This window comes from Bradyrhizobium sp. Leo114 (assembly GCF_055229415.2).
Map to the genome: position 1 here is coordinate 1 of NZ_JBUYEN020000051.1, position 47,494 is coordinate 47,494.

Genomic DNA, 47,494 nt, shown 5'->3' on the forward strand with positions numbered 1-47,494 from the left:
CGGCTTGGAGGATGGACCGCCTACTATGGAAAGCCTGGTCCAAAGGTGATGCGCCTGGGCCTCGAAGCCTTCCGTCGCATCAAATACGGCACCACTTTGAGGCTCAAAAATGTGTGAATCGGATAGCGGTCACCGGGGAGAGCACGAAGTAAGCCGTAAACCATCGCGCAGGGAAAGCCGGAATGCTTCGGTTGAACCTGTGGTCCTACCCCCGTGCTTTTTGTTGCACGGGACCCATGGGTGCGACCGGCACCCGGCTTTCCCTGCGCCCTCTGATATCGAGGAGGGTGGAAAGTGAAGCAAAACTCGGACGCAACGCGCCGCGAGAACGCGAACTCGCATCCCTCACGCTGTTTGACATTCAAATCCGACCCTGACGGCGGAGGAGAGCGCGCGACACAACGTGAGACCTATAGGGTGGGCAAAGCGAAGCGTGCCCACCATCCCGAGCGCGGCGCTGGATGGTGGGCACGGCGCAGGGGCGCCTTTGCCCACCCTACGGCCTCTCACAACTCCCGCGCATTCGAAAAGGCGAACGAACTCACCCGCCGCGTGTTCTCGTCCAGGATCAGCGTGCGCGTGATCGGCGGCTCGGCGCGCTGGGCGCAGTTCTCGCGCTCGCAGAGGCGGCAGTTGACGCCGATCGGCGTGCCCTCGGCCTTTTCGAGGTCCATACCGGCGGCGTAGACGAGGCGCGAGGCGTGGCGGATCTCGCAGCCAAGGCTGATGGCAAAGCGCGGCTGCGGCAGCGGATGCGGGGCGATCGGCCGGCGCACCATCTGCGCGATCGAGAAATAGCGCGTGCCGTCGGGGAGCTCGATCACCTGCTTGAGCAGGCGGTCCGGGGTGTCGAAAGTCGAATGCACGTTCCACAGCGGGCAGGTGCCGCCGAATTTCGAGAACGGAAACGTGCCGGAGGAGAAGCGCTTGGACACGTTGCCGGCATTGTCGACGCGCAGCATGAAGAACGGGACGCCGCGCGCGTTCGGCCGCTGCAGCGTGGTGAGGCGATGGCAGATCTGCTCGAAGCCGGCGTTGAAGCGCTGCGCCAGCACATGCACGTCATAGCTCAGCGCCTCCGCGGCGCTAAGGAAGGGCTGGTAGGGCATCATCACGGCGGCGGCGAAATAGTTCGCGAGCGTGATGCGGTAGAGCCGCCGCGCCGCATCGTCGAGCGGCCCGCCGCGACCGGCGATGGAATCGATGCTTGCTCCGCATTCGGCGAGCCCGATCTGCAGCGCGAGCTGGAAGGTGCGGCTCGGCGTGTCGACCAGCTCGGAGATCAGAAGCTGCCGGCGATGGCGGTCGAAGCGCCGCAGCGTTTCGCGCATCACGTCAACGGGCATGATCCGGGTCACGATCGAATGTTTTTCGCGCAACCGTGCCGAGAGCGCGGCGAACAGCCCGTCGGCCGCCACGTTCATTTCGTCGCGCAAATTCTCTGCCGCGGTCTCGAGTTCGGGGAAATAGTTGCGGTTGGCCTCGATCAGGTCGCGCACGCGCTCGATCGGATTGGCCTCGAAGCGGGCGCCTTCGTTGCGGTCGGCCATCTGGGCGGCGACCAAGGTCTCGCCGCGGCGCGCCTCGGTATAGGCGGCATAGAGCCGCTGCAGCGCGTGGGTCACGCCGGGGCAGAGTTCGGCGAGGTCACGCAGTTCCTGCTTGGGAACGTCGATCTGGCGGAACAACGGATCGGAGAAGATCTCGTTGAGCTCGGCGAAGAAGCGATCCTCGTCGGCGGTCGCAAGATCGCGCAGGTCGAGGTCGTAGGTCTCCGCCAGGCGGAGCAGGATCTGGGCCGTCACCGGGCGCTGGTTGCGCTCGATCAGGTTGACGTAGCTCGGGGAAATGCCGAGTCCCTCGGCGATCTGGGTCTGCGACAGCCCCAATTGCTGCCGGATCCGGCGGAAGCGTGGGCCGACAAACAGCTTTTTTCCGGGCTCGGCAGGCATGGCAGCGTTCCTGAACTATTTATTACAAAATTTACAAAATGACATTTCACACAAGAACAGATGTTACACGATATCACCATTCGAATGCAAGGTATCTGTACTAATTCAACCGCTTCGCGTTTAGCTCCTGACACGCATTTCGCAACGCACTGTCACGAATGTCGATCGAAGTACGAACGGCAAAGACAAGGATCACGGACATGAACTACCAGCCACGTGGGATCAGCGACCGGGCTATCCAGGGACCGGCTTCCTATCTGAGCGAGATTGAAGCCGCCGAAGCACTCCTCAAGACCAAGGACACGTGGAACGGTGTGACCGCCGAGGCCGTGGCGCGCATGCGGCTGCAGAACCGCTTCAAGACCGGCCTCGATATCGCCCGCTACACCGCGGCGCTGATGCGCGCCGACATGGCCGCCTATGACGGCGACCCCACCAAGTACACTCAGTCGCTGGGTTGCTGGCACGGCTTCATCGCCCAGCAGAAGCTGATTTCGGTGAAGAAGCATTTCGGCACGACCGATCGCCGTTATCTGTACCTGTCCGGCTGGATGATCGCCGCGCTCCGCTCCGAGTTCGGACCGCTGCCCGACCAGTCGATGCACGAGAAGACCTCGGTGCCGGCCCTGATCGAGGAGCTCTACACCTTCCTGCGTCAAGCGGACTCCCGCGAGCTGAACGATATCTTCCGCGCGCTCGACGCCGCCCGCAAGGAAGGCGACAAGGCCAAGGAAAAGGCGCTGATCGAGAAGATCGACAACTTCCAGACCCACGTCGTGCCCGTCATCGCCGACATCGATGCCGGCTTCGGCAACGCGGAAGCGACCTACCTGCTCGCCAAGAAGATGATCGAAGCGGGCGCCTGCGCCCTGCAGATCGAAAACCAGGTCTCGGACGAGAAGCAGTGCGGCCACCAGGACGGCAAGGTCACCGTGCCGCATGAGGTCTTCCTGGCGAAGATCCGCGCCTGCCGTCACGCCTTCCTTGAGCTCGGCGTCGAAGACGGCATCGTCGTGACCCGCACCGACTCGCTCGGCGCCGGCCTCACGCAACAGATCGCCGTGAGCCACAAGCCCGGCGATATCGGCGACCAGTACAACAGCTTCCTGGATTGCGAGGAAGTGACGGCCGCCAACGCTCGGAACGGCGATGTCATCATCAACCAGAACGGCAAGATGATGCGTCCGAAGCGGCTGCCCAGCAATCTCTATCAGTTCCGCCCCGGCACCGGCGAAGACCGCTGCGTGCTGGACTGCATCACCTCGTTGCAGAACGGCGCCGATCTGCTGTGGATCGAGACCGAGAAGCCGCATATCGAGCAGATCGCCAAGATGGTCGATCGGATCCGCAAGGTGGTCCCGAACGCGAAGCTGGCCTACAACAACTCGCCGTCGTTCAACTGGACGCTCAACTTCCGTTGGCAGGTCTACGATGCGATGAAGGAAGCCGGCAAGGACGTCAGCAAGTACAACCGTGCCGAGCTGATGAAGGCGGAATACGACGACACGCCGCTGGCAATCGAAGCCGACGAGCGCATCCGCACCTTCCAGGCCGATTCAGCCAAGCGTGCCGGCATCTTCCATCATCTGATCACGTTGCCGACCTATCACACGGCAGCTCTGTCGACGGATAATCTCGCAAGGGAGTATTTCGGCGAGCAGGGCATGCTTGGGTACGTGAAGAACGTTCAGCGCCAGGAGATCCGTCAGGGTATCGCCTGCGTCAAGCATCAGAACATGGCCGGCTCGGATATCGGCGACGATCACAAGGAATATTTCGCGGGCGAGGCCGCTCTGAAGGCGGGCGGCGTCCACAACACGATGAACCAGTTCGGCTAACGGTTGAATCGATCAGGAGACTATCATGACCACAGGCAGCAATTTCTGGGTGATCGGCGGTGAGTTCGGCTCGATGAACTTCCATAAGCTCGTCGAAGGCTCGGCCCAGGTCAAAGGTCCGTTCAAAACCCGCAAGGAAGCGGAGGACTGCTGGCGCGAAGTGTCGGAAGAGAACCGCCACAAGGCCGGCGTACGCTTCTCCATCGTGGAGGAGCCCTCCCGTGTCCCCGCCTGAGGCTGCCGACGGTCAAGCGTAGAAGAAGACGTCCAAGGACGGACGGCCCCATCCGGATTTCCGGGTGGGGCTGTCTGATTTCGGGACGCCCCTTTGGGGCCCCTTGGGGATAAGTCGCGCGATAACCCCTTGGGAACCAACGGCCTTTGCGGACGTAACGGTTACTGATAGGTTAATAGGCGTAGAACCCGTCAGGACGAGGCCGCAAGGGATGTCGGACGCCCAGAATACCGGCAATGCCGCCAGCGAGATGCGGCCGACGCTGCGCGAAGCCTTGCGCAAGGCGCGGATCGAGGCTGCGGACCGCACTGGCGTCGTCGTCGAACTGCGCGATGCCGAGGTCGCGCGGCTGGAAATCTTGAACGAGGCGCTTGATCCCTTGTTTGCGCAGGTGCCGGAAAAGGTCGATCTGTTCGACCGCGGCATCAGCCAGGGTGAGACGCCACGGCTGTGGATCGATGTCGTTGCCCATGTCGTGATGGGACGCGACAAGCGGGTCTACCGCTTCGTGCAGGACACTCGCTTCGGCCGCATCGTGCTCGCCGAATCGCATGATGTGCCTGTCATCGTCGATGCCGTCACCGACTATGTTGCCCGCCGCATAATCGAGCGCGAGCATGCGATGGTGGCGACGGCGAAGGTGGCGGAGCCCGTGCCCGCCGAGAAGCCGCGGCGCCGCCGCGGGTTCGGGATGTTCCTGCTCGGCTTCATCCTCGGCGCGCTCGCGCTGTTCGGCCTCGCGCTGTTCGCGAGCCTGGGCAATCTCTAGCAGCGTCACACCAGCCGCGTGTCGCTCAGACGCCCGACGCGCAAATCGTCGCCGATCCCGCGCACCACTTGCTCGCAGCGCCAGGCATTGCCGTCGCGCTCGATCGAAAACAGATTATACGCCGCCGCCGGATAGTGATGGCGCGGCAGCGCCGAAGCCGAGGGCACGCCGATCGCCGGGATCTTGCCGCTGGGGCCGTCGAACCACATCGTGGAATGGATGTGGTCGTGGCCGTGCAGGATCAATTCCACGCCGTATCGCTTGATGAGATCGAGCAGCTTGTGCGAGTCGGTGAGCCGCTTGACGCGCGCATCCGAATGCAGGGGATGATGAACCAGCAGCACGCGGAAGGCACCTTCGGTCGACAACTCCGCCAGCATCCGCTCGAGCGCCGCGAGCTGCGCGTGGCCGAGCCATCCGGTCGCCATCAAGGGCGGCGTCGGCACCGCGGAGGATGTCCCGATCAGGGCCACCGGACCGCGCCGGCGCAGGAACGGAAACAATGCGGCGCCATCTGCGCCATCGCCGCGCAGATAGTCGGCGAAGGTCGTGGCGAAGCGATGCCGCGTCGCCCGCACATAGGCGTCGTGATTGCCGGGAACGACGGTCACGCGATCCGGCGGGCCGACGCTCTCGAGCCAGGCGCGCGCCGGCTTGAACTCCGTCTCCAGCGCCAGATTGACGAGATCGCCGGTAATCGCAATGTGATCCGGATGTTGCCCCTGCAAGTCCGCCACCAGCGCATCCAGCACCTCGCGCCGATGGTATTTGTGCCGGTTGCGGGTCCAGTTCAGATAGCCGAAGGCGCGCTTGCCTGCGAGGTCGCGCAGCCGCGCCACCGGCAGCGGCGGCAGATGCGGATCGGACAGATGCGCCAACCGAAACGCCGCCATCATTCCGTCCCTGTTGGCCTGTCCGTGATATACAGCCGCGGCATGGTTATTCCCTGATGGTCCGCATTCTATTGGCAAGCGGGCGGCTTCCGCGCAAGGATCAAACGTCGTTGTCGTTCCAGTCGAGGTTTTCGTGACGTTCCTGATGGATTTGCGCAAGCGCTACGAGCCGCAGCTCAGGCGGGTGTTCCATCTCTATTTTCGGCTGGCACGCGGCATGACGCTCGGCGTGCGTGCGGTCGTGCTTAACCACGAGAACAAGGTGTTCCTGGTCAAGCACAGCTATGTCAGCGGCTGGTATCTGCCGGGCGGAGGCGTCGAGGTCGGCGAGACGCTGATGGAAGCGCTGCGGCGTGAGCTCGAGGAGGAGGGGCGCATCGAGCTTGTGGGCGCCCCGGTGCTGCACGGTGTCTTCCTCAACAGCCACGTCTCCCGCCGCGACCATGTCGCGGTCTACGTCATCAGGCAGTACCGCCAGGACCGCCTGCCGGAGCCGAACCATGAGATCGTGGACACCGGTTTCTTCGATCCGGCGGCATTGCCCGCCGACACCACGCCCGGTACCCGCCTGCGGATCGCCGAAGTGCTCGATGGCGGGGCGCCGATCGCCACATGGCGCTAGCGACGGCTTGTGCTAGAAGACCCAACCTTGAAGATGGAACGCCGCGACAGGGGCCGGATGAAACAATTGAAAACCGCCTTCGGCGTCGTGTTGCTGCTGATCCTGATCAGCAACATCTGGACAATCTCGAAATGGAACGAAAGCCGCGGCGTCTACGATGACATCTGCTACCTCCGCCAGGCGCATCTGTTCCAGCGGTTCGGCGCCAGCGGCCTGGACACGAACGTCGTCAGGGATGACGACGGCTACACGCTGCGCAAACTCCAGGAGATCCACTTCCCGGATCCGGGCGATCCCGCGCGCTGGCCGTGCCACACCTTGACGGCGGCGTTGAACAAGGTCGTGCTGCAATATCCGCCGGGCACCGGCTTTGTGCTCGCGCTGTTTCCGTCGGGCTTCCAGGTGACTCCGCTCTATGCCGCCGCGTCGATCGCGATTTTCGCCGTCGCGCTGCTTGCCCTGGCCCGCGCTGCCACGCGTTCCGCTGTCGTGCTCGCCGGCCTGTTCGGTATCGTGGCGCTCTATTTGATGATCAACCCGAGCAAGGCAAGCTATTCCGTGGCGCCGACCATGATCGTCTGCGCGCTGACCGGATTCCTGACCGCGCGGCTGTTTGCGAGTAGCGGCGCACGTCGCATCCTGCTTGCCGCGTCGGTCGGCTTGTTGATCGGCCTTTCCGTCAATTTCCGTCTGCCGAACCTGTTTCTGTCGGCAGGCTATGCGGTGTTCTTCCTTATCGCCTTCCTGCGCGCACGGAACATGAACACCTTTTGGCAAGGTCTTTCGTTCGGCATCGCGTTCCTGATCGGCATGGCACCGACACTGATCGCGAATGCGATCAATGCGGGAAGCCCGTTCTCGACCACCTATGGCGGTGTCGACGCGGTGCCGCCGGCATTGGATGCGTCCGTCCTGCTGCAATATGTGCGAGATGCGCAATTCCCGCTGCTGCTGATTGCGATCGCCTGGGTGGTGGCGCTGTGGCGGTCAGGGGGGCGCGTGGCGACACGACAGATTGTCGCCGTGGTCGCGCTTAACCTCGTCATCAATCTGATCTTCTTCATGAGCCATCCCGTCTTCACGCCCTATTACGTGATCCCGATTGTCATGCTGTCATTGTGGACGTTGTTATTCGCTACCCTGGATCATTGGGCGCCGAAGCTCGCGGATGATTTTGGCGTGCCGCAAAAAGCGAGTGCCTGATGGTGAGCGAGGACGTCATGGCTCGGTCAGCGACGGTGGCGATGGCGGCGTCCGCATTGCGCGTCGCGGTGCTTGTGCCGTGTTTCAACGAGGAAGCGGCGATCGGCACTGTGGTTGCCGATTTCCGCAAGGCGCTGCCGGAGGCGCAGATCTTCGTCTATGACAACAACTCGCGCGACCGCACCGCCGAGATCGCGCGTGCCTCGGGTGCAGAGGTCCGCAGCGAGCGGCGCCAAGGCAAAGGACATGTGGTGCGGCGGATGTTCGCAGACGTCGATGCGGACATCTATGTTCTGGTCGATGGCGATGCGACCTATGACGCGCCGAGCGCCTCGCGCATGATCGAGACGCTGGTGAACGATCATCTCGACATGGTGGTCGGCGTCCGGATCGATCAATCCGCCGCCGCCTACAGAAGAGGCCACCGCACCGGCAACCGGATGTTGACCGGCTTCCTGTCCGCCGTGTTTGGCCACGCATTCCGCGACATCCTGTCCGGCTATCGGGTGTTCTCGCGCCGCTTCGTCAAGTCCTTTCCGGTGCTGTCGGACGGTTTCGAGATCGAGACCGAGCTCAGCGTCCATGCGCTGGAATTGGCATTGCCGGTCGGCGAGATCGAGACGCCCTATTATGCCCGGCCGGAGGGATCGGTCAGCAAGCTGAACACCTGGCGCGACGGGTTTCGGATTCTCGGAACCATCCTGAGGCTTTACCGTTCAGAGAAGCCGCTGCGGTTTTTCACCGGCATCGGCGTGGTCCTCGCGCTGATCTCGATCGTGCTGGCGATCCCGATCGTCATCACGTTCATCGAAGAGGGCATCGTGCCGCGGCTGCCGACGGCGGTGCTGTCGACCGGCCTCATGATCGTGGCGATGCTGTCGGTCTCATCAGGGCTGGTGCTTGACACGGTGACGCGCGGCCGCCGCGAGATGAAACTGCTCGCCTACCTGTCCCAGCCGGCTATTAACAAGAAATGACGCGGGCGATGGACCGCGCCCGATCCAGGTGCTATCCCGCGCATCACCATGAGTGATTTGTCGCTGACCATCCTGCCGGAAACGCCGAACGACGCCCAGGCGATCGAACGCCTGCATGAACGCACGTTCGGGCCGGGCCGTTTCGTGCTTAGCGCCTATCGGCTGCGCGAACATGTCGACCATCTGCTCGATCTGTCCTTCACCGCGCGCATCGGCACGCTCCTGGTCGGTTCGGTCAGGCAACTGCCCGTCATGATCGGCGACACGCCGGCGTTGATGCTGGGCCCATTGACCGTGGAGCCGCCTTTTCGTGACCGCGGCGTCGGCCGCGCGCTGCTCGACCGCGCGCTCTCCGATGCCAAGGCCAAAGGGCACCGCCTCGTGATCCTGGTCGGCGACGAGCCTTACTACAGCCGCGTCGGCTTCAAGGTGGTCCCGAAGGGCAGGGCGACCATGCCCGGCCCGGTCGATTACAACCGCCTGCTGGTGGCCGAACTGGTGGAGGGCGCCTTCGCCGACGTTTCCGGTCCGATCGGCCCCGATTGGAGCAAGGCACGGTAGAGGAAGTCACCGTGCTCTCCCTCTTCCGCAGCAAGCGAAAGAGGGAGAAGGAACCGGCTCAGAACTTCAGGTTCGCAAAGGCCCTGACGCCAATGCCGGGCAGCAGCACCTGGTCCTTGGTATAGGAGACGGAGTTGCGGATGTTCTCGTTGAGCAGGTTGTTGCCGACGAGGCCGACCGTCATCTCGCGTGCGCCGATCCAGGACTGGTCGAGCTTGGTGTTGTAGCTGACCTCCGCCTTTAGCAGGTTGTAGCCCGCCGTCGGCGTCTCCGCGATCGGAGCGACGTCGTTCTGTGCAAACGCGTGCAGCAGGTTGACCCGCATGAACCAGTTGGCGTCGCGCCAATAGACGCCGCCGCCGAGGCGCATCGGCGGGATGCGTGGCACGTTGGTGCCGTCGCTGAATGTGGCGCGGACGATGTCGAACTGGTTCTCGATGCCCCAGATGCCGCTATAGAGCGGCCCGATATCGAGCTGGCTCTGGAACTCGCCGCCGCGGAAGGTGGCGTTGCGCTGGGAATAGACCGCCTGGTTCAATTCACCGTCGGGCGCGCCGCAGGAATTGAAGTCCCCGTCACACATCACGCCGGTGAGCCGGCGAAAGATGAAATTGTCGAAATGGGTGTAGTAGGCGGTCGCCTCGAAACGGAACGGCCCGGTCGCCTTGCGCAGGCCAATCTCGACCGATTTCGCGGTCTCGATCGTCAGGTTTGGATTGCCGATATCGAAGGTGGCGGTGGCGTCATGCGGCCCGCGCGAAAACAGTTCGGCGGGTTTGGGCGCGCGCTCGACATATTGCGCGGTGATGCTGCCGACGAGATCGTAGGGCAGGTTCTGGATCAACCCGATGCTGCCGCTTTTCGGCGTAAAGGACGGATTGCGGGCGATGTTGAACTGCGGATTGCCGTCGGGCAGGAAGTCGGGTGGGAAATTCGGCGTCGAGCCGTGCAACTCGACATGCTCGATACGGCCGGCGATCTGCGCTTTGGTCGTCTCGGAGAATTTGAACTCGTTGAAGACGTAGCCGGCGATACGGTTGTTGTTGTTCGGATTCCACAGGCCGTTGAATAGCGAACCGGGATCGTCCGGGCTCGGAGCGGTCAATTCCTGGTGGCCGCCCTGCAGGCCGAACGCGGTGGTCACCTCGGCAAAGCGCGCGTTGAACGGCATCAACTGAACCTCGACGCGGGCCTCCTGCTCCTTGTTGGTGAAGGTCTGGCGTACGCCGTCGCTGAAGGGATTGGCTGGATCCGCCAGCCCAAGCTCGTTGTGTCTGTAGTCGGTCGCGCCGGCCCAGAGACGGATTGCGTCGATGGCCGCGGCATCCGGCCGGTATTCGCCTTTCATGGTGATCTTGGTCTGATGTGCGTCGATCCGGGTCTGATGGTCGGCGCCGTCGATACCAGGGATGTGATAAAGTGTATCGTTTTGGGTGATTGCGGCGCCGATGAAGCCGCCATTGAAGATATACGAGCCGCCGATCGAGGCACCATCCGCCTGCATGGCCGAGTTCGGCTGGCGGTAGTTCACCGGTCTTGAGTGGTCGAACAAGTAGGGATAGCTCGGGATGTCGTAATCGCCGGCCTTGCGACCAAAGGCGTCGGCGTGAAAAGCGAAATTGCCTGCGCCGGTATCGAGCAGGATGCCGCCGTCGACGCCACGGTCGGCGGAGTTCACCGCTGTTCGCGTCTCGACGTTCACGCAAGGTGACGAAGGCGCGCCGGCCAGCGGCGCTTTCGCCGGCAGGCCGTAGGTTTGGAACGGCGGGGCCGCGCATGAGGGAAGGGCGTCCGGAATGCGGTTGTTGGTCGCGCTGACGATGCCTCCGATCGAAGTCGAGCCGTAACGCATCGCCGCCGGACCACGAATGACCTCGACCTGGTTGGTGGCGAGCGGATCAACCGGCACGTAATGATCCTCACCGAGATCCGAGGCGCCGCCGGCGTTATTGCCGTTCTCGATGATCCCAACGCGATTGACGTCGAGACCTCGGATAATCGGCCGGCTCGAAGCGCCCGGCGCAAAGGTTGAGCCGGTGATGCCCGGTTTGGAAAACAGGAGGTCACCGAGCTGTGCGGTGCCCTCGCGGCGAATTTCCTCGTTCGGCACCACGGTGACCGTTGCGAACTGATCGGTCACGACCTGCAGCACCCCTTGCTGTGGCGCTGGCGGCGCGGCCGGCGCGGGCTGCGGTTGTTGGGCTACGCGCTCGCGATTGCGGCCGGGCGTGCTGCGCGCGGCGCGAACGGGGGCGCGCGCCGGAGCAACGGCCCGGTGGCGCCGCACGATCGGACTTGGTGCCGTCACGTTGATGTCAGGCAGTTGCGTTGCCGGCGCCGCTGCGGGTGCATCCTGAGCGATCGCGCCGCTGCCGAGCGCACATAGTACCAGCCAGCTCGCTCCACCGATGTGGAAGGCTCGTTTTTTCTTGAATCCCATTTTCCTGATCCTGATGTCGTCGGCCGAGCCGACGGACCCGATTGCGATGTGCTTCGCATCTCGCTTGAGCAGCGGGCGTGCGAAGGCGGTTCGGTCAATCGATCAGGAGAGGGGTGGCGCGCGCGACTGGAACGCTCGATGGGCGGTGCCGAGATAGGCGAAGCCGGCTTCGGTGGTGAGCTGGAGAAGTTCGATCGCCTGCGGCAGCAACAGCACCGGAGACGTTGCGAACAGCATACCGTGCGCCATCGTGATGACGGCGCAGATGGCGCAGCCGTCGGCGGGCTGCTGATGGTTATCCTGGTGCGGAGATTGTTGCTGGGGCGCGGACAGGCTCGCCGCGTCCGTGACCACGAGGTCCGCAGCACGAAGGAAGTCGGTCTGCGATGTCGCGGTCTGGAGAGCGGGAGCGGCCTGCGCCGGATGGAAGTGGCCGAACGACAGCACAAACTGGACGGCGAGCGCGAACAGCGCCAGCCGCGCGCCAAGTTTGACGTGTTTTCGAATCCACTTCACGAATCTATGCCCACCCCCGGGGGACGGCCTACCCTGACCGGCCCGATGTTACATTATAACATCGGAAGGAGATGGCGGTGTCAACCGCGGCTCGGGCGAGCGTCGCGCGATCAGTTGAGGCTGTGTGATTGTTGCAACGGCGCGGACGATAGACCCTCATGGCGAGGAGGCGCATAGCGCCGTCTCGAACATGAGGCCCTGATCTCACTCGGAGCCCATCCCTCGAGACGCCGCTTCGCGGCTCCTCGGGATGAGGGGAGACCGTGGCCGATTTCGCCTACCGCCCCTCGCGGAGCCACGTCGCGGCGAAGGCGCCGAGCAGCAGCAACAGGCCAATCAGCCCTGCGAACATCGGCAGCACGCCGACGCCCTTGACGACGCTGGCGTCGCGCATCCTGACGCCCATCCAGCCCTCGCCGCGGAACACGCTCGACGCACGGACCGGCACGATGCGGGGCATGTCGAGGCTGCTGCCGTCGACCACGCGGCGGGCGTCGCCGCCTGTTGCCTGCGCCAGCGGCTTCAGCATCTCGGTCGTGGAGGTCACTTCCGAGAATTCCTTCGGGTTGGTCGGACCGACATTGACCAGCGCCTTCAGCGTGCCGTCGGTCGCCTGCCACAGGCCGAGCTCGTTGGCGGGCAGCGTCGCCTTCCATTCGCCCGGCTCGCCCTGGGTCAGCGTCATCTCGCGCGTGGCGCCGCTTGGCGAGGTCACGGTGACCGGCGGGACGCTGTCGCCCATGGTCTGGCGCACCACGGAGAGATCGCGGCCCTGGAGCTGCAGCCGCAACGCTTCCTCGTCCAGATCGGGCTGCTTCATCAGCCAGTGCGACATCCGCCTGAGCAGGTCGAGATGCGGACCGCCGCCCTCATAGCCGCGCGCCCACAGCCAGATGTGGTCGGAGAGCAGTAGCGCGACGCGGCCCTCGCCGAAGCGCGACAGCAGCAGCAGAGGCTTGCCGTCGGCGCCGGTCATCACGGGCTGACCGATGGCGTTGCGCGTGTCGACGGTACGGAAGAAGCGGCTCCAATGCGGCGGCTCGCTGTTCGAGCCTTCCAGCCCGCGCGTCACCGGGTGGCGCTTTCCGGCGTCGGAGAGATGTGCATAGAACGGCTTCTCGGTGACGCCGACGGGTTCGGCCGGGAGTACCGAGTCGAGCGGCGTACGCCAGATGCTGGTGGTGGATGCATAGTCCGGACCGGCGGAGACCAGCACCGCGCCCCCCGCGCGGACGTAGCGCGCGATATTGTCGAAATAGGCGATCGGCAGCACGCCCTGGCGGGCATAGCGGTCGAAGATGATGAGCTGGAACTCGTTGATCTTCTGCTGGAACAGCTCGCGGGTCGGAAACGCGATCAGCGACAATTCATTGATCGGCGTGCCGTCCTGCTTTTCCGGCGGACGCAAAATGGTGAAATGCACGAGGTCGACGCTGGCGTCGGACTTCAGCAGGTTACGCCAGGTGCGCTCGCCGGAATGCGGCTCACCCGAGACGAGCAGCACACGCAGCTTGTCGCGCACGCCGTCAATCGCAACCACCGCGCGGTTGTTGACCAGCGTCAGTTCATTGTCGAGCGGAGATGCCTCGATCTCGACGATATTGGGTCCGGCATGCTTGATATCGATGTCGACATTGGCGGTCTGGCCGCTCTGCAGCGTACGCTCGTTGATCACCTCGCCGTCGCGGCGCACGGTGATCCTGGCGCTCTGGCCGGTCACGCCCTGGTCGTCGAGCCGGTAGGTGATGGTCTGGGTCTGGCCGACGATGCCGAAGCGCGGCGCGGCCGAAATTGCAATCCGTCGATCACGCTCGTCCTTGCGTCCGGTGATCAACGCGTGCACCGGCGCCTGGAAGCCGAGGCCGGCGGCATTGGCCGGGATGTCGTGCACACGGCCGTCGGTGATCAGGAAGGCACCGGCGACACGGTCGACCGGAACGTCCGACAATGCGGAGGACAATGCGCCGAACAGCTTGGTGCCGTCGGTCTCGCCGTCGGCCTGGCCGGCGTCGACGACGCGCACTTCCAGGCCCTTGATCTTCTTCAGGCTGTCGACCAAGGCCTCCTGCGCCTTCGCGGTCTCCTGGTTGCGCGTGCCGAAATTCTGGCTCGGGCTCTTGTCGATCACGACGGCGGCGACCGAGGATAAGGGTTCACGGTCCTCGCGGGTGAAGGAGGGGTTGGCAAGCGCGAGCAAAATGAGCGCCAGCGCCGCGACGCGTATCCATGCGCCGCGCGTGCGCGACAGCAGGAGCAGTGCCGCCATGACGACGATCGCCGCAAGCCCGATCCACAGCACGAGCGAGGGCACCAGCGGCGTGAAGGCAATGCCGTAATTCATAATGCGAACCTATCCGCATCGTCATGCCCGGGCTTGTCCCGGGCATCCACGTTCTTCGTGCCGAGTGGCGAGGCGTGGATGGCCGGGACAAGCCCGGCCATGACGGCGTGTGCGTGGTGAATGTCCCAGCGTATCATGCGCATCATTGTCCCAGCCGCTCGATCAGGGCCGGCGCGTGCACCTGGTCGGCCTTGTAGTTGCCGGTCAGCGTATACATCACGATGTTGACGCCGGCGCGGAAGGCGAATTCGCGCTGGCGCGGCTCGCCGGGGGTGAGCGGCAACATCGCCTGGCCGTCGGGCCGGATCGCCCAGGCGCCGGCGAGATCGTTGGAGGTGATGATGATCGGCGAGACGCCGTCGCCGCCGCGGGCGGGACGCTGTGCGGCCTCGTCATCGTCTTCGCGCGGCAATGTCTCGACCCAGGTCTGGCCCGAAGTGAAGCGGCCGGGGAAGTCGCGCAACAGGTAGAACGTCTTGGTCAGCACGTGCTCACGCGGCACCGGCTCGAGCTCGGGCACGTCGAGCGAGGACAGGATCTCGCGCAGCGCCTGCATGCCCGGCGTCTGCGAGCCGCCATTGTCGCCGGGCGGCACCTCGACGGCGTCGCGGGTGTCGAACAGCACGGTGCCGCCCTGCTTCATATAGGCGTCGATCTTGTTGATCGCGTCCTGCGGAGGCTTTGGCGCGCCGGGCGCGATCGGCCAGTAGATCAGCGGGAAGAAGGCGAGTTCGTCGCGCGCGGGGTCGACGCCGACGGGATCGCCGGCTTCCAGCGCGGTGCGTTGCGCCAGGAACAGTGTCAGCCCGGACATGCCGGCTTTCACGATGGAGTCGACGTCGGCATTGCCGGTGACGACATAAGCGAGCCGCGTCTGCGAAACCGCCTTCATGGCGAAGTCGTCGCTGTTCTCGGCGCGCGTGGCGGACGGCGCCATCGATGCCAGCAGGAAGGCGAGCGCCAGCGCCGCAGGTGCCGCGCGCCGCCGCCACAGCGCGGCAAGGCCGGCGCCGAGCATGGCCACCACGATGGCATCGAGCAGGAACAGGCCGAGCGCCGATGACAGCAGGATGCCGCGGAGGTCGCGTGGCTCGGCATTGGTGTAGCTCGCCCGCCGTGCACGCAGGGCAGACGTGTCGAGCGGGGCGATGCGGTCGGCGGTCGCCAGCGTGTTGACGGCGATCGGGGCGTCAGCCGGGCCGTAGAGGCCGGGCGGGTGATCCGGTGTCGCGCGGTCGCGATAGTCGGCCAGCATTGGTTTGGCGGTCGACGGCGGCGGACCGAACGCGCCAAAGCCATCCAGCGTGCGGAGCGGCGCCACGGTCTCGGCCTTGGCTTCGCCGGCCACTCCAGCACCAGGCGTCGAGGTGTAGCCGGACATGTCGACCAGCCGCCGCAGCATCTCGACGAAAGTGCCGGACATCGGCAGGTCCGACCAGCGCGAGTCCGCGCCGACGTGGAACAGGCTGACCACGCCCTTGCCGCGATGCTCGCCGGTGACGAGCGGCGTGCCGTCTTCCAGCGACGCCCAGCTCTTGGTGGCGAGCACGGCATCCGGCTCGGCCAGCACCTGCCGGCTCACGGTAACGTCCTTCGGCACTGGAAGACCGGCGAACGGGCCCTCGGCCGTGAACGACGCTAGATGCTGTGGCTTCTCCCAGGTCAGGCTGCCGCCGAGGACGCGGCCACCGCGGCGCAGCTTCACCGGCACTAGATCGTCATCGGCTTGCGCCAGCCGTGGGCCGGCGAAACGCACCAGCACGCCGCCCTGGTCGATCCAGGCATTCAGCCGCTCGCGGATATCCGGCGACAGCGTGCCGACATCGGCCATCACGATCATCGGCAGCCGCTGGTCGAGGAATTGGGCGATCGCCTGCTGAGGCGCGCCGCGGTCGCCAAGACGCACATCGGCGAATGGCGACAATGCGCGGGAAAGGTAGAAGGTCGAGGCGAGCAGCGGCTGCGCGGTGTCGTTGGTCGCGCCGGAGACGACGCCGACCGCACGGCGCCGCCACCTCTTGTCGAGGAGCTGCACCGCGCCGGCGGAGCGCTCGCCTGATATCTCCAGCCGGGCGATGTCGTTGCGCAGTTCGACCGGGAGATCGAACGATGCCTCGGTCTCGCGATCCTGCGGCGCGAAGGCGTAGCGCGCCTCGCCGATCGGCGAGCCCTTGGCATCCAGCGCGCGAACCGTCCCGGAAGTGATGCCGGTCTCGGTGCGCAGGACCTTCACGGTCATCTTGGCCGCGGCGTTCTCGGCGGCAACGAGCGCCTGCGCGGACGGCGCACCGCCCTCGTAGATCGTCAGCGTGCGGTTTTCGACCAGCTTGCCGAGCCCTTCGGTGAATTCTGTGCCGCGCCCGGTGTCGACGCCGTCGGACAGCCAGGCGATCTCGGCATCGCCGGTGGCTTTCAGGAACCGATCGATCACCGGCAGCGTGTCGACGCGGTCGATCGAATAGGGCTTCGGCGCGAGCTGCCGTAGCGCGACGCGCGCGGTGCCGGCCGGCATCAGCGTGATGTCGCGCGCGGGCTCCGACAGCGGCACCAGCGCTATGCCGCGGCGGTCATTGTCCGCACTGGCGATCAGTTCGTCGGCGGCCCTGATCCGGGCGTCCCAGCTCGAGGCCGAGCTCCAGCCGTCGTCGAGCAGGATCACGAGCGGCGCCTTGGAGGATGCAAGCCCGGTCTGCGGATTCCAGATCGGCCCGGCCGCGGCGAAGATGACGAGCGCGGCGGCGAGGAGGCGCAGCAGCGTCAGCCACCATGGCGTGCGCGAGGGCGTTTCTTCCCTGGGCTGGATGTCGAACAGCAATCTGGTCGGCGGAAATTCGATACGCCGCGGCCGTGGCGGCATCACGCGGAGCAGCCACCAAAGGGCCGGCAGGCTCAGAAGGCCGAGCAGCAGCATCGGTTCGGCAAAGGACAGCGGCAGGCCTGCGATCATGCGCCGAGCCCCACTTTGACGGTGGACCGTACGCTGGCCTTGCTCACCGTCATGCCGTTATGCAGGAACAATAGCAGCTCCGCCGCGGAACGGCTGGTGGTATGGGTCGAGAACAACCAGTCGAGCCGGTTGGTCTCGGCGCGGATCTCGTCACGATGCAGCGCGACGCGCGCGACATAGTCGCTGGCCCAGCTCTCGGCGCGGCCCGCGGTAATCGCAGTGCCCGCTTCGGGTTCGACGAATTCAACGCGGCCGGAATAGGGGAAGGTTTCCTCGGCGGGATCGACGACCTGGATCACCGTGCCGTGCGCGCCCGAGGCCGACAGCCCGGCGAGCGTGGTTCGGATTTCCGAAATGGGTGACCAGAAGTCCGACAGCACCACGATCTCGGAAAGCGCCGACGGCACAAAGGACGGCGGCAGGCTGGCCCGGGTCGCATCGTCATGCAGCATCGCCTGCGCCATCTTGTCGATGACCGTGCGGCTCGCGGTCGGGTTCATCAGGCCGGGAATGCCGACGCGTTCGCCGCCGGCGACCAATAACTCGGCCAGCGCAAAGGCGACGATCAGGCCGCGCTCGAGCTTGGAATCGCGCGCCTGCTTGGACGCGAACGCCATCGACGGCGAGCGGTCGGGCCAGATCCAGACAGTGTGCGCCGCCTCCCACTCCTGCTCGCGGACGTAAAGATGATCGTCGCGCGCCGAGCGCCGCCAGTCGACATTCTGCGACGGCTCGCCGGAGACGAAGCGGCGATATTGCCAGAAGCTCTCGCCGGCGCCTGCGCGGCGGCGGCCGTGCAAGCCATGGATGACGTTGTTGGCAATGCGGCGGGCCTCGAGCACCAGGCGCGGCAGCGACGCGGCGAGCGATCGGCTTTCGCCATCGGCACGTCGGACTGCGAGGATCTCCTCGTCCAGGCGCTTGTTCTCCGCGGCCATCAAGCGATCCGCGTCTTCAATTGCTTGATCACGTCAGGAATGGTGCGGCCTTCGGCGCGCGCAGTGAACGTCAGCGCCATGCGGTGCTTGAGCACGGGTTCGGCGAGATCGAGCACGTCGTCGATCGAGGGCGCGAGCCGCCCGTCGAGCAGGGCGCGGGCGCGGACGGCGAGCATCAAGGCCTGGCTGGCGCGCGGGCCCGGTCCCCAGGCGATCAGCTTCTCGCCTTCCGGGTTGGGCCGCGCGGCGCGCACCAGCGACAGGATGGCGTCGACGACGGAATCGCCGACCGGCAGCCTTCGCACCAGTCGTTGCGCGCTGAGCAGCAGTTCCGCGTTCATCGCAGCCTTCGCCAGCGTTTCTTCCGCGCCGGTGGTTTCGAACAGGATGCGACGTTCGGCCTCACGGTCGGGGTAGTCGACATCGATCTCCATCAGGAAACGGTCGAGTTGCGCTTCGGGCAGCGGATAGGTGCCTTCCTGTTCCAGCGGGTTCTGCGTCGCCAGCACATGGAATGGCTTGGGAAGGTCATGGCGGGCGCCTGCAACCGTGATGTGCTGCTCCTGCATGGCTTGCAGCAGCGCCGATTGGGTGCGCGGGCTGGCGCGGTTGATCTCATCCGCCATCAGAAGCTGCGCGAATACCGGACCTGCGATAAAGCGGAACGAGCGCTTGCCCGTGTTGCTCTCGTCCAGCACCTCCGCGCCGAGGATATCCGACGGCATCAGGTCCGGGGTGAACTGGATGCGCTTCGTGTCGAGGCCGAGCGTGATGCCGAGCGTCTCCACGAGCTTGGTCTTGGCAAGGCCGGGAACCCCGATCAGCAGCGCATGCCCGCCGGAAAGGATCGTCACCAAGGTATTCTCGATCACCCGGTCCTGGCCGAAAATAACCGTGGAAATCGCCTCTTTCGCCGTACGGATCTGGCCGGCAACCTGCTCGGCCGAGCGGACGATCACGTCTTCCAGTTTTTCGACACTGTCTGCACCAGCCATTCCGTGCTCCTATCGACGGCGCAACCTTCACATCGTCACGCCATGGGCCCCAAGCTAAGCATAAGCGAAGGCCATGTATTCGTTGAATTAAACTATCCCCACCTTAGCGGCTTTTCAGGGTATGAACGCCATCACGATGTGGCGAGAACGGCATACCTACGCACATCTGAAAGATGTACGTAAGAAACCTGCACCAATCGTGCCAGATTGAAGCTCTCAACCTTAAGGCAAACCATGGCGAACGAAGGGCAAACAAGCCGTCAGGGCCTCGAAGGATTGACCGCCGCGGCCACTAATGCCGCGAAAACAAATCCGGCCGGCGGCAAGGGCCTTCCACCCGTGGATTTATGGAATCCGCCGTTCTGCGGCGATATCGATATACGAATCGGCGGCGACGGCACATGGTACTATATGGGAACACCGATTGGCCGGCCGGCGCTGGTGCGGCTGTTCTCCACCATCCTGAAACGCGAAGACGGCAAGCATTTCCTGGTGACGCCGGTGGAGAAGGTCGGCATCCGCGTCGACGATGCGCCCTTCCTTGCGGTCGAGATGCAAAAGGATGGGGACGCGCGCGGGCGGCTGCTCAGGTTCCGCACCAATGTCGACGACTGGGTCGATTGCGACGCCGCGCACGGCCTTCGTTTCGAGCCGGGCAATGACGGCGGGCTCATGCCCTATCTGCATGTCCGCGCCGATCTCTGGGCCAAGGTCACCCGTCCGCTCTACTACGATCTGGTTGACATGGGGGAAGAGCGGATGGTCGATGGTCATCCGATGTTCGGAATCGAGTCCGGCGGCGCATTCTTCGCGATGGCGGATGCGAAAGAGGTGAGGGACGCGCTTTGAACGAGCCGATGCTGAAGACGGAGCCGGCGACGATCAGCTCGGCGGAGTTTTTCGCGCGCAGCCATGCGCGGCTGAATTTCGACGTCCCGCCCGGCCTGATCGATCCGAACATCATTCCGAGGACCGGCGACTCCGGCAATGACCGCATGCTCGAGATCGTCGCGCACGAACAGCCGGTGCGGCCCGCCGCGGTGCTGATCCCGGTGGTCGATCGCGATGAGCCGACGGTGCTGCTGACGCAGCGCTCGGAGCATTTGAGCAGCCATGCCGGCCAGATCTCATTCCCCGGCGGCAAGATCGACGCGACGGATGCCTCTCCGCTCGATGCCGCGCTGCGCGAGGCCAATGAGGAAGTCGGGCTCACGCGCGACTTCATCGAGCCGCTCGGCTATCTCGATCTCTACGGCACGGCATTTGGTTTTCGTATCCTGCCGACGGTGGCGCGGGTGAAGCCCGGCTTCAGGCTCAAGATCAACGAGGGTGAAGTCGTCGACGCGTTCGAGGTCCCGCTTTCGTTCCTGATGAACCCGGCGAACCATCAGCGCCACAGCAAGGAATTCCGCGGCATCGAGCGCTCCTATTATGCGATGCCCTTTGCCGAACGTTACATCTGGGGCGCGACCGCCGGGATCCTGCGCGTATTGTACGAACGGATCTACCTGCCATGATCCGTCCGGTATTGACCGAGATCGGAATCTTCCTCATCCCTTTCGCAGTCTATGCCGTGTTCCTCATTGCAACGCGCTCCGGCGTCTTGGCGAAATCTTCCTGGCCTTTGCCTTTGATTGCGAAGCTGGTGCTGGGTGCGCTGCTGCTGGTCGTGGTCAGTTTCGTGCTGCTCGCCCATTTCTCCGGCGCGCCGCCGAATTCGACCTATGTCCCCGCTCATATCGAGAATGGCAAGCTCGTGCCCGGAGTTGAGAAATGACGCATGCACGCGCGCTGGAGCAGGCGCCTTGGCTGAGATCGGGACCCACGGCACGCGTGCTCGCGTTGCTTAACGCAGACGGTGAGGAAGCGCGTGTGGTCGGCGGCGCGGTGCGCAACGCGCTGCTGCACAGGCCGATCGGCGACATCGATCTCGCGACCACGGCAGTCCCTGAGGAGGTGATGCGCCGCGCCAAGGCCGTAGGAATCAAGAGCGTGCCGACCGGCATCGAGCATGGCACGGTGACGCTGGTCGTCGACAAGCATCCGTTCGAGGTCACGACCCTGCGCGAGGATACCGAAACCTATGGCCGCAAGGCCAAGGTCGCATTCGGCCGCGACTGGGCGCGCGATGCCGAGCGGCGCGACTTCACCATCAACGGCCTTTCGGTCGATGCAGCCGGCGTGGTGCACGACCATGTCGGCGGGCTCGACGATATCGCCGCTCGCCGCGTGCGCTTCATCGGCGATCCCGCTCAGCGCATCGCCGAGGACTACTTGCGCATCCTGCGCTTCTTTCGCATGCATGCGGCCTACGGCGCCGGCGATCCCGATCGCGCCGGCTATCTTGCCTGCATCGCCGGCCGTGCCGGCCTGGCGCAGCTTTCGGCGGAGCGCGTGCGCATGGAAGTGCTCAAGCTCGTGGTCGCCGACGGCGCGGTGACCGCGGTCACCGCGATGGCCGATGGCGGCCTGCTGCAGATGATCCTGGGCAGCGTCGGCTATACCGGGCCGTTCGCAGTCATGATCGCGGCCGAGCGCGAGCTCGGGCTCGAGGCGAGCGCGGTGCGCCGGCTCGGTGCGCTGGCGCTTGCCATCACCGAGGACGCAAGGCGCGTTGCCTCCAAGCTGCGGCTCACCAATGCCGAGGCGAAGGCGCTGGAAGCGATGGCGGATCGTTGGTGGCAGCTCGCCGGCATCGACGAGGCGGCGGCACGCCGCTGGCTCTACCGTCTCGGTGAGGCGGCCTATCTCGACCGGATGATGCTGGCCTGGGCGCGGATGAGCGATGGCCACGACATTGCTCGTTGGCGCGAACTGGCGCGCCTGCCGCAGCGCTGGCAGGCGCCGAAATTTCCGCTGAAGGCGGCCGATTTCATCGCGCGCGGGATTGCCGAGGGACCGGCGCTCGGCCATGTGCTGGCTGAGGCCGAGCAGGCGTGGCTGGCCGCGGAATTTCCGCTCGACCACGCGGCGCTCGCGGCGATCGCCGACGAGACGGTCGCCCGTTTCACCCACGACCACCGATTGTGATGCCGCCGCGATCACGGGCGGTATCGTGATGATCTCATTGGTGCTGAAGTAATGCCGTAGCCCGGGTGGAGCGCAGCGTAACCCGGGGACGGTCTTCAGCATCGATGGAGCTGTCCCGGGTTGCGCTACACTCCACCCGGGCTACGAAGCTCCTTACTGCGACTGAGCGCCAAGCTCCGACGGCAGTAGCTTAAGCGACCTTGCCCTTGCGGTGATCGTCTTCGTCCTCATCGTCGTCTTCTTCCTCGTCGTCGTCTTCTTCGTCTTCCTCGTCGTCGTCCTCTTCCTCGTCATCGGGATTGGCAGCTTCGAGGACGGCAACGGGAAGCGTTTCCCGAAACAGATCGCCGTCGATACCCATCCAAACACACTCGACAGAGTCCTCGTTCACTTCCGCCACCGTAATCGGGTGCCCGCCCGATTTCAGCATCACCACATCGCCTGGTTTCAGTTCCATGGTCCACCCATCCTTCGCGTTGATCGACGCGCCGGCACGTTACAGAGCTGTCATGACAGTCCGATCACGAAGGAACGTCCCCACAGGATTTTGACGGGGATTGATCTGCGCGGCGAAGCGCGGGCGCCGTTACCGGTCTGCGCCGGGAAGCAGTTCCGTCAGGGAGCGGATGATGCGATTCGGCCTGACGGTCGATCCCGTGGGAAGACCATCCCCGTGCACGTCGATCCAGATCGCGTAAATGCCGAGCCGTTGCGGTGCGACGACCTCCCATTCCAGATTGTCGCCGATCATCCAGGTGTCCGCTGCGCTGACGCCGAGCGCATCCATGGCGTGCAGATAAGCGCGCTCTTCCGGCTTGCCGAAGCCGTGCTCGCCTTCGATCTGGATGTGATCGAAGCGGTGCGTCAGTGCGAAGCGCTCGATCTTGGCGCGTTGCATCAGCGCGGCGCCGTTGGTGACAAGCGCGAGCTTGATGCCGAGCGACCGCAGCCCGTCTATGGCGTCGTGCGCGCCGGGAAAGACAAAGATGCTTTCCTCGCGAAACGTCGTGAAGCGGTCGGCGATCCGGACGGCGAGGTCGTCTGAAAGGGGCGGGTGGCCGCTTGCGCGAAGCGTGGCGAAGCCGCCCCTGACCGTTTCGCGGCGCGCTTCCTCAAGTTTCAGGCGCCAGATCGGCTCCGCCGTGGACCAGAATTTCCGGGCGAAAGCGAGGATCGCGGCGGCAACGATCGGCGGATCCAGTGGCGCCAACTCATCGGCGAATTCGGCCGCGATCGTGTTCCAGGCGATCTCGGGCCGGGCATAGGCCGACAGGATGGTGTCGTCCATGTCGATCAGCATGGCGCGGGGGAGTTTGGTCACGATGGCGATCTCACGGCCATTTCGCATGCGGCGGCATCGACGACAGGATCGAGTCGACATTGCCGCCGGTCTTCAGGCCGAAAATCGTGCCGCGGTCGTAGAGCAGATTGAACTCGACATAGCGGCCGCGCCGGACCAGTTGCTCCTCGCGATCGTCGGCGGTCCATGCCGTCGCAAAATTGCTCCTGACCAGTTCGGGATAGATCTTCAGGAACGCGCGACCGACATCCTGGGTGAAGGCGAGGTCGGCGTCCCAGTCGCCGCTATCGTGCCAATCGTAGAAGATGCCGCCGATGCCGCGCGCCTCCTTGCGGTGCGGCAGGTAGAAATAGTCGTCGCACCATTTCTTGTATTTTTCATACGGCGCGATCCGCGCATGCGCATCGCAGGCCGACTGCATCGCGGCATGGAAGGCGAGCGCATCCGGATCGTCCTGCGTGCGCCGCCGGTCCAGCACCGGCGTGAGGTCGGCGCCGCCGCCGAACCACGCCTTGGTGGTGACGACGAAGCGGGTGTTCATATGCACCGCCGGCACGTTCGGATTGTGCAGATGCGCGATCAGCGAGATGCCCGAGGCCCAGAAGCGCGGATCATCCGCCGCGCCCGGGATCTGGGCGCGGAATTCGGGAGCGAACTCGCCATGCACGGTCGAACAGTGCACGCCGACCTTCTCGAACAAGCGCCCACGCATCATCGCCATCACACCGCCGCCGCCGGGCTTGCCGGTGTGGTCGGTGCGTTCCCACGGCGTGCGCACGAAGCGCCCGGCTTCGCCTGGATAGAGCCAAGCAGGCGCGTCATCCTCCAGCCGCTCAAAGGCCGCGCAGATATCGTCGCGCAGTATTTCAAACCAGGTTTTCGCGCGCGCCTTGCGCTGTTCGATGGCGGATTTGTCCATGCTCAAGCTTCCGGTCCGAAATAGGTGCAGCTCTCGTTGCAACTGTCGCGATGCACGCTGACGCGGGTGACCTTGCCCGCATGCTGCACCCGTTCGAAGATGAATCGCGACAGGTTTTCAAGGGTAGGCAGTCCAAGCGCCTCTATCTTGTTGAGGAACTTGTGGTCGAGCGTCGTCTGCACCTCGGCGATGCGGCGTTCGAGGAGGCCGAGGTCAAGCACCATGCCGGTCGCTGGGTCCGGTGTCCCGCGCACGGTCACTTCCGCACGAAACGAATGGCCATGAATCTCCTGGCTGCTCGCGCCAAGGGTCGTTCCGGTGAGCGCGTGCGCCGCCTCGAAGCGGAACGATTTCGTCAATTCCCACATCCTGAAAGTCCAACTCCTATCTGATGCCCAGCGTCTTGTGCGTCTGCACGCTCAGCCGCCATTGCGGGTGTTGCAAGCAATACTCGACCGCGCGCGCGGTGTTTTGAAGCGCATCAGGCCCATCCATCGGCTGTAGCGAGAAGCGTTCGAAATCGAGATCGACAAAGCGCTCCGGCGCGGCATCCTGCTGCGGATAGACCAGCTTCAACTCATTCCCCTTCCGCACCGCGAGTTCCGCGCCCGCCTTCGGGCTGACGCAGACCCAGTCCAGCCCGTCCGGCGGTGTGATTGTGCCATTGGTCTCGACGCCGATGGCAAAGCCGTGCGCATGCAGCGCGTCGATCAGCTCGGCGTCGACCTGCAGCAGCGGCTCGCCACCGGTCAGCACGACATAGCGGCCGACATTATCGCCCGTCCATTGCGCGGCGATGATGTCGGCAAGTGCTGCGGCACTCGCATAGCGGCCGCCGAGCGTGCCGTCGGTGCCGACAAAATCGGTGTCGCAGAATTGGCAGGTTGCGCTGGCGCGGTCCTGCTCGCGGCCGCTCCAGAGGTTGCAGCCGGCAAAGCGGCAGAACACCGACGCACGGCCGGCATGCGCGCCTTCGCCCTGCAGGGTCAGAAAAATCTCCTTGACCGCGTAGCTCACGGAATCTCCTTCAACGGCAGGCTGCGGGTCTGCCGCAAGGCCTCGCCGATCGCCATCGCCGCTGACATCGCGACATTGAGCGAGCGCATGGGCGGCTTGATCGGGATCACCAGCCGCGCATCGGCCGCCGCCACCACCGCGTCGGTGACCCCAGCGGATTCGCGCCCGAAGAGCAGTATATCGGAAGCGGCATAGCGAAAATCGAGGTAGGAACCGGCGACCTTGGTCGTGAACAGGATCAGCCGATAGCCGGCCTCGCGGCGCCATTCCTCGAATTTCGTCCAGGAATCATGGCGCATCAAACGGACGTGGTCGAGATAGTCCATTCCCGCCCGGCGGAAATGCCGATCTGAGATCGGGAAGCCTGCCGGCTCGATGATATGGGCCGCCACATCCAGGCAGGCGCACAGCCGCAGGATGGTGCCGGTGTTCTGTGGGATATCGGGCTGGAAGAGCGCGATCTGCATGGCCGTGGCGCTGGGTTAGGTACCGACGAAATGTCTCAAGAAAACAACGTTCGTCGCTCATTTAGTGCATTGCACGCCTGCGAGCCGATAGCGGGCTTGCGCTCGTCCGGCAAGGGTGCCAATAGAACGATTCTGGACTGCTATTCCGCCAGTAGGGAGGAGGGATAGTGGTTTTCTGCCGCCGCGGGGGGCCGCGGGCGCCGGCAGACCTCCCGGTTGCAATGGGCGCCACCGGGGCGGTTCCACCGGCTGCAGACAAGGAAAGGGCTTGGAATCGTGACGACAGCGTCTTCGGCGGACCATCCGACACGCCGTGATTTCCTTTATGTTGCAACGGGTGCTGCTGCGGCGGTGGGTGTAGCGGCGACGGTTTGGCCGCTCATCGACCAGATGAATCCGGACGCGGCGACCATCGCCGCCGGTGCGCCGATCGAGGTCGATCTGACGCCGATCGCCGAGGGGCAGGACATCAAGGTGTTCTGGCGCGGCAAGCCGATCTATATCAGCCACCGCACCAAGAAGCAGATCGACGAGGCGCGCAGCGTTCCGCTCTCGAGCCTGCCCGACCCGCAGACCGATGAGGCCCGCGTCAAGTCCGGCCATGACCAATGGCTGGTCGTGATCGGCATCTGCACCCATCTCGGCTGTATCCCGATCGCCCATGAGGGCAATTACGACGGATTTTTCTGCCCCTGCCATGGCTCGCAATACGACACCTCCGGTCGTATCCGCCAGGGGCCTGCGCCCGCCAATCTGGCGGTGCCGCCGTATCAGTTCGTTTCCGACACCAAAATCCAGATCGGCTAAGTCTCGGCCCAGCCCGAGGCTTCGACCGATCGCGTCGTCTTTACTTCTCAGGATCGCATCAATGAGCGGACCATCCGATTTTCAGCCGACCAATCCCGCCTTGAGGTGGATCGAGCGGCGACTGCCGATCTTCGGCCTCATGCACTCCTCCTTCGTGGCCTATCCTACGCCGCGCAACCTCAACTATTGGTGGACCTTCGGCGCCATTCTCTCGATGATGCTGGCGGTGCAGATCCTGACCGGCGTGATCCTGGCGATGCACTATACGCCGCATGCCGATCTTGCCTTCCGCTCGGTCGAGCTGATCGTGCGTGACGTCAACTACGGCTGGCTGCTCCGCAACATGCACGCCTGCGGCGCGTCGATGTTCTTCTTCGCCGTCTACATCCACATGTTCCGCGGCCTTTACTACGGGTCGTACAAGGAGCCGCGCGAGGTGCTGTGGATCCTCGGCGTCATTATCTATCTCTTGATGATGGCGACCGGCTTCATGGGTTACGTGCTGCCGTGGGGCCAGATGAGCTTCTGGGGCGCCACCGTCATCACCAACCTGTTCTCCGCCGTGCCCTATTTCGGCGAGAGCATCGTGACGCTGTTGTGGGGCGGCTACGCCGTCGGCAACCCGACGCTGAACCGCTTCTTCTCGCTGCACTATCTGTTGCCCTTCGTGATCGCCGGCGTCGTCGTGCTGCACGTCTGGGCGCTGCATGTGGCGGGTCAGAACAACCCGGCCGGCGTTGAGGCCAAGACCGAGAAGGACACGGTCGCCTTCACGCCCTACGCGACGATCAAGGACCTGTTCGGCGTCTCCTGCTTCCTGATCTTCTATTCCTGGTTCATCTTCTACATGCCGAACTATCTCGGCGATGCCGAGAACTACGTTCCGGCCAATCCCGGCGTAACGCCGGCGCATATCGTGCCGGAATGGTATTACCTGCCGTTCTACGCCATCCTGCGTTCGATCCCGAACAAGCTTGCGGGCGTGATCGCGATGTTCTCGGCGATCATCATCCTCTGCTTCCTGCCCTGGCTCGACAGCGCCAAGACCAGGTCGTCGAAGTACCGTCCGCTGGCCAAGCAGTTCTTCTGGATGTTCGTCGTCGTCTGCGTCCTGCTCGGCTATCTCGGCGCGCAGCCGCCGGAAGGCATCTATGTGATCGCCGGCCGCATCCTGACGGTCTGCTACTTCGCCTACTTCCTGATCGTGCTGCCGCTGCTCTCGCGGATCGAGACGCCGAGGCCGGTACCGAACTCGATCGCCGACGACGTGTTGGCGAAGACGGGCAGCAAGGCCGCGCCGATGGTCTCGACCGTGATCGCAATCATGATTGCGGGCGGGCTCTTGGTCGGCGGCGCGCAAAGCGCCAAGGCCGAGGGGGGCGAGGTCGCACCGGTGGCGCAGAAATGGTCGTTCTCAGGCCCTTTTGGCAAGTTTGACCGCGGCGCGGTGCAGCGCGGGTTGCAGGTGTACAAGGAGGTCTGCGCGACCTGCCACAGCCTGTCCTTCGTCGCGTTCCGCAACCTCGCCGATCCCGGCGGCCCCGGCTATTCGACGGCCCAGGCCGCCGCGTTCGCCTCCGACTACAAGATCAAGGACGGCCCGAACGACCAGGGCGAGATGTTCGAGCGTCCGGGCCGGCCGGCCGACTACTTCCCGTCGCCGTTCCCGAACGAGCAGGCGGCGCGTGCGGCCAACGGCGGCGCGGCTCCGCCCGATCTGTCGCTGATCACCAAGGCGCGTTCCTACAAGCGCGGCTTCCCCCTGTTCCTGATCGACTTCTTCACCCAGTATCAGGAGCAGGGCCCGGATTACGTTGATGCGATCCTGCAGGGTTTTGAAGAGAATCCGCCGGCCGGCGTGACCATCCCCGAGGGCTCCTACTACAACAAGTACTTCCCGGGCCACGCCATCAAGATGCCGAAGCCGCTGAGCGACGGTCAGGTCGCCTACACCGACGGTTCGCCGACCACGGTCGCGCAATATGCCCACGACGTCACGACCTTCCTGATGTGGACCGCGGAGCCACATATGGAAGCGCGCAAGCGGCTCGGGCTTCAGGTGTTCGTGTTCCTGATCCTGTTCTCGATCCTGATGTACTTCACCAAGAAGAAGGTCTGGGCCAACGCCCACTGATCGCGCTTTCGGCAACGTGATTTGAAAAAGCCCCCGCGGGGGCTTTTTTGCTGCCGCGATTGCGTCACGCGCGGTGAGTCGCCACAATGGCCGCCAATCTCCCCCTAAACATTCCGGAGGAATTCATGGGCACCACCATCACCTTCAAACGTCCGGACGGCAAGGACGCCAACGGTTACCTCGCCAACGCGGCGCGCGGCGATGCACCGGGCGTGGTCGTGATCCAGGAATGGTGGGGCCTGCAGGACCAGATCAAGGGCATGTGCGACCGCTTTGCGCGGGCCGGCTTCGACGCGCTGGCGCCTGATCTCTATAAGGGTACGGTGGTGCCGTATCACGACACCGATGCCGCGGGTCGCGAGATGAACTCGCTCGACTTCATGGACGCCACCACGCAGACCGTGCGCGGCGCCGCGCAATACCTGGCGCGGAACGGCGCCAAGGTCGGCCTCACCGGCTTCTGCCTCGGCGGCGCGGTGACCATCATCGGCGCCACCAAGATTCCGGAACTGACTGCCGGTGTCGTGTTCTACGGCATCCCGCCGGAGCAGGCGGCAAAGCCGGCCGACGTGAAGATCCCGCTGCAGGCGCATTTCGCCAACAAGGACGATTGGTGCACGCCGCAGGTGGTGGACGCCTTCGAGAAGGCCATGAAGGCCGCCGGCAAGTCGCTCGAGCTGTTCCGTTATGACGCCGAGCACGCCTTCGTCAACGAGCAGCGCATGTCGGTGCATGACCGCCAGGCCGCCGAACTCGCTTGGGGAAGGGCAACGGAGTTCTTCAAGAAGCATCTGGGCTGATCTTGCCCGTCCGCTTGTCGGAAAAGAGGGCGGAGCGATGAGGCGGCGAGGCCCTCACCGACCGCGAACTCCTCGCTGGAGAGGCCGGGATGAAAGTCTTTTGCACGGGCGCATCGGGCTATATCGGCGGATCGGTTGCGGCCCATCTTGTCGCCGCCGGACATCATGTGACCGGACTGGTTCGCTCCCTGGAAAAAGCCGATGCGGTTCGCATCCACGGCATCCAGCCGCTGTTCGGAACGCTGGATCACAAGGAATGTCTGGTGCAAGCGGCGCAAGCCGCTGACATCGTTATCAATGCGGCCAGTGCCGATCACAAGGGTGCCGTCGTTGCCCTGACCGGCGCTCTGGCTGGAACGGGCAAGCTGTTTATACATACCTCCGGATCGAGCATTGTCGGCACGCGTGCCAAGGGCCACCGATCCGACGAGATCTTCGACGAAGATACGCCGATCACCCCGTCGCCAGCCCGCGCAGCACGGGTTGCGCTCAACGAATACATTCTCTCTCACCGCGAGAAGGGTAGCCATCCGGTCATCATCTGTCCGAGCCTGATCTACGGTCTCGGTCATGGCGCCGAACCGCACAGCATGCAGGTCCCCCTGCTCATCTCCCTTGCCAGAAAGCGTGGTTGTGCGGCCCATGCCGGGCCCGGCGAGAACGTCTGGTCAAACGTCCACATCGACGACCTGGTGACGCTCTACGCGCTCGCCATCGAGAAGGCCCCGGCCGGGGCTTTCTATTTCGCCGAGAACGGCGAGAACTCGATGCGCGAAATCTGCGAGGCCATCAATACCATGCTGGGGTTTGATCGGCCGCCGTCGGCGATGTCGATGGAAGAGGCTGCCTCCGAATGGGGGGAGGGCGTCGCCGAGGACACGATGGGCTCGAACAGCCGGGTGCGAGGCGTGCGTGCGCGGCGGCAGCTCGACTGGGAGCCGAAGGCCCGCAATCTGCTCGAAGAGATCGAACAGGGGTGTTATCGGTAACCGGAATCCGAGAGACGATTGTCAGACCGTTCCTTTGCGATCCCGTCCCACCACGGACAGGTGCCTGACATGAGCTTGAAATTGCCCTGCATCACCTGCACCGGCGCGCGGCGGCCTTGGGCGGCGGCGTGCATCCGCATCTCGCGGGCGAGCTCGCGGTCCCTAGCCGGCAGCCAGACGCGCTCATGACCCCACAGGCTCGGACCGTCCTGCATCTCGTAAGGCTGCCACGTCGCCGGATCGATCTCGCGGCCGCCCCAGCCGCATTCGATCATGAAGGATGACGGCGTCCTCGCGTAGAACGAGGTCATGAAGTCGTTGGTGTGGCGGCCGAGCGAGGTGCCGATGCGATCGGGCTGGCTCAGCGCCACGTCGTAAGCTTGCCCAACATCGTCGAGCGAGAACATCTCGACCATCAGATGATGCATGCCACTCTTCCCGGTCTCGATCAGCGCCAGACTATGATGGCGCGGGTTGACGTGGAAGAAATAGGCGCGAAACGGCTTCAGGATGTAGTCGGAAAGCCCGAAGCCGAGCACGTCGACATAGAACGCCAGCATCGGATCGATGCGCTCGACCGTCAGCACGGCGTGCCCGAGCCCGAGCGGTCCGGTGCGGAAGCCCGATATCGCGCGGCCCGGCTTGAACGGCGCGGCATCGACCTCGGCGCCATAAAACGCTTCCAGCCGGTTGCCTTCGGGATCGTGGAAGGAGATCAGGCCGCGCACATGCCTGGCATCGGCGAGCGCTTGCGGCTCGGCGGTCACCGCGACGCCGGCTTGCTCGAGCCGGGCGGCGAGCTCATCCAGTGCCGCCGCATCCGCCACCTCCCAGCCGAAGAAGCGCGATCCTTCCGGAGCGGTGCGATCGATCACGATGCGTTGTTTGCGATCGTCCATCCGGAAGGCGAGCAGGGAGTTGCCGCGCTCGACCGCCTGCAGGCCGACGAGCGTGGTGCCGAATTCCCGCCAGTCGTCGAGCTCGGCCGCGCCGAACCCGGCATATCCGAGACCCAATAGCCCCATATGCGCCTCCCTTGTTGTCCATCGGGGCGGTTGGCCTGCCCTTCTTGGGCATCAAACTTACGCGAATTCGCAGGCCTTCAAACCCCAAAGATGGGTTTTTGAGCAGGCCGCCGGCAGTGCCCATCCCTTGACATCGCTCCCGCCGGGTGGTGTTTAGCGGGTTATGAGCACCGTTGCCCACCCATCCTGTCTTTGGTGGCCCACCTCCTCATAGGTGGCCGGTGCGATTTCATTTAAAATATCGTCGAAGGTCGCCATCGCAGTGCGACGGTCCCTTCGGTTGTCCTGTGTGGCGCTCCCTCGTTAAGTCTCGTAAGAGGAACACATGAACAGGACAGTCTTCTCCCTGCCGGCGAAAAGCGAGTACCGCACCAGTGGCGGGCTTGCGGTCACCCGTGTGGTCGAACAGTTCACCGGCAATGCCGGCCGCCTCGATGACCTCATTGATCTGCTCGACCGCCGCCGCGGCGTCGTGCTGTCCTCGGGCACAACCGTGCCGGGGCGCTACGAGAGTTTCGATCTCGGCTTCTCCGATCCGCCGCTAGCGTTGGAGACGTCAGGCACGAACTTCTCGCTAGCAGCGCTGAACAAGCGTGGCGAGGTGCTGATCGCCTTCCTCGGCGACGTCCTGCGCGAGCCCTGCATCGTCATCACCGAAAAGAGCGCGGCGCGCCTCGCGGGCCATATCATCCGCGGCGAAGCCCCAATCGAAGAAGACCAGCGCACCCGGCGCGCCAGCGTGATGTCGCTGGTGCGCGACCTCGTGGCGGCCTTCTCGTCCAATGCGGATCCGCTGCTCGGTCTGTTCGGCGCCTTCGCCTACGACCTCGTGTTCCAGATCGAGGACCTCGTGCAGAAACGGCCGCGCGAGGCCGACCAGCGCGACATCGTGCTGTACGTGCCCGATCGGCTGCTCGCCTATGACCGCGCCACCGGCCGTGGCGTGGTGCTGACTTACGATTTTGCCTGGAACGGCAAGTCGACCGAGGGCCTGCCGCGCGAGACCGCCGAGAGCCGTTACGTCAAGACGGATCGGCAAGGTTTTGCGGATCACGCGCCCGGCGAGTATCAGGCGACGGTGGAGGTCGCGCGCGCGGCGTTCGCCCGCGGCGATCTGTTCGAGGCGGTGCCCGGCCAGCTCTTCGCCGAGCCCTGCGAGCGTTCCCCGGCGGAAGTGTTTCAGCGGCTGTGCCGCATCAACCCGTCGCCCTATGGCGCGCTGATGAATCTGGGCGAGGGCGAATTCCTGGTGTCGGCTTCGCCGGAAATGTTCGTTCGCTCCGACGGCCGGCGCGTGGAGACCTGTCCGATCTCGGGCACCATCGCCCGCGGCAGCGACGCGATCGGCGATGCCGAGCAGATCCGCCAGCTCCTGAACTCGGAGAAGGACGAGTTCGAGCTCAACATGTGTACCGATGTCGACCGCAACGACAAGGCGCGCATATGCGTGCCCGGCACCATCAAGGTGCTGGCGCGCCGCCAGATCGAGACCTACTCAAAACTGTTCCATACGGTCGATCACGTCGAGGGCATGCTGCGTCCGGGCTTCGATGCGCTCGATGCCTTCCTCACCCATGCCTGGGCGGTGACCGTGACCGGCGCGCCGAAATTGTGGGCGATGCAGTTCGTGGAAGACCACGAGCGCTCGCCGCGGCGCTGGTATGCCGGCGCGATCGGCTGCGTGAATTTCGACGGCAGCATCAATACCGGGCTCACCATCCGCACCATCCGCATGAAGGATGGGCTGGCGGAGGTTCGCGTCGGCGCCACCTGTCTGTTCGATTCGGACCCGGCGGCCGAAGACCGCGAATGCCAGGTGAAGGCCGCAGCCCTGTTCCAGGCGTTGCGTGGCGATCCGCCGAAGCGGCTCTCCAGCATTGCCCCCGATGCCACCGGCTCCGGCAAGAAGGTGCTTCTGATCGACCACGACGACAGCTTCGTGCATATGCTGGCGGATTATTTCCGCCAGGTCGGCGCCGCCGTCACCGTGGTCCGGCACATCCATGCCCAGGAGATGCTGAAGCAGAAGAGCTGGGACCTGCTGGTGCTCTCGCCCGGTCCGGGGCGGCCGGAGGATTTCGGGATCGGAAAGACCATCGGCACCGCGATCGAGAAGAAGCTGCCGATCTTCGGCGTGTGCCTGGGCGTGCAGGCGATCGGCGAATATTTCGGCGGCCAGCTTGGCCAGCTCGGCCAGCCCGCCCATGGCCGCCCCTCGCGCATCCAGGTGCGGGGCGGCCGGTTAATGCAAAATTTGCCGAACGAGATCGTGATTGGCCGCTACCATTCGCTTTATGTCGAGCGCCAGAGCGTGCCTGATGTATTGTCGGTGACGGCGACCACGGAGGACGGCATCGCGATGGCGATCGAGCACAAGACCTTGCCGGTCGGCGGCGTGCAGTTCCATCCGGAATCGCTGATGTCGCTCGGCGGCGAGGTGGGCCTGCGCATCGTGGAAAACGCGTTCCGGCTGGATGCGGAGGCGAATTGAGGGGACCGGTCATTGCGAGCGAAGCGAAGCAATCCATATCTCCACCTGCGGAGACATGGATTGCTTCGTCGCTATCGCTCCTCGCAATGACGGTGGAGACACGAAAGCGAGACAGCAATGACATTTGACCTCGACCTGAAGGCCGCCGTTCGTACCATTCCGGACTATCCGAAGCCCGGCATCCTGTTCCGCGATATCACCACGCTGCTTGCGGACGCCCGCGCGTTCCGACGGGCGGTGGATGAATTGGTGCATCCATGGGCCGGCTCGAAGATCGACAAGGTCGCCGGCATCGAAGCCCGCGGCTTCATCCTCGGCGGCGCGGTGGCGCACCAGGTCTCGGCCGGTTTCGTGCCGATCCGCAAGAAGGGCAAGCTGCCGCACACCACAGTGCGGATCGCCTATTCGCTGGAGTACGGCCTCGACGAAATGGAGATGCATGCCGACGCCGTGCATCCCGGCGAGCGCGTGATCCTGGTCGATGATCTCATCGCCACCGGCGGCACCGCGGAGGGCGCGGTCAAGCTCCTGCGCCAGATCGGTGCCAACGTCGTCGCCGCCTGCTTCATCGTCGACCTGCCCGAACTCGGCGGCGCCGCCAAGCTGCGCGCGATGGATGTCCCGGTGCGGACGCTGATGGCTTTCGAAGGGCATTGACGCTGCCCTCGCGTAGAGGCCGTAGGGTGGGCAAAGCGAAGCGTGCCCACCATCGCGAGCGCGGTGCTGGATGGTGGGCACGGCGCCAGTGCGCCTTCGCCCACCCTACGGCACTGTAGCCCTACGGCTACGAAGCTACGACCGCTGCAGCATCACGCTTAGTTCGAGATCGCGGAAGATCGTGTAATTGCGCCGGATCCACTGATGCAACTCGGTGGACGAGTCCTTCTCGTGCCGGAGATAGCCGGTGAAGGAGAAGTTCAGCCGGTCGATATAGGTCTTCAGGAACACCGGCAGCGCGCTGAAGCGGAGCACCCGGCCTTGGCCCATGGCCGCGGGCAGTTCGCCGCGCACCACGAATTCGTTGTCAATGGTCATCAGCGCCCGCGGCGGGATCTGCTGGCGCAGCATCTCGTAGCTGCGTGCGGAGGCACGGTCGGTATCGGCGACGAACAGGATGACCGGCGCGACGTGGCGGCGCAGCGCTTCCTTCATGAAGCCGATTTCGTCGATCATCTTGAAGAATTCGTCGAAGGCGTGGTAGCCGAGGTCGATCACCTTCGCCAGCCCGTCATTGACGATCAGCCGGTCCATCAGCTGCATCTTGCCGTAGGTGTCGATGACATCTGCCGTCTCGGTGGTCCTGGGCAGGTAATCGAGCAGCGACGGCTCCTTCAGGTTGATGTCGAAGGACATCACATCGCCGTTCTTCAGCAGCAGAAATTCGCTCAAGAGCCGCGCGACCAGGGTCTTGCCGACCTGGGGGCGGGGCGAGCAAATGATGTAGACGGGCGTAGCTGACATCGCCTGCTATATCAGGCGATTTTCCTGCCTAATCCAGCCCCGCATCCCCCGGAGGCGCGACTATTTTTCGCCGCCGCGCGTCACCGACTTGGCACCGACCAGATCGGTCAGCTTGATGCGGTCGAACTCGCTCCAGACATTGGCGAGCCAGTGCCGGACATAGCCGCGGAGCACGAACGAATAGTTCGCGGCTTCGTCGTGCGGGCCCTTGTTGGCGACGAATTTGAGGAACGGGACGGAAGCGACCTCGACCTGCTCATAGGCCATCTCGTTCAGCTTCGGGATGGTCAGGTCGGTGGCATCCTTGATGCGGTGGAAATAGGAATTGTAGGTCGACTGGTCCCACTGGAAGAACTGGGTGTCGTTGATGAAGTTCTTCACCAGGAAGTATTTCGCGCCGTTCATGAAATTGGCGGTCTCGGCGATCTCGTCCAGCGAGGCGATCGAGGGGCCGAGGATATGGAACACCGCGAAGGTGATCTGGCCGGACCGGGCCGCATCCAGGAAGCCGATGTCGCGGAGCGAGGCCAGCGCCGGCGATAGCAGGCCGGCGCGGACGTCGATCACGGTGACCATGGAGCCGGCGTTAAGCGTGTCGAAGATCTTCATCTGGTCCGCGGTCGTCGTCATATCGACGATCTCGGTGATCTCAGGATGGAAGCGCTTCAGCGTTCCCCGCGGGGATTCGGTGTCGAAGGCCCGAGTCCCGACGTTGTTCGCGTTGAAATAATCCAGAAGCGTCCGAGATACGGTCGTCTTGCCGACCCCACCCTTGTCCGCGCCCACCACAATCACGACTGGCTTTGCCATGGAAATCCCTTAAGACACGCCCCCGACCGCGAGGGCGCGATCGGCAAGTCCCCATTCCTGCTTTGGGCGCGAACATGGCAGAAACAAGGGAGAATTCAATTCCTTGAATGCCAAGTGACGCGTTTGGTAGGAATTTTCTTAATGAGTTGAAGGGCGTTAGGCCACAATCAAAAATGTCGGCCCCAAGGCCCCTGAAGCGGACCCTGACCAGGCTGTTGCTGCGAGTGGCCGGCCGGCTCGGCTGCGTCGTCCCAGGGGCCGCGCGAAGGGCCGCGCGGAGCGGGAGGCGGAAGTTCGCCTTGTGCCGACGGTTCCTGTGCACCTTCTTCGGGACTAGCTGCGGGATCGTCCGGCAGGGCGGTCGGCCCGGGATCATGGCCGCCGGCGAACTTCACCAATGCGTCCACCCGCGATTGTACCGACGGATGGGTCGCAAACAGGTCGGCGAAGCCCTCCCGCGGATTGTCCACGCATAGTTCCATCACCGCCGAAGTCGCACCCGGCAACTCGCCGCGATTTTCGATCTTGCGCAGGGCCGAGATCATCGCATCGGGGTTCTTGGTCAGTTCCACCGACCCGGCATCCGCCAGATACTCGCGCGATCGCGACAGCGCCAGCTTGACGACCTGCGACAACAGCCACGCCGCCACGATCAGGACAATGGCGATGATGATCACGATGATGGCGCCGCCACCGGAGCCCTTGCGGTCGGATGAAGACGACGAGGAGGAGGATGACGAAGACGAAGAAGACGACCAGCCGCCGCCGGTTGAATTCCAGGACAGGTTGGTGAACATCCGGAAGAACAGTTCGCCGAAGAAGCCGACCGCGCCGGCGATGATGACCGCGATCACCATCAACTGCACGTCGCCGTTGCGGATGTGGGTGAGTTCGTGGCCGAGCACGGCCTCGATCTCCTGGTCGTTCAACGCCTGCAACAGCCCCGTGGTGACCGTGACGGAATATTGGCGCCGGTTCAGCCCGCTCGCGAAGGCGTTCAGCGCGGGGCTGTTCATGATCTTCAGCTTCGGCATCGGGATGCCGCGCGAGATGCAGAGATTTTCCAGGAGATTATAGAGCCGCGGCTCTTGCTGCCGCGTCACGCTCTGGCCGCCGGTGACGGCGTCGATCATGTTCTGGTGGAAGAAATACGCGATCGCGATCCACAGCGCCGCGCCGATCGTGGCATAAGGGGAAGCCGAGATCAGGTCGTGCAGCGCCCGCGTCAGGTAATCGTCGACTGAGCGGCCGCCGTCGATCATGACCTCCGCGACCAGCGCGCCGGCATAGACCAGCACGTAGATCAGGACGAACAGCCCGGCGAGCAGAAGCATCGAACGAAACTTGTTCGACGCGATATGGGTGTAGAGACCGTAGGCGGCCATGCTGGACGTCCGCTAACCACCGTCATTCCGGGGCGCGCGAAGCGCGAGCCCGGAATCCATCGTGCCGCAGGCGATGCGGTGAAATGGATTCCGGGCCTGCGCCTTGCGGCGCATCCCGGAATGACGGAGAAGATGTAGTGTCATCTCGCCTAGAACTTCACGCTCGGCGCGGTCTCGACTTCGGCGCGGCTGGCGCCTAGGTCGAAGAAATCCTTGCGGGTGAAGCCGAACATGCCGGCGAACAAAGCGGCCGGCATCTGCTGGATGCCGGTGTTGTACTCCTGGACCGCGTTGTTGAAGAAGCGGCGGCTGGCCGCGATCTTGTTCTCGAGGTCGGAGAGCTCGCTTGCGAGCTGCTGGAAATTGGCGTTGGCCTTCAGGTCCGGATAGGCTTCCGACAGCGCGATCAGGCGGCCGAGGGCGCCGCTTAGCTGGTTCTCGGCGGCGGAGACCTGCGCCGGTCCCTGCGCTGAGATCGCGGAGTTGCGCGCCTTGATCACATCATCCAGCGTGCCGCGCTCGTGCGACGCATAGCCCTTTACGGTCTCGACCAGATTCGGCACCAGGTCGTGGCGCTGCTTGAGCTGGACGTCGATGTCGGCGAAGGCTTGGTTGACGCGCTGGCTCAGCGCCACCAAACGGTTGTAGGCGGCAAACGCAAACAGCACGAGGACGACGATGACGCCGAGAACGATCCAGCCGGTCGACATGGAAAAACTCCTGATGGGATTGCGCGCAGAGCCTAGACGAAAATCGTGGCACGCGTCAGCCTGCCCAGCGACAGGCATGCTTTGGTCGGATCGGGCAGGGAATTAGTTCAAGCGTTCGGCACGGCATCGCCCCATCGCCAGCGCCGGGCGTGGGCATAGTCGGCCTTGGCGCGGCGGGGGATCTTTGCAAACGAGAGGCCGGCCGGTGTGCAGAGCTTTGCAGTCACTTCCGCTTTGCCGACTACGGGTTGCGCCAGTACGCGGGACGGGCGGTTCGCGCTGGGTGTCCGCGTCAGCGCGACATAGGCAAACCGCTCGTCCTCGAACGGCACCTCGGCGCCCTTTACCTGCATGTGCGCGCGCGAGCGGGAGAGCCGCTGGCTGAAATGGCACCAGTCTGGCGCCTGAAGCGGGCATTGTTCGTCGTGCGGGCAGGGCGCTGCGACATGTGCGCCGGCCGCGATCAGTTCCGCCCGCAGCGCGATGATCCGCGCATAGCCCGCGGGCGTGCCAGGTTCGACGATCACAAGCGCCTCGCCCGCCTTTTCCCACATCAGGCGTGCGAGCGCGGCTCGCTCGGTCTCATCGATCTCGCCGACCATGTAGCTCGCGACGACAATATCCGCCGGTTCGGCGTCGGCGAGCAGCTTCCGCGCCGGCCCCAACTCATAGCGCGCGTCGCGCAGCCGCGTGCCGGCGAGCCCAAGCGCCAGTGCGCGCAAGCTGGCGTTGGCATCGAGCAGGGCGAAGCGTTGCAGCGACGAGAAGGCTTGCGCCGCCGCCCAGCTCGCCGTAGCCGGCCCGGCGCCGATATCGAGCAGCGACGTCGGCGCGAAATCCGGCCTGATTTCGACGAGCGCATTCAGGCTGGCGGCGACGGCCGCGTAGGTCGCGGGCATCCGCGCCAGCGCATAGGCGAGCGCATCGGTCTCTGATTTGATCGTGCCCGAGCCGCCGCCGTCGCGGTAGGTCCGCGAGATCGCGGCGGCGCGACTTGCTGCCTCATTGCGCGAAACCCCCTGCAGCCTCGCGTCGAGTGCCGCTTTCAGTTCGGCGGGAAGGTCGGGCGAGATCATTTGTAGCGCACCATCCCTCCGTCATTGCGAGCGAAGCGAAGCAATCCATGGCGCCGCTTGCGGAGAGATGGATTGCTTCGTCGCTGTCGCTCCTCGCAATGACGAAGCTGACGCTCCGCTCACGCCACGTGCTGATCCAGGATGCCGACTGCGCCTTCGAGGTCGACCGAGACCAGTTGCGACACGCCGCGCTCGGCCATGGTGACGCCGAACAGCCGGTTCATGCGCGCCATGGTGATCGGGTTGTGCGTGATGACGATGAAGCGCGTCTCGGTCGAGGCCGTCATCTCGTGCAACAGGTTGCAGCAGCGCTCCACGTTGTGGTCGTCGAGCGGCGCGTCGACCTCGTCCAGCACGCAGATCGGCGAAGGGTTGGTCAGGAACACCGCGAAGATCAGCGCCAGCGCGGTCAGCGCCTGCTCGCCGCCCGAGAGCAGCGACAGCGACTGCGGCTTCTTGCCAGGGGGCTTTGCGATGATCTCGAGACCGGCCTCGAGCGGATCGTCGCTCTCGATCAGGTGCAGCGCGGCCTCGCCGCCGCCGAACAGCTCGACGAACAAGCGCTTGAAGTGGCTGTTGACGGTCTCGAACGAGGTGAGAAGCCGCTCGCGTGCTTCGCGGTTGAGGCTCTGGATGCCCTGGCGCAGGCGCTTGATCGCTTCGACCAAGTCGTCGCGCTCGGTGGTGAGCCCGGTGTGCTGGGTCTCCACCTCGCGCAGCTCTTCCTCGGCGCGCAGATTGACGGCGCCGAGGCGTTCGCGATCGCGGCGCATCTTTTCGAGCTCTTCCTCGATCTGGCCGACCGGCGGCAGTTCGGCGCCCGGCTCGATCTCGGCGAGGCTGGCCAACGCCTGCGGCTCAACCTCGAGCATGTCATGGACCTCGCGCTCGATATCGGCGAGCCGACGCCGAGTTCCTTCCATCCGCTCCTCGGCGCGGGCGGTCGCCTCGCGGGCGCTCGACAGCGCTTCCAGCGAGGCCTTGGCGGTGCGGTCGGTGTCCGCCATCGCGGTCTCAGCAGCGGCGAGCGCGTCGGCGGCGCCGCGGCGATCGTTCTCGGCGTACTCGATCTCGCTGATCAGCGCGCTGCGCTTCTCCGCAAACACCTCCGGCGCATTGACGAGCTCCTCGCGCTCTGCGGTCAGCTCGGTGATGCGGGCCTCAATCGTTCCGATCTGCGAGGCGCCGCTTGCTTTGCGGTTCTGCCACTCATTGCGCTCGGCGAGGATCGCCTGCACGCGGCGGTCGGCGAGCTCGGCTTCACGAGCCAGCGCCTGCGCTTCGGCGCGCACCTGGGCGGCCACGCGGCGCCGGTTCTCGATCTCGCTGCGGACCGCGTTGAGTTGGCTTTCAGCCTCGATGCTCGGCGGCAATTCGGCGAGCGCCGCATCGGCGTTCTCGTGCGCGGCCTCGGCTTCGGCACGGTCGGCGGCGAGGCGGTTGTGCGCTTCCGTCAGCGCGGATTTGCGCGCGGCGTGGCGGTTGATCTCGCGCTCGGCTGCGGCATGGCGCTCGCGCGCGGCATCGCCCTCGCGACGCGCGGCACGCACCGCCTCGCGCGCGGCGGTCTCGGCGGCGGAGGCGGCGCGCAATTCGGCTTCCGCATTCTCCAGCGCCTGCCGCTTGGTGATCACCTCGTTGCGCGCCTGCTCGAGTTCATGCTCGATGTCGACGAGGCGGGCACGCTCGGCGAGGCGCCGCGCCGCGCCGGTCGGCGCGTGAGCGGCGGTGACAAAACCGTCCCAGCGCCAGACGTCGCCCTCGAGCGACACCAGCCGCTGGCCGGTCTTCAATTGCGACACCAGCTCCGCGCCGCGCTCCTTTGCCACGACGCCGATCTGGGCGAGGCGGCGCGCCAGTTCCGGCGGCGCCTGCACGTGGTTGGCAAGGCAATCGACGCCTTCGGGCAGCGCCGGGTCCTCGCTAGCGGGGACATTGGTCCAGCGCATCGGTGCCGAGGGATCGACGGGCGCATCGAGATCGTCGCCGAGCGCGGCGCCGATCGCCTTCTCATAACCCTTGGCGACCGTGATGCCGTCGATGATCGGCGGCCACAGATTCTTGGTCTCGCCATTGAGGATCTTGGAGATGGTGCGCGCCTCGGTCTCGAGCCGCTGCACGCGCTTCTCTGCTTCGGTCAGCGGGCTGCGCGAAGCTTCGAGCGTCTGCCGCGCGACCACGTGACCGGTTTCGCTCGCCTGCACGGTGGCTTCGGCCTCGGCCAGCGTCTGCTGCGCGGTCTCGACCGCGGCGGCGAGCACATCGATGTCGCCCAGCGAGCCGGTTTCCTGCGCGAGGCGCTCCTCCTCGGCCTGGACGCTTGCGATCTCATGGTCGAGCCGGGCGAGCCGGTCGCGATGGGTGCGCACGCCGGCTTCGAGCTGGTTGCGCTTGGCGGTGAGGTCGGCAAGCTCTGTGGTCAGCTCGGCGAACCGGCGCTCGGTTTCGGCAAGCATGGCTTCCGCTTCCGCGACGCGCTCGTCGACGCCGGAGCGCTGCTCGACCCGAGACTTGATCTCTTCCTTCAGCTCGGCGTCCTCGGTGTCGAGCCGCTGCAGCGCGACGTCGGCGTCTGCCGTCTGTTGTTGCTCGCGCGCGATGTCGGCAACGAACTGCGCCAGGCGCCGGTCGAGTTCGGAAACGCGTTCCTTGGCACGCTCCTCCTCGCGATCGAGCATCTCGCGCGCATTGTTGAGCCGCTGCAGGCCCGCGGCGGCGCGGGCTTCCGCCTCGCGTAGCGCCGGCAGTTCGGCCGCGCGGATTGCCTGGATGCGCGCGGATTCCGCCTGCTCGCGGGTGCGCTCGGCCGCCTCGCGAACGGCGAGATCATGCGTCTGCGCGGCATCGTTGACGTCAGCGTGAGCCTCGATCCAGCGCAGGTGGAACAGCATCGCCTCGGACTTGCGGACCTTCGCGGCGACCTCGCGGTAGCGGATCGCCTGCCGCGCCTGCTTCTTCAGCCCGTCCATCTGGCCGGTGAGCTGGCCGATCACGTCCTCGACGCGGGTGAGGTTGGTCTCGGCTGCCTTCAACCGCAGTTCCGCTTCATGGCGGCGGGCATGCAGGCCGGCGACGCCGGCGGCATCTTCGAGGATGCGGCGGCGCTGTTCCGGCTTGGCCTGGATGATCTCGCCGACCTTGCCTTGGTGCACCAGTGCCGGCGACCGCGCGCCAGTCGCGGCATCGGCGAACAGGAGCTGCACGTCGCGCGCGCGCACGTCACGTCCGTTGATGCGATAGGCGGAACCCGCCTCGCGCTCGATGCGGCGGGAGATTTCCAGGAGCTGGCTGTCATTGACCGCGGCCGGCGCCGTGCGATCGGAATTGTCGATCGTCATCACGACTTCGGCGTGGTTGCGCGCCGGGCGATTGCCGGAACCGGCGAAGATCACCGCGTCCATGTCGGCGGCGCGCAGTGACTTGTGCGAGGTTTCGCCCATCGCCCACCGCAGCGCTTCCACCAGGTTGGACTTGCCGCAGCCGTTCGGTCCGACCACGCCGGTCAGGCCCGGCTCGATCATGAAGTCGGTGGGTTCAACGAACGATTTGAAACCGTGGAGGCGTAGGCGCGTGAGCTTCATGAACACAAATCTCTGTTGGCCGGGCGCGAATCTCCCAGCCGTGACAGTACCATGAAAGGCAATGTCGGTAATGCAGGCGGACCGCTCGCTGCGGCTGTGGCCGCGACAATGGCGAGGCCGGAGCGCACCGGCAACCGCCGCCTCGGGCTTTTCCCAAGGCTTTTGCTTGGTTTATCTGATGTTGCGAATAGCTGTGGACGAATCAGCTTTTCAACAATGAATTGATGCGCTTGCTGAATTCATCGAACGAGGTCTCGCCCTTCAGCATCTCGCCGTTGATGAAGAAGGTCGGGGTCGAATTCACCTTCAGCACGTCGTTGGCGTATTTCTGGTCAGCGGCGATCTTGTCGAGCAGCGCCTGGTCCTTCAGGCAATCCTCGACCTGCTGCTGGCTGAGGCCCGCCTGCTTGCCGATTCGCGTCAGCGTCTCCGTGGTGTTCTTCATCACCCAGTCGTTCTGCTGGCGGAACAACAGGTCGATGACTGCGAAATATTTCGGCGCGTCATCCTTGGCGATGCAGCGCGCCAGCATCGAACCGGCGGCGGCCTTGATGTCGAGCGGGAATTCGCGGAACACGTAGCGGATCTTGCCGGTGTCGATGAATTCCGACTTGATCTTCGGGAATACCGTGTCGTTGAAGTTCGCGCAGTGCGGGCAGGTCATCGAGGCGTATTCAGTGATTGTCACCGGGGCGTTCTGCGGGCCGAGCGCCATGTCCGGTAGTGATTGCGGCTTGGCGACATCGGCGGCGGTCTGCGCCATCGCCTCCGAAATCAGGCGCAGCGGCGAGAGACCGATCAGGGCGGCAAGACCAGTCAGTGACAAAGCGGCGGTGAAGGCGCGGCGCGTGATGATCAAGGTCGGCTCCCGGATTGGCGCATGCACGCCTAAAAGAGGTCTAAAAAAGCGAGCTTTCGCTAGCTTGAAATGGTGATTGTGGCAATGCTGCGCTCCAAGGCCCGCCACGCAAAAAAGTCTCAATTTCGCTTGATCGAGGCCCCCAATCGCGCCAGTGCTGCACGCAGCGCCTCGTCCTCCACGGCGGACAGGGTCTTTTCGACCGCCGCCACCGCCTTGGGGTCCGGCGGCCGCGGCCGCACCGGGCGCTCCCGCCGGGACAGAGGCGCCTGCCGCAGCGCCAGCCGGCCGACCGCGTGCCAGCCGAAGAAGCGGTTGACCCGCTCCAGAATGCGGTCGGAGGAATGCTGGATCTCCAGCGCCATCGGCCCCTCGACCCGGAGCACCAATGTTGCCGGCTCCTGCGGCTGCCCCTCCACCGGCCGCGGCCATTGCATCTTCATCGGCTCCGAATACCGCGCGATCTCGGTCCCCGCGATCTCCGCCCACCGCGTTACCAGCTCGCGCGCGGCGAATCCCTGCTTGGCATAGGCGTCGGAGAAGACGTCGTTGAGCAGGATAGAGAGCGGCTTTGCGCTGATCGGGCCGGGTTTTGACATGGGTCCTTATAGCACTTCGGGATTGACCCCAGGAACCACCCCGATTCCGGTACGAAGAAAGGCGTGGATGGCCGGGCCAAGCCCGGGCATGACGTGGAGAGATTCGGGCGCCAACATTAAAGTCATCGCATGAGGTCTCGCGCAGCCACCACGACAAAATCACGACAACCGCCTGACGCGGTCGCCGCACGTCCCGCCCTGCTGCTGGCCTGGTATGACCGGCATCGCCGCCGGCTGCCGTGGCGCGCGCCTGCCGGTGAGCGGGCCGATCCGTACCGGGTGTGGCTGTCGGAGATCATGTTGCAGCAGACGACGGTCAAGGCGGTCGGGCCGTACTTCGAGAAATTCGTCTCGCGCTGGCCGGATGTCGGTTCGCTGGCGCGCGCCTCGCTGGACGATGTGCTGCGGATGTGGGCCGGGCTCGGTTACTATTCCCGGGCGCGCAACCTGCACGCCTGCGCGGTGGCGGTGCTGCGCGATTATCGCGGCATCTTTCCCGATGATGAGGAGGGGCTTCGCACGCTGCCGGGGATCGGGCCGTACACAGCCGCCGCAATCGCCGCGATCGCCTTCGACCGCCGCACCATGCCGGTCGACGGCAATATCGAGCGCGTGGTGTCGCGGCTGTTCGCGGTCGAGGAGGCATTGCCGCAGGCCAAGCCGCTGATCCAGCAATTGGCGAGCACGCTGCTCGGTCCTTCTCGCGCCGGCGACAGTGCACAAGCGCTGATGGATCTGGGCTCCTCGATCTGCACGCCGAAGAAGCCGGCCTGCGCGCTGTGCCCGCTCAGCGACGATTGCGCAGCGCGCGCCCGCGGCGACCAGGAGAGCTTTCCGCGCAAGACACCGAAGAAGAGTGGCGCGCTGCGCTCGGGCGCGGCCTTTGTCGTCATCCGCGGCGATGAGCTCCTGGTCCGCACCCGCCCCGAGAAGGGTCTGCTTGGTGGCATGACGGAAGTGCCGACCTCCGAATGGCTGGCCGGACAGGACGACGCGGCTGCACTCGAGCAGGCGCCATCTCTGAAGGGCGTGACGCGCTGGCACCGCAAGGCCGGCGTCGTCACTCACGTCTTCACGCATTTTCCACTCGAGCTTGCGGTCTATACCGCAACCGTTCCGCCGCGCACGCGGGCGCCAGAGGGGATGCGCTGGGTCCCGGTCGCCACCCTCGCGGACGAAGCGTTCCCGAACGTGATGCGCAAGGTGGTCGCGCATGGGCTCGGCACGTGAGGTTGCTGACAGCATGCTGGCAGTAGCCTTGCGTTAGCTGGGAGCACCAACGGAGGCTCCCATGATCGCGACCGCGCTTGACCGTCTCGCCACGCCGCCCTGCTCGAAGCTGCTTGGCTGGCACCTGCTCGATGCGCGCCCGGACGAAGGCTGGATCCGGATCGGCTTCGAGGGCAAGCCGGAGTTCTGCAACCCGGCCGGCTTTGTCCAGGGCGGCATGTTGTCGGCGATGCTCGACGACACGATGGGCCCGGCGGTGTTCGTCATGACCGACGGCAAGCTCTACACCGCAACCATCACGATGACGGTGAATTTCCTGGTGCCGGCGAGACCTGGACCGATCATCGGCGAGGCCAGGGTCACCCAGCTCGGCAAGACCGTCGCCTTCGTGGAGGGCAGGTTGTTGGCGGAAGACGGCGTCGTGCTCGCGACGGCATCGACCAGCGCACGCCTGGTGGAGACGGCAAAGGCCGTTCGCTGAGCCAGCCAGTCGGCGCGGGGATGGACGGGGCAAGAGGGCGCCGTTAACTTCGTATCCCTCTGAATGAGGGATGAAACATGCTCAAGCTCTATTACACCCCCGGCACCTGCGCGCTCGCCTCGCACATCGCGCTCGAAGAGGCCGGTGCGCCCTATACGATCGAACGGATCGACTTCAAGACCAACCAGCAGAACAGCCCGGAATATCTCAAGGTCAACCCGAAGGGACGGGTGCCGGCGCTGGTCACCGATCATGGCGTCCTCACCGAGACACCCGCGCTGCTCGCTTTTATCGCGCAGAGTTTTCCGCAGGCGAAACTGGCGCCGCTCGATGACGCCTTTGCGTTCGCGCAAGTGCAGGCGTTCAACAGCTATCTCTGCTCGACGCTGCATGTCGCGCATGCCCACAAGATGCGCGGTTATCGCTGGGCTGCGGACGAATCCTCCTTTGCCGACATGAAACGCATGATCCCGAAAACGGTCGGCGCGAGTTTCGCGCTGGTCGAACGCGACATGCTGAAAGGCCCGTGGGTAATGGGCGAAGCCTTCACGATCTGCGACATCTATCTCTTCACGATGGCGCAGTGGCTGGAGGGCGACGGCGTCGATCTGGCGGCATTGCCGAAAGTGGTCGATCACCGAAGCCGCATGGCCGCGCGGCCCGCGGTGAAGAAGGTGCTGGACGCGGAGGCGTGAGCGGTTTGTGGTGCTTTCGCAATGACGCGGTGGCTTTCTGATTCAAATGTCAAACAGCTTTCCGCTGTCATCGTCCGGCTTGATCGGACGATCCAGTATTCCAGAGGCGGTCGTGCTCGAGCCGAGAAGCCCCCGGATACTGGGTGCCCCGCCGGAGCCTGTCATCGGGCTCGCCAAAGGCGAGACCCGGTGGCGGGGCATGACGGTGGAGTGTGAGAAAGCAGCAGTTCGCATTCTCGCGGCATGATATGCCCGAGCTCTGCGTCTCGTTTCACCCTCCTCGATATCAGAGGGCGCAGGGAAAGCCGGGTGCCGGTTGCACCCATGGGTCCCGTGCAACAAAAAGCACGGGGGTAGGACCACAGGTTCAACCGAAGCATTCCGGCTTTCCCTGCGCGATG

43 protein-coding genes are annotated in these 47,494 nt (G+C 64.8%); 20 read left to right on the forward strand and 23 right to left on the reverse strand.

The window, feature by feature from the left end; translation table 11 throughout:
• Nucleotides 1–506: 506 nt before the first annotated feature.
• Nucleotides 507–1,952 (reverse strand): helix-turn-helix domain-containing protein, encoded by a 1,446-nt coding sequence (locus ACZIRK_RS37325; protein WP_130231665.1) that lies wholly within the window; start codon nucleotides 1,950–1,952, stop codon nucleotides 507–509.
• A gap of 200 nt (nucleotides 1,953–2,152) precedes the next feature.
• Here ACZIRK_RS37325 and ACZIRK_RS37330 point away from each other — a divergent pair, with 200 nt between their 5' ends.
• The 3 genes from ACZIRK_RS37330 (at nucleotide 2,153) to ACZIRK_RS37340 (ending at nucleotide 4,794) form a co-directional block, all read left to right on the forward strand.
• On the forward strand, nucleotides 2,153–3,790 hold the full coding sequence (locus ACZIRK_RS37330; protein ID WP_130231663.1) for an isocitrate lyase: 1,638 nt from the start codon (nucleotides 2,153–2,155) through the stop codon (nucleotides 3,788–3,790).
• A 25-nt stretch (nucleotides 3,791–3,815) separates the two neighbouring features.
• Nucleotides 3,816–4,025, forward strand: coding sequence for a DUF4170 domain-containing protein (locus ACZIRK_RS37335; protein ID WP_028167478.1), 210 nt, complete (start codon nucleotides 3,816–3,818; stop codon nucleotides 4,023–4,025).
• 211 nt (nucleotides 4,026–4,236) lie between these two features.
• On the forward strand, nucleotides 4,237–4,794 hold the full coding sequence (locus ACZIRK_RS37340; protein ID WP_130231161.1) for a hypothetical protein: 558 nt from the start codon (nucleotides 4,237–4,239) through the stop codon (nucleotides 4,792–4,794).
• 5 nt (nucleotides 4,795–4,799) lie between these two features.
• Here the strand turns inward: ACZIRK_RS37340 and ACZIRK_RS37345 are convergent, their stop codons facing one another.
• Complete coding sequence (locus tag ACZIRK_RS37345) at nucleotides 4,800–5,687, reverse strand: metallophosphoesterase family protein (RefSeq protein ID WP_208821660.1); 888 nt, start codon at nucleotides 5,685–5,687, stop codon at nucleotides 4,800–4,802.
• A gap of 145 nt (nucleotides 5,688–5,832) precedes the next feature.
• Here ACZIRK_RS37345 and ACZIRK_RS37350 point away from each other — a divergent pair, with 145 nt between their 5' ends.
• The 4 genes from ACZIRK_RS37350 to ACZIRK_RS37365 are packed head-to-tail and all read left to right on the forward strand — an operon-like array spanning nucleotide 5,833 to nucleotide 9,050.
• Nucleotides 5,833–6,309, forward strand: a complete 477-nt coding sequence (locus ACZIRK_RS37350) for an NUDIX domain-containing protein (protein ID WP_035691794.1) — start codon at nucleotides 5,833–5,835, stop codon at nucleotides 6,307–6,309.
• A gap of 57 nt (nucleotides 6,310–6,366) precedes the next feature.
• A complete protein-coding gene (locus ACZIRK_RS37355) occupies nucleotides 6,367–7,512 on the forward strand; it encodes a hypothetical protein (protein WP_130231165.1) in 1,146 nt (381 codons plus the stop codon).
• Between the two features lie 17 nt (nucleotides 7,513–7,529).
• Nucleotides 7,530–8,489 (forward strand): glycosyltransferase family 2 protein, encoded by a 960-nt coding sequence (locus tag ACZIRK_RS37360; protein ID WP_474419221.1) that lies wholly within the window; start codon nucleotides 7,530–7,532, stop codon nucleotides 8,487–8,489.
• A 48-nt stretch (nucleotides 8,490–8,537) separates the two neighbouring features.
• The gene (locus ACZIRK_RS37365) at nucleotides 8,538–9,050 is read left to right on the forward strand and encodes a GNAT family N-acetyltransferase (protein ID WP_028167472.1); all 513 of its coding nucleotides are present in this window, start codon (nucleotides 8,538–8,540) and stop codon (nucleotides 9,048–9,050) included.
• Nucleotides 9,051–9,108: 58 nt separating this feature from the next.
• Here ACZIRK_RS37365 and ACZIRK_RS37370 read toward each other — a convergent pair whose 3' ends face one another.
• From ACZIRK_RS37370 to ACZIRK_RS37395, 6 genes are all read right to left on the reverse strand, one after another.
• Nucleotides 9,109–11,490 (reverse strand): TonB-dependent receptor, encoded by a 2,382-nt coding sequence (locus tag ACZIRK_RS37370; RefSeq protein ID WP_474419222.1) that lies wholly within the window; start codon nucleotides 11,488–11,490, stop codon nucleotides 9,109–9,111.
• A 102-nt stretch (nucleotides 11,491–11,592) separates the two neighbouring features.
• Nucleotides 11,593–12,006: a DUF2946 family protein gene (locus ACZIRK_RS37375; RefSeq protein WP_130228180.1), complete on the reverse strand. Its 414-nt coding sequence runs from the start codon at nucleotides 12,004–12,006 to the stop codon at nucleotides 11,593–11,595.
• Nucleotides 12,007–12,283: 277 nt separating this feature from the next.
• A complete protein-coding gene (locus tag ACZIRK_RS37380; protein WP_130228181.1) occupies nucleotides 12,284–14,347 on the reverse strand; it encodes a hypothetical protein in 2,064 nt (687 codons plus the stop codon).
• A 142-nt stretch (nucleotides 14,348–14,489) separates the two neighbouring features.
• On the reverse strand, nucleotides 14,490–17,294 hold the full coding sequence (locus tag ACZIRK_RS37385) for a DUF4159 domain-containing protein (protein WP_474419223.1): 2,805 nt from the start codon (nucleotides 17,292–17,294) through the stop codon (nucleotides 14,490–14,492).
• Nucleotides 17,291–18,232 carry a DUF58 domain-containing protein gene (locus tag ACZIRK_RS37390; RefSeq protein WP_028167467.1) on the reverse strand — a complete coding sequence of 314 codons (942 nt, stop codon included), beginning with the start codon at nucleotides 18,230–18,232 and terminating at the stop codon, nucleotides 17,291–17,293. Before ACZIRK_RS37390 ends, ACZIRK_RS37385 begins: the two co-directional genes overlap by 4 nt.
• Nucleotides 18,232–19,227, reverse strand: coding sequence for an AAA family ATPase (locus ACZIRK_RS37395; protein WP_028167466.1), 996 nt, complete (start codon nucleotides 19,225–19,227; stop codon nucleotides 18,232–18,234). The genes ACZIRK_RS37390 and ACZIRK_RS37395 overlap by 1 nt, the downstream gene beginning before the upstream one ends.
• A 234-nt stretch (nucleotides 19,228–19,461) precedes the next feature.
• Between ACZIRK_RS37395 and ACZIRK_RS37400 the strand changes: the two genes are divergently transcribed.
• The 4 genes from ACZIRK_RS37400 to ACZIRK_RS37415 are packed head-to-tail and all read left to right on the forward strand — an operon-like array spanning nucleotide 19,462 to nucleotide 22,257.
• Nucleotides 19,462–20,076 (forward strand): DUF1285 domain-containing protein, encoded by a 615-nt coding sequence (locus ACZIRK_RS37400; protein WP_130228182.1) that lies wholly within the window; start codon nucleotides 19,462–19,464, stop codon nucleotides 20,074–20,076.
• Between the two features lie 8 nt (nucleotides 20,077–20,084).
• Nucleotides 20,085–20,744: a CoA pyrophosphatase gene (locus ACZIRK_RS37405; RefSeq protein ID WP_474419224.1), complete on the forward strand. Its 660-nt coding sequence runs from the start codon at nucleotides 20,085–20,087 to the stop codon at nucleotides 20,742–20,744.
• On the forward strand, nucleotides 20,741–21,004 hold the full coding sequence (locus ACZIRK_RS37410) for a DUF6111 family protein (protein ID WP_028167463.1): 264 nt from the start codon (nucleotides 20,741–20,743) through the stop codon (nucleotides 21,002–21,004). The genes ACZIRK_RS37405 and ACZIRK_RS37410 overlap by 4 nt, the downstream gene beginning before the upstream one ends.
• On the forward strand, nucleotides 21,001–22,257 hold the full coding sequence (locus tag ACZIRK_RS37415; protein WP_474419225.1) for a CCA tRNA nucleotidyltransferase: 1,257 nt from the start codon (nucleotides 21,001–21,003) through the stop codon (nucleotides 22,255–22,257). Before ACZIRK_RS37410 ends, ACZIRK_RS37415 begins: the two co-directional genes overlap by 4 nt.
• Before the next feature lie 190 nt (nucleotides 22,258–22,447).
• Here the strand turns inward: ACZIRK_RS37415 and ACZIRK_RS37420 are convergent, their stop codons facing one another.
• The 6 genes from ACZIRK_RS37420 to ACZIRK_RS37445 all read right to left on the reverse strand — a co-directional run bounded on the left by ACZIRK_RS37420 (nucleotide 22,448) and on the right by ACZIRK_RS37445 (nucleotide 25,960).
• Nucleotides 22,448–22,714, reverse strand: a complete 267-nt coding sequence (locus ACZIRK_RS37420) for a YodC family protein (protein WP_130228185.1) — start codon at nucleotides 22,712–22,714, stop codon at nucleotides 22,448–22,450.
• Between the two features lie 129 nt (nucleotides 22,715–22,843).
• Nucleotides 22,844–23,605: an HAD family hydrolase gene (locus ACZIRK_RS37425; RefSeq protein ID WP_051397101.1), complete on the reverse strand. Its 762-nt coding sequence runs from the start codon at nucleotides 23,603–23,605 to the stop codon at nucleotides 22,844–22,846.
• Nucleotides 23,589–24,476, reverse strand: coding sequence for an oxygen-dependent coproporphyrinogen oxidase (hemF, locus tag ACZIRK_RS37430; protein ID WP_028167458.1), 888 nt, complete (start codon nucleotides 24,474–24,476; stop codon nucleotides 23,589–23,591). Before hemF ends, ACZIRK_RS37425 begins: the two co-directional genes overlap by 17 nt.
• Nucleotides 24,477–24,478: 2 nt before the next feature.
• Nucleotides 24,479–24,844: a 6-pyruvoyl trahydropterin synthase family protein gene (locus ACZIRK_RS37435; protein WP_130228187.1), complete on the reverse strand. Its 366-nt coding sequence runs from the start codon at nucleotides 24,842–24,844 to the stop codon at nucleotides 24,479–24,481.
• Between the two features lie 16 nt (nucleotides 24,845–24,860).
• Nucleotides 24,861–25,493 carry a 7-carboxy-7-deazaguanine synthase gene (gene queE / locus ACZIRK_RS37440; RefSeq protein ID WP_130228188.1) on the reverse strand — a complete coding sequence of 211 codons (633 nt, stop codon included), beginning with the start codon at nucleotides 25,491–25,493 and terminating at the stop codon, nucleotides 24,861–24,863.
• On the reverse strand, nucleotides 25,490–25,960 hold the full coding sequence (locus ACZIRK_RS37445) for a tRNA (cytidine(34)-2'-O)-methyltransferase (RefSeq protein ID WP_130228189.1): 471 nt from the start codon (nucleotides 25,958–25,960) through the stop codon (nucleotides 25,490–25,492). Before ACZIRK_RS37445 ends, queE begins: the two co-directional genes overlap by 4 nt.
• A gap of 276 nt (nucleotides 25,961–26,236) precedes the next feature.
• On the opposite strand from ACZIRK_RS37445, the gene petA reads away from it, so the two are divergent.
• From petA to ACZIRK_RS37465, 4 genes are all read left to right on the forward strand, one after another.
• Nucleotides 26,237–26,767, forward strand: a complete 531-nt coding sequence (petA, locus tag ACZIRK_RS37450; RefSeq protein WP_028167454.1) for a ubiquinol-cytochrome c reductase iron-sulfur subunit — start codon at nucleotides 26,237–26,239, stop codon at nucleotides 26,765–26,767.
• 61 nt (nucleotides 26,768–26,828) lie between these two features.
• Nucleotides 26,829–28,901, forward strand: coding sequence for a cytochrome c1 (locus tag ACZIRK_RS37455; RefSeq protein ID WP_474419226.1), 2,073 nt, complete (start codon nucleotides 26,829–26,831; stop codon nucleotides 28,899–28,901).
• A 125-nt stretch (nucleotides 28,902–29,026) separates the two neighbouring features.
• Nucleotides 29,027–29,701, forward strand: coding sequence for a dienelactone hydrolase family protein (locus ACZIRK_RS37460; RefSeq protein WP_130228199.1), 675 nt, complete (start codon nucleotides 29,027–29,029; stop codon nucleotides 29,699–29,701).
• A gap of 89 nt (nucleotides 29,702–29,790) precedes the next feature.
• Nucleotides 29,791–30,690 carry an NAD-dependent epimerase/dehydratase family protein gene (locus ACZIRK_RS37465; protein ID WP_130228191.1) on the forward strand — a complete coding sequence of 300 codons (900 nt, stop codon included), beginning with the start codon at nucleotides 29,791–29,793 and terminating at the stop codon, nucleotides 30,688–30,690.
• Here ACZIRK_RS37465 and ACZIRK_RS37470 read toward each other — a convergent pair.
• Nucleotides 30,681–31,715 carry a VOC family protein gene (locus ACZIRK_RS37470; protein ID WP_130228192.1) on the reverse strand — a complete coding sequence of 345 codons (1,035 nt, stop codon included), beginning with the start codon at nucleotides 31,713–31,715 and terminating at the stop codon, nucleotides 30,681–30,683. The genes ACZIRK_RS37465 and ACZIRK_RS37470 overlap by 10 nt on opposite strands.
• 325 nt (nucleotides 31,716–32,040) lie before the next feature.
• Between ACZIRK_RS37470 and ACZIRK_RS37475 the strand changes: the two genes are divergently transcribed.
• Together ACZIRK_RS37475 and ACZIRK_RS37480 are read left to right on the forward strand one after the other, a co-directional pair.
• Entirely contained in the window at nucleotides 32,041–34,206 is a 2,166-nt protein-coding gene (locus ACZIRK_RS37475; RefSeq protein WP_130228193.1) for an anthranilate synthase component I, read from the forward strand.
• A gap of 117 nt (nucleotides 34,207–34,323) precedes the next feature.
• Nucleotides 34,324–34,863, forward strand: coding sequence for an adenine phosphoribosyltransferase (locus ACZIRK_RS37480; protein WP_028167448.1), 540 nt, complete (start codon nucleotides 34,324–34,326; stop codon nucleotides 34,861–34,863).
• Nucleotides 34,864–34,998: 135 nt separating this feature from the next.
• On the opposite strand, the gene ACZIRK_RS37485 is transcribed toward ACZIRK_RS37480, so the two are convergent.
• The 8 genes from ACZIRK_RS37485 to ACZIRK_RS37520 all read right to left on the reverse strand — a co-directional run bounded on the left by ACZIRK_RS37485 (nucleotide 34,999) and on the right by ACZIRK_RS37520 (nucleotide 44,687).
• On the reverse strand, nucleotides 34,999–35,667 hold the full coding sequence (locus ACZIRK_RS37485; RefSeq protein ID WP_130228194.1) for a P-loop NTPase family protein: 669 nt from the start codon (nucleotides 35,665–35,667) through the stop codon (nucleotides 34,999–35,001).
• 60 nt (nucleotides 35,668–35,727) lie between these two features.
• Nucleotides 35,728–36,477, reverse strand: coding sequence for a P-loop NTPase family protein (locus tag ACZIRK_RS37490; protein ID WP_130228195.1), 750 nt, complete (start codon nucleotides 36,475–36,477; stop codon nucleotides 35,728–35,730).
• 167 nt (nucleotides 36,478–36,644) lie between these two features.
• The gene (locus tag ACZIRK_RS37495) at nucleotides 36,645–37,862 is read right to left on the reverse strand and encodes a M48 family metallopeptidase (RefSeq protein WP_130228196.1); all 1,218 of its coding nucleotides are present in this window, start codon (nucleotides 37,860–37,862) and stop codon (nucleotides 36,645–36,647) included.
• A gap of 149 nt (nucleotides 37,863–38,011) precedes the next feature.
• Nucleotides 38,012–38,572, reverse strand: a complete 561-nt coding sequence (locus ACZIRK_RS37500; RefSeq protein ID WP_028167444.1) for a LemA family protein — start codon at nucleotides 38,570–38,572, stop codon at nucleotides 38,012–38,014.
• Nucleotides 38,573–38,679: 107 nt separating this feature from the next.
• The gene (locus ACZIRK_RS37505; RefSeq protein WP_130228197.1) at nucleotides 38,680–39,648 is read right to left on the reverse strand and encodes a small ribosomal subunit Rsm22 family protein; all 969 of its coding nucleotides are present in this window, start codon (nucleotides 39,646–39,648) and stop codon (nucleotides 38,680–38,682) included.
• 119 nt (nucleotides 39,649–39,767) lie between these two features.
• Nucleotides 39,768–43,229, reverse strand: coding sequence for a chromosome segregation protein SMC (gene smc, locus ACZIRK_RS37510; protein WP_474419227.1), 3,462 nt, complete (start codon nucleotides 43,227–43,229; stop codon nucleotides 39,768–39,770).
• 202 nt (nucleotides 43,230–43,431) lie between these two features.
• Nucleotides 43,432–44,088 (reverse strand): DsbA family protein, encoded by a 657-nt coding sequence (locus ACZIRK_RS37515; RefSeq protein WP_130231715.1) that lies wholly within the window; start codon nucleotides 44,086–44,088, stop codon nucleotides 43,432–43,434.
• A 119-nt stretch (nucleotides 44,089–44,207) separates the two neighbouring features.
• Nucleotides 44,208–44,687, reverse strand: a complete 480-nt coding sequence (locus ACZIRK_RS37520) for a DUF721 domain-containing protein (protein ID WP_028167440.1) — start codon at nucleotides 44,685–44,687, stop codon at nucleotides 44,208–44,210.
• Nucleotides 44,688–44,816: 129 nt separating this feature from the next.
• On the opposite strand from ACZIRK_RS37520, the gene mutY reads away from it, so the two are divergent.
• The 3 genes from mutY (at nucleotide 44,817) to ACZIRK_RS37535 (ending at nucleotide 47,093) form a co-directional block, all read left to right on the forward strand.
• On the forward strand, nucleotides 44,817–45,917 hold the full coding sequence (mutY, locus tag ACZIRK_RS37525; RefSeq protein WP_474419228.1) for an A/G-specific adenine glycosylase: 1,101 nt from the start codon (nucleotides 44,817–44,819) through the stop codon (nucleotides 45,915–45,917).
• A 61-nt stretch (nucleotides 45,918–45,978) separates the two neighbouring features.
• Complete coding sequence (locus ACZIRK_RS37530) at nucleotides 45,979–46,398, forward strand: PaaI family thioesterase (protein WP_474419229.1); 420 nt, start codon at nucleotides 45,979–45,981, stop codon at nucleotides 46,396–46,398.
• 77 nt (nucleotides 46,399–46,475) lie between these two features.
• Entirely contained in the window at nucleotides 46,476–47,093 is a 618-nt protein-coding gene (locus tag ACZIRK_RS37535; protein ID WP_474419230.1) for a glutathione S-transferase family protein, read from the forward strand.
• The last annotated feature ends 401 nt before the right edge of the window (nucleotides 47,094–47,494 follow it).

Excerpts from the sequence above, each read along its gene's own strand:
- ACZIRK_RS37435 (WP_130228187.1), bottom strand. The coding sequence starts at position 24,844 with ATGTGGGAATTGACGAAATCGTTCCGCTTCGAGGCGGCGCACGCGCTC.
- ACZIRK_RS37535 (WP_474419230.1), top strand. The coding sequence starts at position 46,476 with ATGCTCAAGCTCTATTACACCCCCGGCACCTGCGCGCTCGCCTCGCAC.
- ACZIRK_RS37495 (WP_130228196.1), bottom strand. The coding sequence starts at position 37,862 with ATGGCCGCCTACGGTCTCTACACCCATATCGCGTCGAACAAGTTTCGT.
- smc (WP_474419227.1), bottom strand. The coding sequence starts at position 43,229 with ATGAAGCTCACGCGCCTACGCCTCCACGGTTTCAAATCGTTCGTTGAA.
- ACZIRK_RS37480 (WP_028167448.1), top strand. The coding sequence starts at position 34,324 with ATGACATTTGACCTCGACCTGAAGGCCGCCGTTCGTACCATTCCGGAC.
- ACZIRK_RS37360 (WP_474419221.1), top strand. The coding sequence starts at position 7,530 with ATGGCTCGGTCAGCGACGGTGGCGATGGCGGCGTCCGCATTGCGCGTC.
- ACZIRK_RS37425 (WP_051397101.1), bottom strand. The coding sequence starts at position 23,605 with ATGCGAAATGGCCGTGAGATCGCCATCGTGACCAAACTCCCCCGCGCC.
- hemF (WP_028167458.1), bottom strand. The coding sequence starts at position 24,476 with ATGGACAAATCCGCCATCGAACAGCGCAAGGCGCGCGCGAAAACCTGG.
- ACZIRK_RS37415 (WP_474419225.1), top strand. The coding sequence starts at position 21,001 with ATGACGCATGCACGCGCGCTGGAGCAGGCGCCTTGGCTGAGATCGGGA.
- ACZIRK_RS37520 (WP_028167440.1), bottom strand. The coding sequence starts at position 44,687 with ATGTCAAAACCCGGCCCGATCAGCGCAAAGCCGCTCTCTATCCTGCTC.
- ACZIRK_RS37410 (WP_028167463.1), top strand. The coding sequence starts at position 20,741 with ATGATCCGTCCGGTATTGACCGAGATCGGAATCTTCCTCATCCCTTTC.
- mutY (WP_474419228.1), top strand. The coding sequence starts at position 44,817 with ATGAGGTCTCGCGCAGCCACCACGACAAAATCACGACAACCGCCTGAC.
- ACZIRK_RS37385 (WP_474419223.1), bottom strand. The coding sequence starts at position 17,294 with ATGATCGCAGGCCTGCCGCTGTCCTTTGCCGAACCGATGCTGCTGCTC.
- ACZIRK_RS37330 (WP_130231663.1), top strand. The coding sequence starts at position 2,153 with ATGAACTACCAGCCACGTGGGATCAGCGACCGGGCTATCCAGGGACCG.
- ACZIRK_RS37395 (WP_028167466.1), bottom strand. The coding sequence starts at position 19,227 with ATGGCTGGTGCAGACAGTGTCGAAAAACTGGAAGACGTGATCGTCCGC.
- ACZIRK_RS37345 (WP_208821660.1), bottom strand. The coding sequence starts at position 5,687 with ATGGCGGCGTTTCGGTTGGCGCATCTGTCCGATCCGCATCTGCCGCCG.
- ACZIRK_RS37530 (WP_474419229.1), top strand. The coding sequence starts at position 45,979 with ATGATCGCGACCGCGCTTGACCGTCTCGCCACGCCGCCCTGCTCGAAG.
- ACZIRK_RS37445 (WP_130228189.1), bottom strand. The coding sequence starts at position 25,960 with ATGCAGATCGCGCTCTTCCAGCCCGATATCCCACAGAACACCGGCACC.
- ACZIRK_RS37500 (WP_028167444.1), bottom strand. The coding sequence starts at position 38,572 with ATGTCGACCGGCTGGATCGTTCTCGGCGTCATCGTCGTCCTCGTGCTG.
- ACZIRK_RS37490 (WP_130228195.1), bottom strand. The coding sequence starts at position 36,477 with ATGGCAAAGCCAGTCGTGATTGTGGTGGGCGCGGACAAGGGTGGGGTC.
- ACZIRK_RS37380 (WP_130228181.1), bottom strand. The coding sequence starts at position 14,347 with ATGAATTACGGCATTGCCTTCACGCCGCTGGTGCCCTCGCTCGTGCTG.
- ACZIRK_RS37505 (WP_130228197.1), bottom strand. The coding sequence starts at position 39,648 with ATGATCTCGCCCGACCTTCCCGCCGAACTGAAAGCGGCACTCGACGCG.
- ACZIRK_RS37350 (WP_035691794.1), top strand. The coding sequence starts at position 5,833 with ATGGATTTGCGCAAGCGCTACGAGCCGCAGCTCAGGCGGGTGTTCCAT.
- ACZIRK_RS37390 (WP_028167467.1), bottom strand. The coding sequence starts at position 18,232 with ATGGCCGCGGAGAACAAGCGCCTGGACGAGGAGATCCTCGCAGTCCGA.
- ACZIRK_RS37470 (WP_130228192.1), bottom strand. The coding sequence starts at position 31,715 with ATGGGGCTATTGGGTCTCGGATATGCCGGGTTCGGCGCGGCCGAGCTC.
- ACZIRK_RS37485 (WP_130228194.1), bottom strand. The coding sequence starts at position 35,667 with ATGTCAGCTACGCCCGTCTACATCATTTGCTCGCCCCGCCCCCAGGTC.
- ACZIRK_RS37465 (WP_130228191.1), top strand. The coding sequence starts at position 29,791 with ATGAAAGTCTTTTGCACGGGCGCATCGGGCTATATCGGCGGATCGGTT.
- ACZIRK_RS37365 (WP_028167472.1), top strand. The coding sequence starts at position 8,538 with ATGAGTGATTTGTCGCTGACCATCCTGCCGGAAACGCCGAACGACGCC.
- ACZIRK_RS37335 (WP_028167478.1), top strand. The coding sequence starts at position 3,816 with ATGACCACAGGCAGCAATTTCTGGGTGATCGGCGGTGAGTTCGGCTCG.
- ACZIRK_RS37400 (WP_130228182.1), top strand. The coding sequence starts at position 19,462 with ATGGCGAACGAAGGGCAAACAAGCCGTCAGGGCCTCGAAGGATTGACC.
- ACZIRK_RS37475 (WP_130228193.1), top strand. The coding sequence starts at position 32,041 with ATGAACAGGACAGTCTTCTCCCTGCCGGCGAAAAGCGAGTACCGCACC.
- ACZIRK_RS37405 (WP_474419224.1), top strand. The coding sequence starts at position 20,085 with ATGCTGAAGACGGAGCCGGCGACGATCAGCTCGGCGGAGTTTTTCGCG.
- ACZIRK_RS37455 (WP_474419226.1), top strand. The coding sequence starts at position 26,829 with ATGAGCGGACCATCCGATTTTCAGCCGACCAATCCCGCCTTGAGGTGG.
- ACZIRK_RS37460 (WP_130228199.1), top strand. The coding sequence starts at position 29,027 with ATGGGCACCACCATCACCTTCAAACGTCCGGACGGCAAGGACGCCAAC.
- ACZIRK_RS37325 (WP_130231665.1), bottom strand. The coding sequence starts at position 1,952 with ATGCCTGCCGAGCCCGGAAAAAAGCTGTTTGTCGGCCCACGCTTCCGC.
- ACZIRK_RS37420 (WP_130228185.1), bottom strand. The coding sequence starts at position 22,714 with ATGGAACTGAAACCAGGCGATGTGGTGATGCTGAAATCGGGCGGGCAC.
- ACZIRK_RS37355 (WP_130231165.1), top strand. The coding sequence starts at position 6,367 with ATGAAACAATTGAAAACCGCCTTCGGCGTCGTGTTGCTGCTGATCCTG.
- ACZIRK_RS37340 (WP_130231161.1), top strand. The coding sequence starts at position 4,237 with ATGTCGGACGCCCAGAATACCGGCAATGCCGCCAGCGAGATGCGGCCG.
- ACZIRK_RS37370 (WP_474419222.1), bottom strand. The coding sequence starts at position 11,490 with ATGGGATTCAAGAAAAAACGAGCCTTCCACATCGGTGGAGCGAGCTGG.